Origin of the sequence: Cohnella laeviribosi DSM 21336 (assembly GCF_000378425.1) — a bacterium.
Classification (GTDB): Bacteria; Bacillota; Bacilli; order Paenibacillales; family Paenibacillaceae; genus Cohnella; species Cohnella laeviribosi.
On record NZ_KB899843.1, the window covers coordinates 1 to 40,536 of the forward strand.

The following is a 40,536-nucleotide window of genomic DNA, read 5'->3' on the forward strand; positions in this document are numbered from 1 at the left end:
GAGCTGCCCCGACGCTGCTACCGTCGGGCATGGGTTGCCGAAGGGAACAGCCAGCGGGTAAGAAGTTCGAGCGAGAGCCGGAGAAACAGACTTCAGATGTAGACGCAGCTACAGGAGTGAGACGAATTTCCCCGAATGGACCCTAAGTTCCATTGTCCGGAGACATGCCGGAAAGTCCAGTCCCTGACTGCAATTTTCAAAGGAGCTGGCTGGAAATTTTGAAGGCGGCTTCCAGTCCCCTTTGGGACTGGAAATAGACTCACAACTGCCTTCGAAAAATACTATACGAGGGAGTGTACGTATGGGCAAAGTTCGCGTTGGTTTTATCGGAACCGGAGGAATCGCGGGCCTGCATGCAAAACAGCTTCTCGAGCTGTCCGCGGACGCGGAAATCGCCGCCGTCGCCGATCCGAGCGAAGAGAGCCGGCGGCGGTTTCTGGCGAAATTTCCGCTGGAGCAGGTACGGCAGTATTCGGATTACGTTCAGATGCTGGATGAAGCGGGGCTGGACGCGGCGATTATCTGCTCGCCGCATACGCTTCATTTTCGGCAGGCGGCGGACGTATTGAAAGCCGGTCTGCACGTGCTGATCGAAAAGCCGATGACCTGTTCGTCGTCCGAGGCCGCCGAGCTGATCCGTCTCGCCGAGCTGTCCGGCAAGGTGCTGCAGGTGTCCTATCAGCGGCATTTTCAACCGGAATTTCTGTTCATCAAAGAGACGATCGAAAGCGGCGCCATCGGCCGGCTGACCTCCGTCACGGCATCGCTTTATCAGGAGTGGGCGCAGGGGGGACGCGGCGCTTGGCGGCAGAACCCTTCGCTGTCCGGCGGCGGGATGCTGATGGATTCCGGAAGCCACATCGTGGACGTTCTGCTGTGGACGACGGGATTAACGCCGCTGGAAGCGAAGGCCGTTATCCATCAGCAGGGAACGCCGGTCGAGATCGATTCGTTTACGTCGATCCGATTCGCCGAAGGCGCGGTCGGCGGGCTGAACATCGTCGGCTACGCCCCTTGTTGGCACGAGACGTATGTATTCTGCGGAGAAGACGGCGGAATCTTCTACGACAACGGCCGTTTGACGGTTCGCCGCCTGCGCGAGGAGCCGGCCGTGCCGGAGCTGCCGGAGCAGACGACCAACCAGGATAAAAGCTTTATCGACGCGGTTCTCGGCAGGAGAGAGGTGGCGGTCTCCGGCAGCTTTGCCCTCAAGGTCGTAAAGCTGACGGAAATGATCTACCAGGCGGGCGGATACCAGCCGCTCCCGGTTTTGGAGGGATCGGAAAGGAGCTGGAGCGTATGAGCTTGCCCATCGGCATGCGAATCCCCCCGAAGATCGGGGGGCAGGGCATCGGGAAAGCGGCGGAGCGGGCGGCCCGGATCGGACTGGACGTCCTGGATGTGCCCCGATTGACGCCGGAAGTGAAAGCGGCTTGCGAAAGCGCCGGAATCGGGATCGGAAGCGTCGATGCGGCGAACGTCCCTCAGCTGCTGTCGCGGGACGAAACGCGCCGCGCGAATGCGCTGGAAGCCGTCAAGCGGCAGATGACGGAGATGGCCGATCTTGGCGGCTCCGTGCTGTTTATGTGCCTCGTTCCCGAGGACCACACGATGCCGAGAAGCGAGACGTTCGGCATTTTCAAGGAGACGTTTCCCGAAGTGGTCCGCCATGCGGAGCAAACGGGCGTATACATCGCCATCGAGGGATGGCCGGGGCCCGCTCCCCATTACCCGACGATCGGATGCACGCCGGAGATGTGGCGCGCGATGTTCGCCGCGGTGCCGTCCAGGCACTTCGGCTTCAACTACGACCCGTCGCACCTTGTCCGGCTGGGGATCGATTATTTGCGGGCGTTGGACGAATTCGGCGAACGCGTGAACCACTGCCACGGGAAGGATGCCGAAATCTTGCCGGAGGCGTTGTACGAAAGCGGAGTTTTGCCCGCTGCGTTCGGCGCGAAATACGATTTTTCCGAGGGCCCCTGGCGCTATACCATTCCGGGGCAAGGACTTGTGGAATGGCATCGGGTGGCCGTCAGGCTGGAGCGCATCGGCTACCGGGGCGCCGTCAGCATCGAGCTCGAAGATCACCGGTTCTGGGGGAGCCTTGAGAAGGAAGAGGAGGGAATACGGAAAGCGGCCGATCACTTGCGGGCGGCGTTTCACTAGCCGCTTAGCCGCTGTTTATACACATCGCCGGAATGTCTGCCGAACAGGCCGACGCCGGCTTTTTTTTCGGCGATTGACCCCTTAACATCCCCTATTTGTATTTCCGCTCAGTGCTTCTCTTTACCGTCACCACTGTCGCCAACCCACTCCAGTACCTCACATGGTCCCGAGCGGCTATATTGGATTTTGTGCTGGATACGGACTCCTTTCGCCCATTTCCGGAACGTATGCTGCATTTTCTCCAATGAAATGGCCCGAGAACCGTGCGGATTCGGCTGATGATGCTGAAAAAATTGGATATATGCAATATAGACCGGCTTCCGGTCTCTGAACGGCGCATTTGGTTGGATTTTTCCAATATAGGCGCACAGTATAGACGCACAGGCTACGGTTGCGCATAGGCTACGATTGCTCATCGGCTACAGTGGCTATATGGCCACGGTTGCTAAATTGCGAAGTTGCAGTCACACTGGTTGCGGAATTGGCAAACTCCCCATCCCGGTTCATAATGAAAGGGAGCGGCGGAACCCTGAAATCCGTGCGGACGGCCCGTTTGGGAAATGGCGCCGCCGATCAAAGCCGCAATAGAGCCTCAGACGGCGCATTTCGTGCCGCAGCCGCGACACGGACGCGGACGTCCTGCCAGGGGTTGACTGTTTCCTTTACAGTCCGAATGTTGACCGGATTCGGAACGGTCATTTCGATCCTATATGTTGGCTATAACCAAAGAAACCGAACGACAGGGTGGTGAACATGGATTATTTGGACATGACGCCTCTCGGAGACTCCGCCGTGCTCGTCAAGCTGGGCGACCGCATCGACCTGGACACGCATCGGAAGGTGCAGCTTCTGTCCGACTACTTGGAACGGCATCCGTTCGAAGGGATGGTCGAATATGTTCCGGCTTTTACTTCGGTTACGGTCTTTTACGACGCGATGAAGCTTTATTGGAACCGGGTCGACGCACGGAAAAAAATCCTGAATCAAGAGGAGATTCCGTTCGACATTGCGGTGCGGCGATTGAAAGATATCGTGGAAAGCCTGGAGGTAACGGGCGAATACGAGCCGCAAACTGTCGAAATTCCGGTTTGTTACGGCGGCGAGTTCGGTCCGGACTTGGAGGAGGTCGCTTCGCGAAACGGTCTGTCTCCCGACGAAGTCATCCGGATTCATGCCTCCGGCGAGTATCTGGTTTACATGATCGGGTTCGCTCCCGGCTTTCCGTATATGGGCGGAATGGACAAACGGATCGCGGCGCCAAGGCGGCCCACCCCTCGTCTTGCCATCCCGAGGGGGACGGTGGGGATCGCGGGCGAGCAGACCGGCGTCTATCCGCTGGAGACGCCGGGAGGCTGGCAGCTGATCGGCCGCACGCCGATCCCGTTGTTTTTGCCGGAGCGGATGCCGCCTACCCTTCTTCGGTCGGGCAACTTGGTGAAGTTTTATCCGATCACCCGAGCCGAATACGACCGATGGGAGGCCCGAAGCCGATGAGCATACGCGTGTTGAAGCCCGGTCTGCTGACGACCGTGCAGGATTTAGGGCGCACCGGATTCCAGAAGTACGGCGTCATCGTAGGCGGGGCGATGGATCCGTTCGCCTGCCGCGTCGCCAATGCGCTTGTCGGCAACGACGAATCGGCAGCCGCCTTGGAAATCACGCTGGTCGGCCCCACCCTGCGGTTCGATTCGACGCTGCTTATTTCCATATGCGGTGCGGATCTGTCGCCGACGATAGACGGCCAAGCGGTTCCCTTATGGAGGCCTGTCGTCGTGAAAGAAGGCGGCCTGCTCCGCTTCGGGGCCGCCCGGCACGGGGTCCGCTGTTATTTGGCGGTCTCCGGCGGATTCGATCTTCCCCAAGCCTTAGGCAGCTATTCCACTTATTTGCGTGCCGGAATCGGAGGCTTCCAGGGACGGGCGCTCAGCGAAGGAGATGTGCTCGAGGTAAGACCTTCGAACAATTTGGGGCGGGCCATTGCGGACAAGCTGGCGGCCGCCGCCAAAGACGCTCCCTTTGCGTCCGCCCGATGGCACGTGTCCTCTGCCATGATGCCCGACTACAGGCCCGATCCGGTCGTGAGGGCCGTGGAAGGCCCGCAGATGCATGGGTTCGATCCGGAAAGCGTCGCCGATTTTTTTGCCGGAACGTTTCAAGTGCTCCCCCAATCCGACCGGATGGGCTACCGCCTTAAAGGAGAGCCTCTCCGCCTGGCCGATCCGGCCGAACTGATATCGGAGCCCGTCGCGTTCGGCACGGTTCAGGTTCCGCCGGACGGGAATCCGATCGTGCTGATGGCGGACAGGCAGACGACGGGGGGATACCCGAAGATCGCGCAGGTGATCACGGTCGATCTTCCGTTAATCGCGCAGGTGCAAATCGGCGGCAGCATCCGGTTCCGGCCTGTCAGCCTGCGGGAAGCGCAGGAGCTTTACTGGATCGCGGAGACGGAATGGGAATGGTTGAAAAAAAGCATCTTCATGCAGTTTCGATAAAGGGGATCAGCAGATGAAGCGAGTGGATTTGAACTGCGACATGGGCGAAAGCTACGGAGCCTACCGGCTAGGCCAGGACGCGGAAATGCTGAAATTCGTCACGTCCGCCAACATCGCCTGCGGTTTCCATGCGGGGGACCCGGGCACGATGCGGAGAACGGTGAAGCTGGCGCTGGAAAACGGCGTGGCGATCGGCGCGCACCCCGGCTTGCCGGATTTGAACGGGTTCGGACGCAGGGAGATGCGCATTTCGCCGGCGGAAGCCTACGAGATGGTCGTATACCAGATCGGCGCGTTGTGGAGCTTCGTCCGTTCCGAAGGCGGACGCATGAGCCATGTGAAGGCGCACGGCGCGCTGTATAACATGGCCGCCGTCAATTTCGCCTTGGCGGAAGCGATCGCCGAAGCCGTATACAAGGTCGATCCGGAGCTTATCCTGTTCGGCTTGGCGAACAGCGAATGGATCCGGGCCGGGAAGAAGGCGGGACTTCGCACCGCAAGCGAGGTGTTCTCCGACCGGACCTATCAATCGGACGGCACGCTTACGCCCAGGCGTCAGCCCGATGCGCTCATCACCGATGACGACGCGGCGGTTCGCCAGGTGATCCGGATGATCGAGGAAGGCAAAGTGCGTTCCAGGCAAAACGTCGACGTGCCGATCCAAGCCGACACCGTCTGCATCCACGGAGACGGCGTCCATGCTTTGGCATTCGCGCAAAAGATCAGGGACGCCTTGGAGAAAGCCGGCATTGCCGTTCAGGCGGTCGGCCGGACGGAGTAGGACAAACAGGAGAGCGAAAGACGGACGAGGAGGGGGACTTTATGGAAGCGGACAAGGTGTGGATGCTGATCCTGGCCGCCGGTCTGTCCCGGCGGATGGGCCGGCCGAAGCAGCTGCTGCCCCTCGCGGGGGAAAGCATGATCCGTCATGTGGCAGGCAGAGCGGTGCGTGCATCGGCAGGTCCCGTTGCGGTTGTCTGCGCCAAGACGCAGACCGAGGTGCACGATCAGCTGAGCGATCTGCCCGTTGCACGGATTGAGAATCCGAATCCGGAGGCGGGTCTCAGCTCATCCCTGCGCGCCGGCGTCCAATTTGTCATGGAACGACAGGGAGAGGCGGCCGTTATTCTTCTCGGCGACCAGCCGGGGATTCGGCCGGATGTCATCCGGCGGGTCATCGAGACGCACCGGAATGGCCGCTGCAGCATCGTGCAGGCGCGCTACATGGATCGTCCCGGTCATCCCGTCTTGTTTGGCCGGCGCCTTTTTCCCGATTTGGTAAGGCTTGAAGGGGATGTCGGCGCCAAAGAAGTATTGGCCCGCCATCGTTCCGACATTAACTGGGTCGATGTTCCGGAGACGATGCCCCCCGATATCGATACCCCCGAGGAGTACGAGCAGGCGGTGAAATCGTTCACGGATCCAAAAAACTGAACGCGCGGCCGCCCCATCCGGCGCAGATCGTCGAAGGCGGCTTTATCGTCCGGCGGCTTCTGCAGCCCGAAACTTTTATTCGGCTTGTCCGTCTAAATCTATGGGAACATATTTCCTATTTGATCAGGAACAGGAGAATTCCGAATGAAAAGGGACTATTCCATGCAGAAGTGGATTGTATTTTTCAGCGTGCTCCTTATGTTTTCCGCCGCTCCCCAATCTCCCGCAGCCGCCGCTTCCTCCGGTCCTAGCATTCTCGCCTTCTGGCCCAACGCTCTCGTCAAGGCCGACGGAACCTATTGGGTATGGGGAGGCAGCCGTTCGGTTCCGACTCAAATTCACGGTCTGGATCATGTGGCTTCCTCGTTCGACCGGCGTTTGGTGATGAAACAGGACAAAACCGTATGGTATTGGGAAGGCAACTCGCCGTCCGAAATCCGGGTTCGGCAGGTGGAGAAGCTGAACAACCTCGTCGACGTCCTGTTTGCCGGAAGAACGCTGGCCGCATTGGATGCGGACGGAAGCGTACATACGGTTCAATGGACGGAATCGGGACTGGACATGTCGCGGTTCGCTCCGCTGGCCGGCATCGACCAGGTTGCGGACATGACAAGCTATTACGAATTTCGTCCAAAAAGCGGCAAGCAGCGCTGGATCTTTCTGAAGAAAGACGGCACGGTGTGGAGCAGCTCGAATGAGCTGACCTCGTTCACGCCGGTTGCTTCGCTTGCCGACATCGTCGCAGTCGAGCGCAACTTCGCGCTGAAAGCGGACGGCACCGTCTGGACTTGGCCCGACGAGGCGGCGGAAGAAGCGCCGGACTCGTTAACGGCCGTTCCGTTTAAGGGATTGACGGACATCCGAACGATCAAGACCGACGGCTACACGCACCTGGCGATCGACGGCAAGTCCCGCCTCTGGTTCTGGGGATCGACGCTGACCGGTTACTCCGACGGCACGCAAAGGCATGAGCATACGGCTCCCATCCGATTGACCGGCATCCAAAACGTCAAGGATGCGTTTGTGGTGGAACGGTCCCTGGTCGTGCTGACGAACGACGGCAACGTATACGAGACGTCCATCAACCGGGAACGGATGCCGGAACATCCGGTCTTCGAGCTGCTGGCCTCCGATGTCGCCCAAATCAAGGCGGACGATCGGCACTTCATCATGCAAAAAAACGACGGATCGCTGTGGGGATGGGGCGTAAACAAGGACGCGCAGCTGGGGAACGGCGATTACGAATTTATGCATACGACCCCGGTGCCCGTGCAGCAGCCGATCGAGGTCCGGCTGAACGGCGAATCCGTCGCTTTGCGCAGCGGCGTCGTTACCCGCAACGGCCAGGCGTTCATTCCGCTTCGTTCCGTCTTCGAGAAGCTCGGCGCCAAAGTCGAATGGGACGAGACGAACAAAGTGGCGACGATCAGCCGTTCCGAAGGCGGGGCGCCGTCCGTGGAGATTACGGTTAATACGAAAACGGGCGAAACGAAGCTGAACGGCAATACCGTGCAAATGGCAAACGCCCCGTTCGGCATCAACGGCACGTCCTACTTGCCGCTCCGGTTCATTAGCGAATCTCTCGGCGCGAAGGTCGACTGGCTGCAGCCGGAAGGCGTTATCGCGATCACGATGGACTGACTGCGCAGCCGCTTGAAAGCGCGCTCGTCTTTAGCATTTAGCCGTCCTTTTCCCATGCTCCTGGCGATTCGCAGCGCGCTTATGGCCGTTGCGGTTGCGGCTTTTTCCCTGAAGAAAAGCGCGAAAGAGCCGTCAAAACGGCGGCCAAAAATGGTACAATGAAATACGTACCCACCAATCCGACAAGGGAGGTTCGCGGCATGAACTCGTTCCAATTACATAATCCGACGAAGCTTGTTTTTGGAAAAGGGACGGTCGATCAGCTCGGCGAGCTGGTCAAGCCTTACGGAACACGGATTTTGTTTGTATACGGGGGAGGCAGCATCAAGCGCTCCGGCTTGTACGACCAAGTGTTGGCCCAGCTTAACGGAATCGGCGCGACGGTGTTCGAACTGCCGGGCATCGAGCCGAACCCGAGGCTGACGACCGTCAACAAAGGAATCGACATTTGCCGCCGGGAGCGGGTCGAATTCATTCTTGCGGTCGGGGGCGGCAGCGTCATCGACGCGGCCAAGGCGATTGCGGCGGGCGTTCCTTACGATGGCGACGTATGGGATTTCTGCGTGAAGAAGGCGGTGATTCAGGAAGCGCTGCCGCTCGGAACCGTGCTGACGCTGGCGGCCACGGGCTCGGAGATGAACGGCAACGCCGTCATTTCCGACTGGGACAGGAAGCTGAAGCGGGGGATGGGCGGCAAGCCGATCTACCCCAAGTTTTCCATCCTCGATCCCGAGCTGACGTTTACGGTACCGAGGGATCAGACCGTGAACGGCATCGTCGATATGATGTCCCACGTGTTCGAGCAATACTTCTCCAAAACGACCGATACGCCGCTGCAGGAGAGGTTCGCGGAATCGATTCTGCAGACGATCATCGAGAACGGGGAGATTGCGCTGGAGGACGGTTCGAATTATGCGGCGCGCGCCAACTTGATGCTGTGCGGCACGTACGCGCTGAACGGCACGCTGCCGATCGGGGTCGAAACCGACTGGGCGACGCACGCCATCGAGCATGAAGTGAGCGCGATTTACGACATTGCGCACGGGGCGGGGCTTGCGATCATTTTCCCGAACTGGATGAAGTATGTGTACAAGGAGCGGGTCGACCGCTTTGTCCAATACGCGGTCCGCGTGTGGAACATCGACCCGGCCGGAAAGAGCGACGAAGAGGTGGCGCTGGCCGGCATCGAGGCGACCCGGGCGTATTTCACGCGCATCGGCGCGCCGGCAACCCTCGGCCAACTCGGCATCGGCGACGAGCACCTGGACCGGATGGCGGAGGAAGCGGTTCGCTACGGGCCGCTCGGCTCGTTCAAGAAGCTGGAGAAGGACGACGTCAAAGCCATTCTGGAGCTTAGCCTGTAACGCGGCCGAGCCGCTTGGGCGCTAGGCAAAGGCGGTCCCTTCGGGTCGATTGGACCTGAAGGGACCGTTTTGGTATGCAAAGTTTGCGGAGCGGGTCTCTTGGCGTGCGGTTTGAAATCAACGCGTTAAAAAATTCCCTTTTGTCCCGCCGATTCTGTTAGAATAAAGAGAGACAACGAGGAAATCGGGTGGCACATGAACATACGCAGACGCGCTTTGCGATCGCCGGCCATCGCTGTACTTCTGCTGTGCAGCGTTTTGTTGCTTGCTTCCTGCGCCCAAGGGGAAGCGCACGTCACGATCAACCGGGACGGGACGGCCGATGTCGATCTTAACCTGTCGGTCAGCAAGCAAATTTTGACGGCGATCGGCAAGGCGGATATCATGAACGAGCTGGCCGAACGTTTCGAGCAGCAGGGGATGAGCGTCCGGATTGTCGATAAGGACGGGCAAGCCAAGGTGACCGCTTCGAAACGGCTTGACCTGAAAGCATTCGACGGCGACATGACCCAGCTTCCGGAAGGCGTGAAGGTCGAGGACGCGCAGGAAAAGAACTTTTTCTACACGAAGCACCGGGTTGCCGTAACCGTCGATTTGGGTCCGATGCTGCAGGAGGGCCAGCAGGAATGGATCAAACAGTTGTCCAACCTGCCCGATTTGATGAAGAAGCTGATCCAAAGCCAGCTCCGGTTCGACCTGCTGGTGACGCTTCCGATCAAGGCGGACGGCAACAACGCCGACGAAGTGCGGGACGGCGGGCGCACGCTGCTGTGGAATGTCGATCTTTTCGAGGAAAACCGCCTGGAGCTGAGCGTGAACGTCCCCAATATCGAGCATATCGCGTATACGGCCGGCGCAGCGCTGCTTGTCGTTATCGCCGGAGGGATTTGGCTCTACCGGTCGATCCGGATGCGAAGCGCCAGGAAGTGATCTCCAGTTTCATTCTCTTGGAAACGAAACCTGTACGTATTGCGGCTCGGCGTGGATCGCCATTTGGAGGCTGTGGTCGGATCGGCGCAGAATCTTGCTTGCGTCCGGCGCGAAGATGGGCGCGCAGATAGGCGTGCAGATAAAGGAACAGATGGAGTCCGACGGACTTCGTCTGTTCCTTTTTTAATTGGAAGATTTCCCGCGACAAACAAATATACAAATTAATCCAATCTTAACTTGCGTTTAAGGCCAGTTTAAGAATGGAAATTATGATAGGAGAATGAAACCAGTTTCAAGAGATGGCTGCATGAAACGTATCATGACTTTTGGCGGGAGGAATCGATATGATGTTTCGCGGAAAATGGAAAAAGACCCTTGCAGGCGTAGCAGGCGGCGTAGTCGGCGCGATCCTGATGCTGGTCATGGGCTTGAATCCTTTTGCCGGCGGCCAGTCTCCGGAGAACGTCTTCGTCAATCCGTCCAATCGCCAGCAGAGCGATCTGAAGACCGCCTCTCTCCAATCGGCCGAATCCCGATCGATCCCCGACATTGTGCAGGCTTCGAATCCGGCCGTCGTCCTGATCAAGACGTATGTGAAGCAGGGCAGCAGAAGCGGCCAGGGCAATCCGTTTTACTTCAACGATCCGTTTTTCCGGTATTTCTTCGGGGATTCTTCCCAGGAGCCGAACAGCGCCAATGACGGCAAAATGCAGCTGCTCGGGGCCGGATCCGGATTTTTTTACAAATCGGACGGCTATATTCTGACCAATGAACATGTCATAAACGGGGCCGATCGCATCGAAGTGACGGTACAAGGCGAAGACGAACCGTATGTGGCCAAAGTGCTGGGGAAAAGCGCGGAACACGATCTGGCGGTGCTGAAAATCAAAGGAGACAAACCGTTCTCCACGTTGTCGTTCGGCGATTCCGACCAACTGAACGTGGGCGATTGGGTGGTCGCCATCGGCAATCCGTTCGGGTTCGAGCACACGGTTACGGTTGGGGTCATCAGCGCCAAGGAGCGGGATATCCCGGTCAGCAACAGCAACGGTCAAAAGGAATACAAGCATCTGTTGCAGACGGACGCTTCCATCAACTCCGGCAACTCCGGCGGGCCGCTGATCGATTTGAACGGCAAGGTGATCGGCATCAACACGGCCAAAAGCATGGAAGCGCAAGGCATCGGCTTTGCGATTCCGAGCAGCGTCGTCGTTCCGCTGATCGACTATTTGGAGGCCGGAAAGCCGATTCCTTCGTCCTATATCGGAGTGTCCGTCGTGGATATTGACGCCAACTGGATGAAAACGTTGAATCTTGAATCCCGCGAAGGCGCGATGGTCGTTCAGGTGCTGCCGGGCTCGCCCGCGTATAAAGCCGGACTCCGGCAATACGATGTGATTGTGCAGGTCAACAATCAGAAGATTAAAAACAAGAGCGATCTGGAAGACCGCATTTCGGCGGCCGCCGTCGGCGACAAGCTGAAGCTGACGGTGATCCGCGACGGCAAGCCGATCGAATTTACGGTAGTCGTCGGAGACCGGAACGCCGCGGCCAAAACCAACTCGTAACGCCGAAAGCGCGTCGGCGTCAGACTTTGATGGTTCCGTGATGGATTTTCGGGGATTCCACCTGAATCGTCGTGTGCTCGATCCGAAACCGCTGCTCGATGAGCCGGATTGCGCTCTGCAGGACGTCCTGACAGTCGGTGCCGTCCTCAACGAGCATATGGCAGCTGAGCGAATCGAAGCCCGACGTAATCGTCCAGATGTGCAGGTCGTGAACGTCTTTGACGCCTTCGATAGACAGAAGGGCCTCTTTCACTTCCGTCTGGTCGATGGTCAAAGGCGTTCCTTCCATTAATATGTGAATCGTATGTTGAATGATTCCCCAAGCGCTTTTCAGAATAAGCACGGCGACGAGGACGGAGATGATCGGATCGGCCGCGTACCACCCGAACGCCATCATGACGATCCCTGCGGCAATGGCGCCGACCGAGCCAAGCGCGTCTCCGAGCACATGCAGGTAGGCGCTTCTTAAGTTCACGTTGCGCTTGACGTCGCCTTGTCGCATAAGCGTCCACGCGCTGGCCAGATTCGCCGCCAGGCCGACGGCGGCAATCGCCATCATGGAGCCGCTCGCAACTTCAGGCGGATGGTTAAAGCGCTGAACCGCCTCCCAGACAATAAATCCCGCAATGACGAAAAGAGCGACGCCGTTGAACAGCGCGGCCAATATTTCGAAGCGGTAAAATCCGTACGTTTTGCTCGGGGAAGACGGCCGGGCGGCGAACCAGAACGCGACGAGGCTTAGCGCCAGGGCGCTGGCGTCGCTCAGCATATGTCCCGAATCGGACAGCAGCGCGAGGCTGTTCGTCAGCAGCCCGCCGACAAATTCGAGCGCCATAATGCCGACGGTAATGGCCAGGGCGATGGCCAGCGCCTTCTTGTTGCCGCTTCGCGCGTGATCGTGATGGTGATGATGCTCATGATGATGTCCGTCGTGATGCCCATGATCATGGTCATGGGCATGGTCGTGCAGGTGTCCCTGCCCGCAGGCAGGGGCCGTTTTTTGTTCAGGCTTCCCTTCGCGATCTCCGTATCCATTTGAAACTTCGAATCGATTGTCCATGCTTGCCTCTCCTTTGCTGCCCGGCATCGTGAACCCCACATACCCAACGTATGTGATGCGCCCCAATCCGTTCTGCAACGCAAGTATTCGGGTTCTTTTCTTATATACATATGAACAATTGTTCATATGTATATCTTAATAGCCTGGCGGCAAACCTGTCAAGTTTTGGGTTCGAAACGACCGGATTTGGGCGGGAGCGTTACGCGAGTACGGGGGGACGTGAGAAGGGATTGGCGGGACTCAAACCGTCGGCATCATCAAGACAAATAAGCGGAAAAGACTATATTCGAAGAAATCCGGGGTTCCGATATAGTAAATGTATCCCATTCGAGGAGACGATTTTCCCATATGCTCGATGGGGCGACCAAAAAAAGGGGGACCGAAGCTTGATTGACTTGCATCCGGATAGAAGAAGATCCCTGGACTATATCGGCATTACGGAAGAAGATTTAGCTCTGCTGCGAAGCAGCGAGCCCCAATTCCGCGCGATCGTGGACCGGTTGGTGGATGAGCTGTACGAGCAGATCAGCACCGTTCCCGAGCTTTTGGATATCATCAACAAGCACAGCACAATCGAGCGTCTGAAAGAGAAGCAGCGCGGGTACTTTATGTCGCTGGCGTCCGGCAGGATCGACGAGCCGTTCATCGAGCAGCGGCTTTTGATCGGCAAAATCCATTCCCGCATCGGGCTGAATTCCTCCTGGTACTTGGGAACTTACATGATCTATCTGGACCTGGCCGCCGCTCATCTGGAACGGGTGATGCCCGATAAATGGAAGGAAGTCATTCACGCGCTGTCCAAAATGTTCAATTTCGACTCCCAGCTTGTGCTCGAAGCGTACGAAATGGAAGAGAAGGCGAACATCGAACGGCTGGCGAACCGGCAGCACGACCTGCTGACCGGCATCAGCGCCGCCATTCAGGATTTGGCTTCCATGATGGTCGAGCTGAGCGGCAGCAGCGAGCGGGTGGCCGACGCGGCAGACCGGACGGCCGAGACGCAAAAGCTTACCCACCGCAACGTAGAAGATCTTGTCGGGGAAGTGCAGTTGGTGCAGGCGCTGGGAACGACGATCCGGGAAGTGGCCGACCAATCGCACATTCTCGGGCTGAACGCGGCGATTGAAGCGGCGCGGGCGCAAGAATACGGCAGAGGATTCGAAGTGGTCGCGGCCGAAATCCGCAAGCTTGCCGGCTTGTCCAAAGACGCGCTTGAATCGGTCGAAGACAGGCTGAAGCGCGTAAGCGACCTGCTCGAGCAGGTCAGGCAAGAGTCGGAGCGGGCGTACGGCTTTGCCGAAGAGCAGGCCGCCGGCGCAAGAAGGCTCCTTTCCTTCGTTCGGATGATCGAGGACGTGACGAAACAGCTTGAACAATTGAGGGAAGCTTCAAACGCGAATCAGGCCGTATTGTCCGAAGTATAAATCCGTAGAGTTCAATCGAAAGAACATCCTTCAGGGAGGCCGGGCGAACGCCCGGCCTTATAAGTGGGCCTGCGCCTTACGATTCGGCATTGGCCGTTCCGGCCGGAACCTCCGCTTGCCGCTTCCGGGACCAGGCTCTATACGCGGCTCCAAACAGAATCCAGGCCAGGCCGGTTACGAGCGCGTTGACGTCGAGCAGCGTCAGCATCCAGCCTACGATAATAGCGCCGATCAGCGGCAAGACGAGATAGCGAACGGTCTGGGCGGGCGAGCGCCGGCGGTCTTTGATGTAGTATTGCGAAACGACAGACAGGTTGACGAAAAAGAAGGCCGTCAACGCGCCGAAGTTGACAAATTTGACCGCCGTATCGAGCGGTATGGCCAGAGCGAGCAGCGAGAAAACGTTGACGAGCACGATGTTGAGCGCCGGGGTTTTGAATTTCGGATGCAGGTAGCCGAAGATGTTTCTGGGCAGCACCGAATCGCGTCCCATAGCGAACAGCAGGCGCGTGACCGTCGTCAGCGAGGCAAGCCCCTGGGTGAAAATCGCGAATACAAGCACCGTTACGAACAAAGCCGACAATCCGGCCCCTCCGACCATCCTCATCAGTTCGAAGCTGGCGTCATCCCCGGCCAGCGACAAATTCGGAAAGTTCAACTGGGTCAGATAAGAAGTGGAAATATAAAGCGCGCTGGCGATCAGAATGATGGCCAGAATGGCGCGCGGCATCGTCCGTCCGGCATCGACGGTTTCCTCGGCCATCGTCGTGACCGAATCGAATCCCAAAAAGGAGAAGCAAATGAGCGAAGCGGCGGTGAGCAGCACCGAAAGCGGAACCTCCGTTTGGAGAAACGGCCGGAGAGGGTCGGTCACGCCGCCGGCCGTCAGGTGTTTGACGAGAATTGCGCAGAAAAAGAGGATAAAGCAGATTTGCAGCAGCACGAACGCTGTGCTCAGGCTGGCGGAGAATCGGACGCCGAGAATGCAGATGACGCACAGGACGATATTGATGGACAGAATCCATATATAGGCCGGAACGTTCGGGAACTGGGCATGCATAAAAATGCCGAACATCAAGTAAGCGATCAGCGGCGAAAACAGGTAATCCAGCAGGGCCGACCAGCCGACGAGAAAGCCGACTTTGGGATGAATGCCCTTCCCCGCATACGTATAGGACGAACCGGAATTCGGAAACCGGCGGGACATCGCGCCGTAGCTGAAAGCCGTGAAAAAGATGACGGCGAAGGCGAGCGTGTAGGCTTGCGTCAGCATTCCTTTGGAGGCTTCGAACGCAATGCCGTAAGTGGTGAAGTAAATCATCGGGGTCATCCAGGCCAGGCCGATAAAGACGACTTGCCATAACGTTAAGGTCCGATTCAGCTTGACTTCCGTTTTCATGACGGTCACTCCTCTGGGCTTGGTTTGAAGAAAAAATAAAGCCCGAAGAGGTATCTGAATAAGATAACCTCCCGGGCTTTTGTCCCTCCGTGGACACGGCCTTTTGCCGTGCGTTCCCTCTCGGACCGGTCCGGCTGTTCGAACGCTTTCGCATGCCGCGGAACCCTAGAGAACAATTTTGAATCGGTTATGGATGATTATGTTAGATAAAATAACACATATGCGGAGATTTGAAAAGGGTTCGTCGAAAAAAAGGATCGTTAACGGATCTTTGTGATATAAATGTTGACTTCATAGATGTATTGCGTTATATTTATTTACACAATCTCATCATTAAGGTCCGCTAGGGTTCCGCCGATGCCTTGCTTCGGGACTGGTCCGAGAGCGGCCCGCCCCGCAAGGGGCGACACGGAAGGACAAAAGCCTGGGAGATGTCATCAAGACCTGCGTCTTGTGATGTCTCCCTTTTTTGTTTCCCTTCCGATCCTCAAATTCCCGGCAAAGGAGTCGTGACGATGGAGGTTCAATGGAGCAAGACGCTGCGCCCGGGCGGCAAATGGTCGGGCGCAATCGGCAGAGGGAAGCTGCTGCGGTTCACCGCGTTGGGCGACGGAGCGAATGTAGCCCTTCTATTATATAACGCGCGTGATCTGACGGAGCGCTACAACATGCCGGACACGCTGAAGGCCCAGCACGTCAGCCGCCTGACCCGCGGCAACGTGTTGATGAGCGACAACGGCCGCGTGCTGGCGGGCATCGTGGAGGACAGCCTCGGCTGGCACGATACGATCTCCGGCCTGACGACGCGAGAGCTGACGGATGCGAAATACGGCCGGACCCGGTTTCAGGAGCGGCGCAACGAGTGGCTGAGGAGCGGTTACGAGAATGCCGCCGTCGAGCTTGTCCGCAACGGACTTTCGGCCCGGGATCTCGGACCTGTGGTCAATCTTTTTTCCAAAGTGTATTGCGACGAAGAAGGGCGAATGCATTTCCAGGGGGACCATTGCCGCGAAGGGGCGACGGTGACGCTGCGGACGGAAATGGATGTGCTGCTGGTCCTATCCAACACGCCGCATCCGCTCGATCCTCGCAGCGAGTATCCGTCGGTCCCGGTTCTTCTGGAGGTGCTGCGGGCCGATCCGCTCGATCCGGACGATTCGCGGGACGAATGTCTGAATTTCCGGCCGGAGAACCGCCGGGCGTACGAGAATACGTGGGAATACCAGCTTTTGCTGGGCTAACCGAAGCCGCCGGTCCGATACGCGAAACGGTGAGCCGTCCGACCTTGGACCGAACGGCTATACGACTATGGCGACCCATACAAAAGGAGGAAATGCCGATGACCGCATTTCATTGCGTCGAAAGTCCCCGCCGACCGGCCGACGCTTTCTACACGAAGACCCTGCCCGCGGGCGAGGGCTGGATGTACGATCTGGAGCCGGGTCAGGTGCTGCGCATCGTCGATCTGGAAGGCAACCAGGCGGTGGATACGCTGTTCTTCGACGCCGACAACCCGGAAGACCATTACAGCGCGGTGCAGACGATCGCATCGCAAGGCCAAATCTATTTGACCGCCGGATCGGTGCTTCGGACCGAAAGCGGGGCGGAGCTTGCGCGCATCGTGGCCGACACGTGCGGGCGGCACGACACGCTGGGCGGCGCGTGCTCGGCGCAGAGCAATACGGTGCGATATGCGCACGAAAAGCTGCACATGCACAATTGCCGCGACACCTTTATGCTTCAGCTCGCCCGCCGCGGCGGTACGCTCACGAAGCGCGACCTGGCCCCGAACGTCAATTTCTTCATGAACGTGCCGGTTACGGCCGACGGTTCGCTCGAATTCGCCGACGGCGTGTCCGCTCCCGGCCGTTACGTCGAATTACAGGCGCAGCGCCGCACGACGGTGCTGATCAGCAACTGCCCGCAGCTTAACAACCCGTGCAACGCCTACAATCCGACGCCGATTCAACTGATCGTCTGGGACAAGTGAAGCTTGGATCGGGCATGCGCCGGTTCGCCTAGGCGAACTTGGGGCAAACGGACCGATCGCGGGCTTGAGTCCGTCCTGCCGGCGCGGAGCCGGCGGCGTCAAGAAGGGAGAGGTGACGATGTTCAAAAAAGTGTTGATCGCCAACCGCGGCGCGATCGCCGTCCGCATCGAACGCACGCTGCGCAAGCTCGGCATCCGGTCGGTCGCCGTCTATACGCAGGCCGATCAGGACAGCCTGCACGTCGATATGGCGGACGAAGCGGTCCGGATCGGGGACGGGCCGGCGAAGGACAGTTACCTGAATGCGGACCTGATTTTGCGGGTGGCCGCCGAGACCGGTGCGGAAGCGATCCATCCGGGGTACGGCTTTCTTAGCGAAAATGCGGCGTTTGCCCGCGCCTGCCGGGAGCGCGGCATTGTCTTTATCGGCCCGACGCCCGAGCAGATCGAGCTGTTCGGCCTGAAGCACTCGGCCCGGAAGGTGGCCGAGCGCGCCGGCGTGCCGCTGCTTCCCGGCACGGCGCTGATCGGCCGGCTGGAAGACGCGGTTGCCGAGGCGGCCCGCATCGGCTACCCCGTCATGCTGAAGAGCACCGCCGGCGGCGGCGGGATCGGGATGCGCGTGTGCGAAAACGAGGAGGCGCTCCGCCAGGCTTTCGAAGCGGTCACCCGTTTGGCGGAAACCAATTTCAAAAACGGCGGCGTTTTTCTCGAACGGTATATTCCGAAAGCCCGCCACGTCGAGGTGCAAATTTTCGGCAACCGGTTCGGCGAAGTGGTCGCGCTGGGCGAGCGCGATTGCTCGATACAGCGGCGCAACCAGAAGGTGATCGAGGAAAGCCCTGCGCCCGACTTTCCGGCCGATGTCCGCGCGCGCATGCTGGAGGCGGCGAGGAACCTTGCGCGGGAAGCCGGTTATCGGAGCGCGGGGACGGTCGAGTTTCTATACGATCCTGCAACGCGCGAGTTTTATTTTCTCGAAGTGAACACCCGGCTGCAGGTCGAGCACGGCGTAACCGAGGAAGTGCTGGGCATCGATCTGGTCGAATGGATGGTCAGGGAAGCGGCCGACGAGCTTACGGATTTGGCTTCCCGGTTCGGCGAGCCCCGGGGACACAGCATTCAGGCCCGCGTCTACGCGGAGGACTGCCTGCAGCAGTTCCTTCCCAGCGCCGGCCAACTGGACTGCGCGGTTCTGCCGGAGGGTGCGCGGGTGGAAACGTGGGTTCGCGACGGCATCCAGGTGACGACGCTGTACGATCCGATGCTGGCCAAGATTATCGTACACGGGTCCGACCGGCAGGACGCCATCCGCAAGCTGGCCTCGGCCCTGGCCGCGACGCGCTTTTACGGCGTGACGACCAATCTGCAGTATCTGGAGGCGCTGCTTCGGGAGGAGGATTGCCTCCGGGGGCGGGTGTACACGCGCATGTTGGACGGCTTTGAGCCGGACGAACGGGCGATCGAGGTGCTGGACGGCGGCGTTCAGACGACGGTGCAGGATTGGCCGGGCCGCCAAGGGCATTGGGACGTCGGGGTTCCCCCGTGCGGGCCGATGGACGCGTATTCGTTCCGGATCGGCAACAGGCTGCTCGGCAATCCGGACGATGCGCCCGGGCTGGAGCTGACGATGCGCGGCGGCGAGTTCCGCTTCCGCTCCCGGATGCGCTTCTGCCTGACGGGGGCAGATATGGAAGCGACGCTGGACGGCGCGGCGGTCCCGATGTACGCGCCGATTCGGGCCGAGCGCGGGCAGGTGCTTCGCTTCGGCGAAGCGAAAGCGGGCATGCGCGGGTATTTGCTTGTGGAAGGCGGCCTGGACATGCCGCGCGTGCTCGGCAGCGCCGCGACGTTTACGCTTGGCGGGTTCGGCGGGCACGGCGGCCGGGCGCTGCGCGTCGGCGACGTGCTGCGCGTGCGGGAAGCGGGCGAAGAGGCTTCCGGATCGGCAACGGCTGTCGGCTTGCCCTCCCCTGCCGAGGCCGGCGCGGAATCCGCAGCGGCTTGGGCCGCAGCCGCCGGCGCGGCTTCGTCCGAGCCGCTTGACCCCGCGTATTGGCCAGAGATTTCCCGCCGCTGGACGATCGGCGTCATTCCGGGCCCGCATTGCACGACGGAGTATTTGCGGCCGGAATATTTGGATCAGCTTGCGTCCACGGTATGGGAAGTCCATTTCAACAGCTCGCGGACCGGCGTGCGCCTGATCGGCCCCGCCCCGCTCTGGGCCAGAGAGGACGGCGGCGAAGCGGGACTGCATCCGTCCAACATCCATGACAACGCCTATGCGATCGGCGCGCTGGACCTGACCGGCGATATGCCGATCCTGCTCGGTCCGGACGGGCCGAGCCTCGGCGGCTTCGTCTGCCCGGTCACGACGGCGTCGGCGGAGCTTTGGAAGCTGGGGCAGCTTCATCCGGGCGACAAGGTTTCCTTTCGGCTGCTGACCGTGGAAGAAGCGGAACGGCTTTGGCAGGCGCAGGAGGAGCAGCTTGAAGCGATCGGCAAAGGCGCAAGAAGCGGGTTGCCCCGCGTAATCCTGCCGGACTCGGCAGCCGTCTTCGCGCCGGATTATCCGATCGTCGCCCGCGAAAGCGAAGGACGGCAGTTCCCGGTGACCGTCCGCCTGAGCGGCGATGAAAATCTGCTGATCGAATACGGCCCGATGGAGCTCGATCTGCGGCTGCGGTTCAAGGTGCACGCGCTGATGCAGGCCATCCGGGAGAGCGGGCAAATTCCGGTGCTGGACCTGACCCCGGGCATCCGGTCGCTGCAGGTGCATATCGACCGTTCCGCCATAACGATCCGCGAGGCGGCCCGCATGGTGCTGGAATTGGACCGCAGCCTGCCGCCGCTCGAATCGATGCGGGTGCCTTCGCGGATCGTGCGGCTGCCGCTGTCGTGGGACGATCCGGCCACGCGGCTGGCGATCGAACGTTACCAGCAGAATGTGCGTCCGGACGCTCCGTGGTGTCCGAGCAACCTGGAATTTATCCGCCGGGTGAACGGGCTGGACAGCATCGAAGACGTGCGGCGGATTGTCTTCGACGCCAACTATCTGGTGCTTGGCCTCGGCGACGTCTATTTGGGCGCTCCGGTCGCGACGCCGATCGACCCGCGCCATCGCCTGGTGACGACAAAGTACAACCCGGCCCGCACCTGGACGCCGGAAAACGCCGTCGGCATCGGCGGCGCTTACCTGTGCGTATACGGCATGGAGGGGCCGGGCGGGTACCAATTTGTCGGGCGCACCGTTCAAATGTGGAACAAGCTGCGCTCGACGGTAAGCTTTGAGCCGGGCCGGCCGTGGCTGCTGCGCTTTTTCGACCAGATCCGCTTTTACCCGGTAAGCGCCGAGGAGCTGCTCAGGCTTCGGGAGGACTTTCCGCGCGGGCGGTTTGAAGTGGACATGACGGAAACGACTTTCGACCTGGGCGAATACCTGCGTTTTCTCGAATCGATCGAAGACAGCGCGAAGGCGTTCCGTGCGAAGCAGCGGCGGGCTTTCGAGGAAGAGCGGCAGCGGTGGCGGGAGCTGGGGCTAGCCGAATACGTATCCGAACAGGACGCGCACAAGGCGCCGGAAGAGGACGAGCTGCCGGAAGGCGTCGTGGCGGTGCGCTGCAACATGCCCGGAAGCGTATGGAAGGTGCTTGTCGAGCCGGGGCAGCAGGTCCGCAAGGGCGATGTGCTGATGATCGAGGAGAGCATGAAAATGGAGTTCAACCAACTGGCGCCGTGCGATGGCATCGTCTCGTCCGTTCACGTCAGCGCGGGAGACGAGGTGCAGGCAGGGCAATTGATCGTCGGCATCGACCAAATGCCGGTCAAGGAGGCGGCGCGCGTATGATCCGGACCGGCGAAATGACGATCGCAAGACTGAAGGAGCTGTATGCGTCCGGGGAGGCGACGCCCGAAGGGATCGTTCGGGAGATCGTCCGCAGGGCCGAAGCCGACCGGGAGATGAACATTTGGATTACGCCTCCGTCGGAGGACATGATCCGGCCTTATCTGGAGCGGCTGCGCCGGCTTGATCCGAACGCTTCGCCGCTATGGGGCATTCCGTTCGCGATCAAGGACAACATCGACATGGCGGGCGTGCCGACGACGGCCGCGTGCCCGCAATACGCCTATACGCCGGACGAGCATGCGGCCGTCGTGCAGCGGCTGATCGACGCGGGGGCGATACCGGTCGGCAAAACGAATCTGGACCAGTTCGCCACCGGCCTGGTCGGCACGAGGAGCCCGTACGGCGAGACGCGCAACGCGCTGCGTCCCGAGCTGATCAGCGGCGGCTCCAGCTCCGGCTCCGCCGCGGCCGTCGCGCGGGGGCAGGCCGCCTTCGCGCTCGGCACCGACACGGCCGGCTCGGGCCGCGTCCCGGCGGCGCTGCACGGGCTGGTCGGCTACAAGCCGAGCCTCGGGGCGTGGTCCGTCCGCGGCGTCGTGCCGGCCTGTGCCAGCCTCGACTGCGTGACGGTATTCGCGCGCAGCGCGGAGGACGCCCTTCTGGTCGACAGCGTGGCGCGCGGCGAGGACGGCCGCGATCCCTGGTCGCGCCGCCTGCCCGAGCCGTCGGTCCGCATGCCGCACCGCATCTTGCTGCCGGAAGAAACGCCGTCGTTCTACGGCCCGTTTGCCGGCGGCTACGCCAAAGCGTGGAAGGCGGCCGCGGAGCGAATCGCGGCATTGGGGCTGCCCGTCCGGTACGTGTCCGTCGGACTGTTCGAGGAGGCCGCCGCCCTATTGTACGAAGGGCCGTGGGTGGCGGAGCGCTGGGCCGCGCTCGGCGATTTCGTCGAATCGTCGCCCGGCGCCGTGTTCCCGGTGACGGAGCGGGTGCTCCGTTCCGCCGTCACGTCCGGATACGACGCCGCCTCCGTATTCCGGGCCCGGCACCGGCTGCAGGCGCTCAAGCTGGAGGCCCGGAAGCTGCTCGAGGACGCGGTGCTCGTTCTGCCTACATGCGGCGGAACGTGGACGCGCGAACAGGTGCGCGAAAATCCGATCGCCTCCAACCGGGAGATGGGGCGCTACACGAACCACTGCAACCTGCTCGATCTGTGCGCCGTTGCGCTGCCGGCCGGGGAAGCGGAGACCGATACGCCGTTCGGGATTACCGCGTTTGCGGCGTTCGACCGCGAGGACCTGATTCGCGGCTTCGCGCAGGCGTGGACGGGCGAGCGGCTGGAAGGCATCGCTCGCGCCGGCGGCACGCCGGACGGGCGGCAGGTCGAGCCGCCCGCCGCGGGCGGCGGCAAGACGACGCAGGTAGCCGTATGCGGTCTGCATATGCGCGGCTTCCCGCTGGAGAATCAGATGCGCGAATGCGGGGCCGTCTTCGTCAAGGAGGCGGCGACGGCGCCCAAATACAAGCTGGTGAAGCTGCCGACGACGCCCGCCAAGCCGGGGCTCATCAAGCGGAACGGCCCGGGCGCTTCCATCCGGGTGGAAATCTGGGAGATGCCGGTTTCCTCGCTCGGCGGATTCGCCGCTTCCATTCCGGCGCCGCTTGGCATCGGCAAGGTGGAGCTGGAAGACGGCACGGAAGTGCCGGGCTTCGTCTGCGAGGCGTACGCGGAAGCCGGAGCCGAAGACATATCGGCCAGCGGCGGCTGGCGGCGTGCGGTTCAAGCCTGAGACGCCCGGCAATAGACTGCCCCACAAGTTGTCCAAACGACTGTGGGGCGGTTTTTGTTGATGGCAATAAGCAGGGGAAGGAAAGCGGGTCTCGCCTTTGGCGTGTGTGTCCCGCGTTCCGTTTTCGGTTCGCTTTCGTCTTACGGCTTCATTCCTTTCTCGAAGCACCCGGCGAGCCGGTCGGATGAGCCGAAAGCCCGATTTAGTTGCCGTTAAGGCAACTGGATCGGGGGCATGCGCGAAAACGGGCTGTGCAGTTGCGGTTATGGCAACTGCGGTTCCGGCGCCCGGGCACGGCGGTCAGGCGCGGTCCGGCGCCCATCGCAAAACCATTTACATATTTATACAAAATTGATATCATATAAATATCAAAATGATTTAATGGAGCCGCGAGCAAGCGGCAAGCCAAAAGGAACGCTTCGGGAGGAATCGGGGATGAAAGAAGTCAAAGGCTACAGCGGGAACGGCTTTATCGCGCTCGTGATTTTGCTGGCGTCATTGGGCTTTTCGGTGTACGCGTTTGTGGAGGAATGGTGGGTGTGGGGCGGCATCGCGCTGTTTGTTTCGTTGGTCCTGATGACGTCCATTACGGTCGTTCAGCCGAATCAGGCGGCGGTCGTCACGTTTTTCGGCCAATATCTGGGCACCATTCGCAAGAGCGGGATTCATTTCGTCGTTCCTTTCTCGATCCGGCACAAAGTGTCGCTTAGGGTCCGCAACTTCAACAGCTCCACGCTGAAAGTGAACGACATTGACGGAAATCCGGTGGAGATCGCGGCCGTGGTCGTGTTCCGGGTCGTCGATACGGCGAAGGCGCTGTTCGATGTCGACAAATACGAGCAGTTCGTGGAGACGCAAAGCGAATCGGCCCTTCGCCATGTGGCGACGAAATATCCGTATGACAACGGCGGCGGAGAAGGCGTCTCCCTGCGCGGGGATACGGAGGTTATCGCGGTCGAGTTGACGCGGGAGCTGCAGGAGCGGCTTTCGGCGGCGGGCGTGGAAGTGATCGAATCGCGATTGACCCATCTCGCCTATGCGCCCGAAATCGCCGGCGCCATGCTGCAGCGGCAGCAGGCGTCCGCCATCGTGGCCGCGCGGCACATCATCGTGGAAGGGGCCGTCGGCATGGTTCAAGCCGCGATCGAGCAGTTGGAAAAAGAAGGATATGTACTAGACGAGGAGCGCAAAGCCGCGATGATGAACAATCTGATGGTCGCGATCGTATCCGACCGTTCCGCCCAACCGGTCGTCAATGCCGGCAGCCTGTACTGACAAGGAGAGACGTCGGGAACGATGGCGTCCAAAAAGCATTTTCCGCTTCGCATCGATCCGAAGCTCTACGAAGAGTTGGAGCGGTGGGCGGCAGACGAGCTGCGGAGCGTGAACAGCCATATCGAGTATTTGTTGCGGGACGCGCTTCGCCGGGCAGGCCGGGGAGAGCGCCGTCACCCGGCGCTCCCGGACAAGGACGGCGAAGCCTGAAGCGGGACGCCGCGTTCGGGCCTCCGCGGAAACAGGGGGGCCCCGCTGCGGCTGCGGCGCGCGCTCGGGCGCACGCGGAACTCGCCGCGCAGCGGGGGCGGGCGAAGGCGGCTTGCGGCCTTCCGGCAGACGTTCCATCATGAGCTTCATACGTCAATTCGACAAATCCTGTTCCTAAAGACGATTTCGAAGAACGGGGGGGATCCCCGTCGATCGAAGGCGAACCGGCGCCGTTCGGGCGGCCGGTTTTTGTTTGTTCCGGGGCGCCCGAGCGGCTTCGTTATGCGAATCGCCGGGCGTATTCGTACATAAATTCGTAACGGCTTCGGTCTTTGAGTCCGTTAACGTCCGCGAACATCCTTTCGATGAGAAGCAATCTTAAAAAGAAAATGAAAAAATTTTAACCTGATTTCGGCGCCGGACGACGGGGCGACGCGATGATTTTTCCCTGTTAGAAAGGAAAAAGTTTCCGGTTGCATGGTTTTTGGGAATGAAAGGATTTTTATTTTTCAGGCGTCAAAAGATGAGAATTTGTTCTCCGCTTCTTAAAAAATTCTCAAGTAAGCCGCTTTTGAACGGGTTTATGATTACTGGTGTGCGGCAGGCGGGACAGTCCGGACAGCCGGAGCCGCCATCGCTGCCGGCCTGAAGCCGACCCGCAATACGGGAGACTTCGGAAACGACAGATTTCAGCAGATTTCAGATGACAACGGACATCAGGGTACGACAGACAATCGAAAAGCTGCGGGCTTCGGAAGCAACTCAGAGCGATCACCGACGCCGAAGCCGAAGAAATACGTCGAAAGCTTAAGAAATACGATGGGTACCGGGAGTGATGACATGTGTGCGGAATTATCGGTTACATCGGGGACAAGGCTTCCCCGCGAATTTTGCTGAACGGTCTCAAAAAATTGGAGTACCGCGGCTACGATTCGGCCGGAATCGCGGTGTGCACCAAGCAGGGGCTGAAGGTCGTCAAGGCCAAAGGCCGGATCGCGGACCTTGAGCGCCGTCTTGAGCAGGAGGAGCTCCCGGAAGGCACGGTCGGCATCGGCCATACCCGTTGGGCAACGCACGGCAAGCCGTCCGATCTCAACTCTCACCCGCATACGTGCAGGGAAAACAACATTTCCGTCGTTCATAACGGCATTATCGAAAACTACATGGAGCTGAAGGAGGAGCTGATTGCCCAGGGCGTCGAGTTCGTCTCCGAAACGGACACGGAGGTCGTCTGCCACCTGATCGCCTCGCTTTACGAAGGCGATATCGTCCGGGCCGTGCAGGCGGCCACGCGCCGGATACGGGGCGCTTACGCGCTGGCGGTGCTGTCCGCCCGCGAGCCGGACCGGCTGGTTGCGGTGCGGCTGCACAGCCCGCTGATTATCGGCATCGGCGAAGGCGAACACTTCATCGGCTCCGACATCCCCGCCATTTTGGAGCATACCCGCGACGTATACATACTCGACGACGGCGAGATGGCGGTGCTGACCCGCGAGGGCGTCAGCCTGATGACGTTGGAGGGCAACTTCATCAAGAAAGAGCCTTACCGCGTCGACTGGGATCTGGCCGTCGCCGAGAAGGCCGGGTTCGACCATTTCATGCTGAAGGAAATTCACGACCAGCCGCAGGCGTTCCGGGATACGCTGAGCTCCCGCCTGCTGACCGGCTACCCTTGGGTGTACTTTCCGGAGCTGAAACTGACGAAGGAGAAGCTGAAAACCATCTCCCGCGTCCATGTCGTCGCCTGCGGCACCGCCTACCATGCCGGACTGGTCGGCAAGCAAGCGATCGAACGGTGGGCGCGGCTGCCCGCCGAGGCCGATGTCGCCTCGGAATACCGGTACCGCGAACCGCTGATCGGACCGGACACGCTCGTCATCGTCGTCAGCCAATCGGGCGAGACGGCGGATACGCTCGCGGCGCTGCGCGAAGCGAAGCGCCAGGGCGCGCACGTGATCGCGGTCACCAACGTGGTCGGCAGCACCGCGGCCAGGGAAGCGGACGACGTGCTGTTCACCTGGGCCGGCCCTGAAATCTCGGTCGCTTCGACCAAAGCGTATACGACGCAGCTGCTCGTGCTTTACGCATTCGCGCTTCATCTCGCTTGCGTGCGGGAGACGATGGCCAACGACGAGATCGGAGCCATCATCCAGGCGATCCGGGCTCTGCCGGATCAGGCCGAAGCGCTTCTGGCCAAGGCCGAAGAGATTAAGGCCTATGCGAATGAGATCGCAAGCCGCGAGCATCTGTTCTTCATCGGCCGCGGCATGGATTACGCGGCCGCGATGGAGGCGTCGCTCAAGCTGAAGGAAGTGTCTTATATCCATTCGGAGGCCTACGCGGCGGGCGAGCTCAAGCACGGGACGCTGGCGCTGATCGAGGAAGGCACGCCGGTTGTGGCGATCGTGACCGATCCCGGCCTTGCGGAGAAGACCGTCAGCAACATCCGCGAAGTGATGGCGCGGGGCGGACAGGTGCTCGGCATCGTCCCGGCATCGCAGGCGGACGGGCTGGCCGGACGGATCGGCCGGACGCTGTCCGTACCCGACAGCCACCCGATGCTCATGCCGGTGCTTGCCGCCATTCCGCTGCAGCTGCTCGCTTATTACGCCTCGGTTGCGCGGGGCTATGACGTGGACAAGCCCCGCAATCTGGCGAAAAGCGTTACGGTAGAATAATGGCCGCCGGACGAAAGGGAAGCCGGAACCGGCGCGGAAGATGGCTTCTCGGCATCGGGCTGTTGGCGGCGGCCGTCTGCGCGTCCGGTTTTTATCTGTGGAGTCATTTTGTTTATGCGGACAGGGAAGTGGAGCGGCTGACGGCGGAGGACGGCACGCAGTTGAAATTCCGCACGAAGGGAGAGACGATTCAGATCTACCGGCACGGGGCCTGGCAGCCGTTGTTCGTGCAGGGCGTCAACCTGGGCGCGACGCTGCCGGGACACTTCCCCGGCGAGTTTCCGATTACGCGCGACGATTATATGCGGTGGTTTGCGGAGATCAAGGAAATGGGAGCCAACGCGATACGGGTGTACACCCGCCATCCGCCCGTTTTCTATTCGAGCCTGGTCGACTACAACGAGAAGCATCCGGACGACCCGCTTTATTTCATCCAGGGCATCTGGTCTCCGGAGGAGCAACTGATCGAGAAGCGGGACGCCTACGACAAAGAAATTACGGCGGCCTTCCTGCAGGAGATCGAAAACGACGTCAAAGCCGTATACGGCGATTTGGAAGAGCCGCAGTCGCGGGGCAAAAGCTCGGGACGCTACACGGCGAACGCGGGGCCGTATTTGCTCGCCTGGAGCATCGGCACCGAATGGGACCCGGAAATGGTCGCGAATACGAACAAGCTTCATGCGGACAAGAAGGCATACGACGGCAAATATTTCTCCGCGGCCGCCGGCGCCGCTCCGTTCGAAGCGTGGCTGGCCCGGATGCTCGATCATGCGGCCGGGGCGGAGAGCGCCTACGGCTGGCAGCATCCGATGACGTTCACCAACTGGGTGACGACGGACGTGCTGAGCCATCCGGAAGAACCGCTGTTTACCGAAGACCTGGTCAGCGTGGACGCCACGCATGTGCGGCCGAAGAACTGGCGCGCGGGATATTTCGCTTCGTACCACGTGTATCCGTATTACCCGGACTTTTTCCGCCTGAGCGACAAGGACGGGAAAACGGACACGTACCTGGCTTACCTGAAGGAGCTCAAAGCCTATCACAAGGGCATGCCGCTGATGGTGACGGAATACGGGGTGCCCTCTTCGGCCGGCGTCTCCCATGCCGGTCCGCTCGGCCGTTCCCAAGGCGGCCATAACGAATTGGAGCAGGGCCGGATCGATGCCGATCTGACGAAACTCATTCACGGGGAAGGGTATGCCGGGGCGCTCCTGTTCATGTGGCAGGACGAATGGTTCAAGAAAACGTGGAACACGATGCCGATGGAGCTGCCCGCAGACCGCCGCGCCTATTGGCTCAACGTGCTGACGAACGAGAAGCAGTTCGGGCTGCTCGGCATGTTTCCCGGGAAAGAGGACAAGCTGCGCATCGACGGCGAACGCCGGGATTGGGACAAGCTGGACGATTCGGAAAAAACCGCGCTCGACGCGAACGTGCCCGGAATCGAGTCGATCTGGGCGGCGCACGACGAAGCGTACGTGTACCTGGCGATTCAGCTCGACCACAATTTCGACCCCGGCAAGGAGATCGTCTACATCGGCGCGGACACGCTTCCCGGGGGCAACCGCCACGGCAAAGAGCTGCCGGGCAAAAAGCTGGACGAAGGGCTGGAGACGCTCATTACGATCGGCCGCGACAAGGAGACGGGCGTGCGGATCGCCGCCAATTACGATATGGAGAAGCGGCTGTACGGCTACGTCTACGGCATGATCGACATGTCCGCCGCGGAGCTGAAGGACGACTCCGGCTTGTTCAACGACTGGCATCTTCCGCTCAGCCTGAAGATGGAGCCGCCGGATACGCGGACCGCCCATCCTTACGAGAACGTCGCCGTCGGCGGCCTGAGGCGCGGAACGAACAATCCGGCTTCGGCATCGTTCGATTCGCTCGCCATGTGGCAATACCGGGACGGCTTTATCGAGCTGCGCGTGCCGTGGATGCTGCTGGGCATCGCCGATCCGAGCTCGCTGCAGGCGGTCAGCTACGATATGCCGGACAAGGCGTTCAAAACGAAGAAGATCGACGGCATCCGGTTCGTGCCCTGGATAGTCGACCGCAAGACGCAAAAGGTCGCCGGATTGGAAGCCGAAGGCGAAACGGCGTACCCGGTATCCCGGATCCGGCCCTACGTCTGGAAAGGCTGGGATACGGTTCGGTACACGGAGCGCCTGAAGATCGGCTATTACATGATGCAAGAAGTGTACCGCGAAATCGGCGGCAAGCCGAAGACGGGAGGCTGAGGCGTGTATTCCAATTTGCAGATCGCCCATTATTACATCGTTGCCGTGACGGCGCTGATCGCCGCCGGACTGGCCGTTTTGTTTACGCTCAAATATTCGAATATAAGAAAACGAAAGCTTGCCGAGCAGGTAAGCGCGAAATACGAAGACTGGTTCACGTATTTGCTGGCGAATCTGGACGGCGACGGGAAGCTGCATCCGCCGCCGGAGCCGCCGTCCGCCGCGGAAAGCGGCGTCCTGTTGGACCGGCTGCTCTTCTGGATCGACCGGCTCAAAGGCAAGCAGCAGGCGAAACTGATTTCGCTTTGCGAGGAGATGGGCTTTGTCGACCGCCAGCTGGCCCGGATCGAAAGCCCGTTCGAGTGGGTGCGGCTCGACGCCGCGTACCGGCTCGGCGGCATGCGCGCCCATCGGGGCGTTCCGGCCATGCTGAAGTTGCTGGAGGCGGTCAAGCCGGGGCCGCTTTCCTTCATCGTCGCCCGCGCCATCGCCAAGAGCGCCGCCCGCCCCGGCGAGCTGCGCGAGATGGCGCTGAAGCTTCTGGCCGGCAAGCCGGACTCGTACGAGCTTGCCGCCGATATTTTGCAGGAATCGGAGCTGGATTACGCGCCGATGCTTGCCGAATTTCTCGCCAGCGAGGACGAAGGAAAGATTTTGCTGGCGCTCGCGGCCATGAAGCAGCGGACGATCGAGGGGAGCGCGGACCGGCTGTACGAATTGACAGTCTTCAAACGGAAAGAGGTTCGCCTTCAAGCGGCGAAGCTGCTGACGCAACCCGGGTCGGACGTTTCGCCGGAGCGGCTCGAGGCGCTGCTCTTTCACCGGGACGGGGAGGTGCGCGCCATGGCTGCCGAAGCGCTTGGCCGCGTCGACGCTTCCGGAACGGTCGCGGCGCTGCGGGTGGCGCTGAACGACGAAGAATGGCATGTGCGCTACCATAGCGCCAAAAGCCTCGCCCGGCAAGGCGAAGCGGGCCTTGCCGCATTGCGCCTGGCGGCCGCCGAGGGCGAAGACGGGCCTGCCGCCGAAGCGGCCCGGGCCGTCCTGCACGAGCGTTTCGGCGGGGACCCTTCTGCCGGCGAAGAGGCGGAAAAAGGTTCGGAATCCGCCAAGCGGTTCGCTGCGAGCGCAGCCTTTTTCGAACGAAAAACAGAATTGGCGAACGAAAACTGAGCGAATGCTTCCGGAGAGTTTTTGCTGCGCAAAAACGTAAGGAGGTTAGGGAATGAGAGAGCTTTTGCTCGGTTACGGCACGGTCATCATGTACTATGTGATGGCGGTGAGCCTGATTTATTTTACGTTGATGTTTTTGTCCTATCGGGGCATTTACAGCATGATCAAAGGGGCGGTTTACTCCCGCTTCCAGTCGCTGTCCGGATCGGCTCACGCGCCGCCGGTTTCGCTGCTCGTTCCCGCCTACAACGAGGAACTGACTATTATCGAAAACGTCAAATCCCTGCTGACGCTGAACTATCACACTTACGAAGTCATCGTCATCAACGACGGCTCCAAGGACAACACGCTTCAAGTTCTGATCGACGCATTCGAGCTGAAGCCCAAAACCGACGAAACGGTTCATTACGCGATCGACAGCACGAAGATCAAGGCGGTTTATTACAATCCCGCTCATCCGAATCTCTACGTTGTGGACAAGAACAACGGGGGCAAGGCCGATTCGCTGAACGCGGGCATCAATCTGTCGCACTATCCGCTGATTTGCTCCATCGACGCCGACTCCCTGCTGGAGAAGGACGCGCTGATCCGCATGGCGCGGGTGTATATGGAAAACCCGGCAGAGACGGTGGCGATCGGCGGCAACGTCCGTATCGCCAACGGCTGCGTCATTCGCGACGGAGACGTTAAGGACGTCCGCCTTCCCCGCAAAATTTGGCCCATGTTTCAAACGTTGGAGTATTTGAAAGCATTCCTCGGCGGCCGGATCGGCTGGAGCCATATCAACGGGCTCATCATCGTATCCGGCGCGTTCGGGATGTTCCGCAAGGATTACGTCGTCAAGGTCGGCGGCTACCGGGAAGGCTATCCCGGCGAAGACATGAACATTATCATCAAGCTTCATCGCTACATGCTGAAAAACAAGCTGCCGTACCGCGTCGCCTACTGCCCGGACGCCGTCTGCTGGACCCAGGCGCCGGACACGTACCGGATCCTGAGCAGCCAGCGCAAGCGTTGGGGACGCGGCAACCTGAAGAACATGCTGGAGAACCGGGACTTGTTTCTCAATCCGAAGTACAAGGTGTTCGGCCTGCTGACGGTTCCGTACAACGTGCTGTTCGAAACGCTGAACCCGTATTTTAAGCTGACCGGCCTGCTCGCGCTGATCGGGTATGTCGCGATGGACATGACACACTGGCCGATTTTGCTTACGTTCGCAGCGATCAATTTTCTGAACGGCTATCTGCTGGCCGTAGGTTCGCTGCTGCTCGAAGAGCTGGCGTTTCGGCGTTATCCGCGCATGCGGGACACGCTCAAAATGGTCGGCTTCGCGGCGCTTATGTTTTTGGGCTATTACCAGCTCGGCGTCCTTTGGAGGCTGCAGGGCCACATTGAATTTCTGCGCAAGAACAATTCATGGGGGGTGATGACAAGGCAAAGCTGGAATCAAGAGCCGATTGGCAAACCATCGACGGTGACGACAGGAGGAGAAGCATAGTGAACAACGTTTCGGCCGTGCGCAAACTGAATGACCGGATGTACCAGGCCGTGCTGGAAAAATTCTGGTTCGGGGATCGGAAGAAGCCCGTTTCCTGCGGCATTTTGCTTGTCCGCAGCGTTCACGCCTACGACGAGATGCTGGAGGCCGTTCGCGGGCTGATCGAGACCGAAAGGCGATTGCCGGCGGAGGTGCTGGCCGATCCGGCCGGCCGGCAAGCCGCTTTTCTGCTGTTCGATTCCCCTTGGAGCGAGACGCATTATTTGGCGCTGATGGTCAAAGGTCTGCTGAAGAACATCGCGGACGGCGAATACGCCGTCATGCTGGCCCGCGTGAAAGATCGCGCGGAACGGAATCCGCAATGGTTCGAAGAGGTGGTGGAGCTGTTCGAGCAGCTGCCGGCCACGGAGGAAATCGTGTTGTTCCACGAGCGAAAAGCGGCAACCGAAAGCCAATCCGTACTGCTGGTTGACGGGGACGAGGAAGTTCGCGGCTATTTGCAGCTTCGGCTCAAAATGAAGGGCTACCGCGTGCTGGCCGCGCGCGACGGCCGTCAGGGGCTCGATCTGTTCCGCCGGGAGAAGCCGGACGTCGTCGTGACGGACCTGAACCTTTCGGGCATCGACGGCTATCATCTGCTCACCCGGCTGCGCGGGGAGGACCCGGACGCCGGAAGCAAAATCGTCGTGTTTACCGACAACCGGGTGGAGGAAGCGAAGCGGAAATGCTTTGAGCTCGGCGTCGACGATTACGTCACAAAGCCCTTCTCCCCGGCCGATCTGGAAGCAAGAATCGAACGTCTGCTTTAACAAAGGAGGAATGCATAATGAACGCAAACTACAAACGCCTATATCGGGCGATCGAAACCAAGCAGGCCAAGCTCGGCGTCGTCGGGCTCGGCTATGTCGGCTTGCCGCTGGCCATGGAGATGACCCGCCAAGGGTTTACGGTGTACGGCATCGACGTGGACGAAAACAAAGTGGAACGGCTTCGCCGGGGCGACTCCTACGTCAAGGACGTGCCGGACGCCAAGCTGCGCGAAGCGCTGGAAAGCGGCCGTTTCCATCCGACGACGGATTATTCCGTTTTGTCCGAGCTTGACGCCGTATCCATTTGCGTGCCGACGCCGCTCAGCGCCAACCAGGACCCCGATACCTCCTATATCGTGTACGTGGTCGACCGGATCAAGCAGCATATGCGCAAAGGGCTGCTGATCATCCTTGAGAGCACGACGTATCCGGGCACGACCGAGGAACTGATCGAGTTCGAGCTAAACCGGATGGGACTTAAGGTCGGCCGCGACTATTTCCTCTGCTTTTCGCCGGAGAGGGTCGACCCGTCCAACGAGAAATACGCGACCTACAATACGCCCAAGGTGCTGGGCGGCACGACGCCCGAATGCTCGAAGCTCGGCGTGCTGCTGTACGAGAATATCGTCGAGACCGTCGTTCCCGTATCCTCGCCCAAGGTGGCGGAAATGTCCAAGCTGCTGGAGAACACGTTCCGCAGCGTCAACATCGCCTTCATTAACGAGATGGCGATGATGTGCGAGCGGATGTCCATCGACATTTGGGAAGTGATCAAGGCGGCCAGCACCAAGCCGTTCGGCTTCATGCCGTTTTATCCGGGACCGGGCATCGGCGGGCACTGCATCCCGCTCGATCCGATGTACTTGTCTTGGAAAGCCAAAGGCTACCGTTTCTACAGCAGCTTTATCGAGCTGGCCCAATCGGTCAACTCGAATATGCCCTATTTCGTGGTCAACAAGACGGCCGCCATCCTGAACCGCGACGCCAAATCGTTGCGCAATTCGAAAATTTTGATTCTCGGCGTGGCTTATAAGCCCAACGTGGACGATTTGCGCGAATCGCCGGGGCTGGAAGTGTACGAGCTGTTCCGAAAAGGCGGCGCCATCGTGGACTATTACGATCCCCACGCGATGTCGTTTAAGGATAAGACGGGCGAAACGGTCCATTCGGTCGCCTACAATCCGGAGAAGTTCCGCGCTTACGACTGCTTCGTGCTCATTACCGATCACGACGCGTTCGCTTATGGCGAACTGGCCGCCCTCGGCGTGCCGATCGTCGATACGCGCAATGCGCTGAAAGACTTTAATTATCCGCATATCCACCGGCTGGGCGCGCCCGTGGCAGAGCCGCAGCTTGCGGCCGCGCATCCTCCCGCCGGCTGAAGCGGCGCGAGGCCGGCCCTTGCGCGCGAAGGCGCATAGCGCGCAAAAGAACCGCCAACCCCTTTGTGCAGCGGGTTTGGCGGTTCTTTTGCGCATGCGTCCGGCGGGTGCCGCGTTCGGCCGGCAGCGGCGCCGGCCGGCCAAGCGCTTGCCCGGAGCGCCGCTCCCCCGAGGTCCGCCGCGGCGGGACCCCGCGCCTAATGCGCCCGGGCGGGTTTACTCCGACGGCGGGTCCATCCGCATCCAATTCGCCAAATCGTGCACGGCGATGCCGCCGAAGGCGGGAGAATCGCCGTATTTCCGGCGAATGCGGTCTGCGACCCGGCGGAAGCTTCCGTTTCCCTCCTCGCGGAAGGTCAGGATGTTGTCGCTGTCGGGGGCGACGTTGAGGCCGACCCATACGGTCCGGCCCGCGGCCCGCGCATGGTCCATTTCGTCCTGAACCAGCGCCAGGACGCCGTTGTTGCCTCCCGCTTGGTCCCGATAGGACATGAGCGCGACCGAATCGACGGCGGACATCATCCACCGATCCAGCGTAACCGCCTCGCCGTCTTCGGCAGAGGCCGGGACGCGGTCGAGCCAGAACGGAAGATCGACGCCGGTCTCAAGCCCGCGCATGCGGGCAAAGGACGTAAACTCGTCCATCATCCCGATCCAATGCCGGACGACGGATTCCGGATCGGTCTTCCATTGCTTCAGCAGGTAGGGTTCCACATCCAGGTGGATTCCCGTAAACCTTTCCTCCGGCTGCGCCGAGTCGTTGTATTCGGCGACGCGGGCCAGAAAGTCGTGAAGCCGCGAGCGCTTGTCCGGCAGCACCCAATCGCGCTCGCCGCCGAGCGCATGAACCTCGATGCCGGCTTGACCGGCTTTCCGGATGAAGGAGCGGAACCGGTCGTTCGTCTCGCCCCGCGTCATGTTGTCGTCGGTATGCAAATAAACGTATTTGACCTCGCGCTCCCGCAGAAACGCTACGACGTCATCCGGGCTGCCTCCGCTGCCGTCCAGCAGCGCGTTCAGGTCCCAGACCCAGGTCGCGTGGCTGCGGTTTACGCCGTCGGACGCCTGTCCGCACCAATGCGCGAGGCCGGCAATCAGCAATACGGTCGCCGTTAAGACAGCTAACGCATAGAAGTACCTTTTTCGCATGAATCTGCCTTTCTTCAATTGTATTTGGTTCATTCATTATACTTTAAATTACGACATCCATGGAAAGGACGATGAAACATTGCGCAGCTTCATAGGGCGAATCTCTTTCCTGCTTGTTGTCGCCATCGCCGTCGGAATCGGCGCCCATTCGCTTCCGGCGCGGGCGGCTTCGCCTTCGGTCAAGGCCACCTGGTTCTGGGACACGCCGCAGATTCAGACGGACGCCGAAGGCATCCTCGATTTTATGGTCGCAAGCGGCGTCAACGCCGTGTATTTGCAAATCAACCGGGACGTCAAGCCCGATGCGTACAAACGCTTTATCCGCGCCGCCGGAGAAAAGGGAATCGAAGTTCAGGCTCTCGACGGCCGGGCGTCTTGGGGGCTTGAAAGCGGCCGCCCGGGAATCGACGCGTTCCTGAACTGGGTCGAGGCGTATCAGGCCAAAGCCGCGCAGGAGGAAAAATTCTCCGGCATCCATGTCGACATCGAGCCGTACGCGAGTTCGTTCTGGAATATCGAAGATGCGGCGCATGTCGCGCAGTGGCAGCAAAATGTCTCCCACATCGTGCGGCGCGCTTCCGATATGGGCTTGAAGGTCGAGGCGGATTTGCCTTTCTGGCTGGGCAATTACAGCTCGGCGGACGGCACGGAGCCGCTCGGCCGCTGGATGATCCGGCAGTTCGACGCCGTGACGATTTTGGCCTACCGCAATACGGCGCAGGCGATCGTGAATGCGGCGATCCCCGGCTTGACCGAAGCGGCCGGGCTCGGCGTGCCGGCGACGATCGCGGTAGAAACCAAAGCGAGCAGCGAAGGCGCGAACATTTCCTTCTATACGAAAGGCTTGGCCGCCATGGACGAACAGCTCGCGCAAGCGGGCTCCCTGCTGGCGGAGTACGGCTCGTTCAAAGGGCTGGCCGTTCACGATTACCGCGGCTGGAAAGCGTTGAAGTCGTAATTTAAAGCCCTAGGTTGACTCGCTGCGGGTTCCGAACCCATTACCCGTTTGGGAAGCAGAAGAAACGCCCAATTTTTTCAAGAGGATTGCGTTCATGCCTTTTCGGGCCCGCAAAAACCCCGGACCGCGCCTGCGGCCGGGGTTTTTGGCGTTCGCGTTTTTTCGCGTTCGCGATTCAGTGGTTGTTGCCGGAGCTGTTGCCTTTTTTGTCGGACGTTTTGGTCTGGGTGTTTTTGACGCGGTGCCCCTGCTGTTTGGACAATGGTATCCCTCCTTTTGCGGTCCGGATTGCCGCTAGTTTTCCCGAACGGCTTCGAATCATGAATCCGGGCCCATTCTCTGCTACAATGTAAGGTAACGGGAAAACGATTAGAAGGAGGTTATCGAACATGAGCGAGAAGAACCCGCAGGAACAACGGTTTGAATTGGCCACGTTCGCCGGAGGCTGCTTCTGGTGCATGGTGTCGCCTTTTGAAGAGCTGCCGGGCGTCATCCGGGTGGTGTCGGGCTATACGGGAGGGCACGTGCCCAATCCGACTTACGAGGAGGTATGCTCCGAAACGACCGGCCATGCGGAAGCGGTGCAGATTACCTACGATCCCGAGCTGATGCCGTACGAGAAGCTGCTCAGCCTGTTCTGGCGCCAGATCGATCCGACGGACGCGGGCGGGCAGTTCTACGACCGGGGGTCTTCCTACCGGACGGCGATCTTCTATCATACGGAAGAGCAGCGCCAGGCCGCCGAAGCGTCCAAGCGGGAGCTCGAAGCCAGCGGGCGCTTCGACCGTCCGATCGTGACGGAGATCGTGCCGGCCCAGCCGTTTTACCCCGCCGAGGACTACCATCAGGATTACCACAAGAAAAATCCGCTCCGGTACAAGTTGTACCGCAAAGGTTCGGGCCGCGACGATTTTATCGCCAAGCACTGGAATACCGATGAGGACAAAAGACGCTTGAGGGAGCGCCTGACCGAGCTTCAATACGAAGTGACCCAGAACAATGCGACCGAACCTCCTTTTCAAAACGAATATTGGGACAACGACCGCGAAGGCATCTATGTGGACATCGTTTCGGGAGAGCCGCTGTTCAGCTCGCTGGACAAATACGATTCCGGCTGCGGCTGGCCCAGCTTCACGAAGCCGCTCGAACCGGGGAATATCCGGGAGAAGGAAGATTACAGCCACTTTATGATCCGCACGGAAGTGCGCAGCCGCGAGGCCGACTCCCATCTCGGCCACGTGTTTCCGGACGGGCCGGCGCCGACGGGACTGCGCTATTGCATCAATTCGGCGGCGCTTCGCTTTATTCCGAAAGAGGAATTGGAAGCGAACGGATACGGAAAGTATCTGGCCTTGTTTGAGCAAGCGAAAAAAGAATGACGGCGTTTTTTGCGAAGGATTAAGCCAAAGGGTGTGAACGATTTGCCGATTGTTTATGAAGCTTCGACCCGCACGTTTCACGTGCAGTCCCGCAATGTCAGCTATGCGATGCGGATCGTGAAGGACGGCTACCTGGCCCATCTGTACTGGGGCCGAAAAATCAAAACGACGGGCCTGAAGGACCCCATTCCGACCACCTTCAGGCCGTCCTTCCAGCCGAACCCGTTTCCCGAAGACGAGCGTTTCTCGCTCGACACGCTGCCGCAGGAATATCCGGGGTACGGCACGAGCGATTTCCGTTCTCCGGCGTACCAGGTTCGGCTGGCGGACGGAACGACGATCAGCGAATTCAAATACGTCCGGCACCGCATTTTGCCGGGCAAGCCGAAGCTGAAGGGGCTTCCCGCGGTTTACGCGGAAAGCGAAGACGAAGCCGAGACGCTGGAAATCGTGCTGGAGGACGCCGTCGCGAAGCTAAGGCTGATCGTGCGCTACACGGCGTTCCGCGATCACGACGCGATCGCGCGGTCGGCGGAGATCGAGAACTTGGGCGACCGCCCGGTCCGCGTGCTGCGCTTGTTGAGCGCCAGCGTGGACTTCCCCCGCGCCGATTTCGACGCGGTGCATTTGTGGGGAAGCTGGACGCGCGAGCGGCACATTGCGCGCCGGGCGCTGATGCCGGGCGTTCAGGCGATCGAGAGCCGCCGGGGGGCCAGCAGCCACCAGCACAATCCGTTTCTCGCCGTCGTCTCTCCGGACGCGACCGAGGATCAGGGCGAGGCATACGGATTCAGCCTGGTGTACAGCGGCAGCTTTCTGGCGCAGGCGGAAGTCGACCAGTTCGCGTCCACCCGCGTCTCCATCGGCCTGAATCCGTTCGATTTCGAATGGCTCCTGGAAGCCGGAGAATCGCTCCAGACGCCGGAGGCTGTGCTTGTCTATTCGCATGAAGGCCTGGGGGGCATGTCCCGCACGTATCATAAATTGTACCGCACCCGCCTGTGCCGCGGCGTCTACCGGGATAAGGAGCGGCCGATCCTGATCAACAACTGGGAGGCCACGTATTTCGACTTCGACGAGGAGAAGCTGATGCGAATCGTCCATGCGGCCAAGGAGCTCGGCATCGAGCTGTTCGTGCTGGATGACGGCTGGTTCGGCCGGCGCAACGACGACAAGCGCTCCTTGGGGGATTGGTTCGTCAACAGGGAGAAGCTGCCGGGCGGTCTTGAGGGGCTTGCGGCCAGAGTCAACGAGCAGGGCTTGCAGTTCGGCCTGTGGGTCGAGCCGGAGATGATCTCGCCGGACAGCGAGCTGTACCGCGCCCATCCGGACTGGTGCCTGCATGTGCCGGACCGCCGGCGGACAACGGGACGCATGCAGCTTGTGCTGGATTATTCCCGCCAGGATGTGCGCGATGCGATTTACGAGCAGCTGGCGGCAATCTTCTCCAGCGTGCCGATCGCGTACGTCAAGTGGGACATGAACCGCAACATGACGGAGATCGGCTCGGCTGCGCTTCCGCCGGAGCGGCAGCGCGAGACGGCGCACCGCTACATGCTTGGGCTGTACGAGCTGCTCGAGCGGATTACGTCGGCGTTTCCGAACATTCTGTTCGAAAGCTGCGCCGGCGGCGGCGGACGCTTCGACCCGGGCATGCTCTATTACATGCCGCAGACGTGGACAAGCGACGACACGGATGCGATCGAGCGGCTCAAAATCCAGTACGGGACGAGCCTTGTCTATCCGGTCAGCGCGATGGGCAGCCACGTCTCCGCGGTTCCGAACCATCAGGTTCACCGCATAACGTCGCTCAAGACGCGGGGCCATGTCGCCATGTCCGGCAACTTCGGCTACGAGCTCGATCTGTCCAAGCTCAGCGAGGAGGAAAAGGCCGAAGTCCGGGAGCAAGTCGCCGAATACAAAGCGATTCGCAGACTGGTGCAGCAGGGCGATTTCTACCGCCTGCTCAGCCCGTTCGAGGGCAACGACACCGCATGGCAGTTCGTGTCCGAAGATAAATCCGAGGCGTATGCGGTGTTCGTGCGCACGCTTGCCGTTCCCAACGGCCCGCTCACCCGCTTGCGCTTCAAGGGTCTAAATCCCGATAAAACGTACGCCCTGCGCGGCACGGACCGGGTATATGGAGGCGACGAGCTCATGTACGCGGGCTTGCCGATTCCCGATCTGGAGGGCGATTTCCGCAGCGTCACCTTCCACTTGACGGAGGTGCGGGCGTGATCCGGCCCGCCTATTATCCCTCCGCTCCGCGCTTTTAGCGGCGGGCGGATAACGGGGGAAGCGCCGGCTCCCGGCTCGTCATCGGCATCTTGATGAAGCCGTCTCTCTTGTCCGCTTGCGACAAGGGAGGCGGCTTTTTGTACGCCCAGCATGGACGTCATCTTTAGGGTGAAAGTCCCGAGCGGGGGCTGGCGAGCGCCTACCGTAGCCAAGGGCAAGGGTGTCCGTCGTGAGGCGGAATCTGAAGGAAGCCGGAGGCAAATGCACGGGCCAAGGTACACGAACCCAATTGGAGGCAGGGTTAGTCGGATGAGTTGCCAAAACACAACGAAATCCAAAGCCGCCAAGGGCTAGTCCTGTAGACTTGGGTGGTCGCGGGCAGACAGATGACGTTCTTATCTGGGGAGGCCTGCGGAATATGCGAAGTCACTTCGTA

The 40,536-nt window shown here is 60.4% G+C and carries 29 protein-coding genes and 2 riboswitches; of the genes, 26 read left to right on the plus strand and 3 right to left on the minus strand.

The genetic code is table 11. The features are described from left to right. Positions 1-301 precede the first annotated feature (301 nt). The 10 genes from F560_RS0117895 (at position 302) to F560_RS23570 (ending at position 11,601) form a co-directional block, all read left to right on the plus strand. On the plus strand, positions 302-1,303 hold the full coding sequence (locus F560_RS0117895) for a Gfo/Idh/MocA family protein (RefSeq protein WP_019007140.1): 1,002 nt from the start codon (positions 302-304) through the stop codon (positions 1,301-1,303). Further along, on the plus strand, positions 1,300-2,169 hold the full coding sequence (locus F560_RS0117900) for a sugar phosphate isomerase/epimerase family protein (RefSeq protein WP_019007141.1): 870 nt from the start codon (positions 1,300-1,302) through the stop codon (positions 2,167-2,169). Before F560_RS0117895 ends, F560_RS0117900 begins: the two co-directional genes overlap by 4 nt. Positions 2,170-2,922: 753 nt before the next feature. Continuing rightward, positions 2,923-3,663 carry a 5-oxoprolinase subunit PxpB gene (pxpB, locus tag F560_RS0117905; protein ID WP_019007142.1) on the plus strand — a complete coding sequence of 247 codons (741 nt, stop codon included), beginning with the start codon at positions 2,923-2,925 and terminating at the stop codon, positions 3,661-3,663. Next, on the plus strand, positions 3,660-4,664 hold the full coding sequence (locus tag F560_RS0117910; protein WP_019007143.1) for a 5-oxoprolinase subunit C family protein: 1,005 nt from the start codon (positions 3,660-3,662) through the stop codon (positions 4,662-4,664). The genes pxpB and F560_RS0117910 overlap by 4 nt, the downstream gene beginning before the upstream one ends. A 13-nt stretch (positions 4,665-4,677) precedes the next feature. Continuing rightward, positions 4,678-5,445, plus strand: coding sequence for a LamB/YcsF family protein (locus F560_RS0117915; protein WP_019007144.1), 768 nt, complete (start codon positions 4,678-4,680; stop codon positions 5,443-5,445). A gap of 41 nt (positions 5,446-5,486) precedes the next feature. Further along, positions 5,487-6,098, plus strand: coding sequence for a nucleotidyltransferase family protein (locus F560_RS0117920; RefSeq protein ID WP_019007145.1), 612 nt, complete (start codon positions 5,487-5,489; stop codon positions 6,096-6,098). Between the two features lie 144 nt (positions 6,099-6,242). Continuing rightward, on the plus strand, positions 6,243-7,739 hold the full coding sequence (locus F560_RS0117925) for a stalk domain-containing protein (RefSeq protein ID WP_019007146.1): 1,497 nt from the start codon (positions 6,243-6,245) through the stop codon (positions 7,737-7,739). 200 nt (positions 7,740-7,939) lie between these two features. After that, positions 7,940-9,103, plus strand: a complete 1,164-nt coding sequence (locus F560_RS0117930; protein ID WP_019007147.1) for an iron-containing alcohol dehydrogenase — start codon at positions 7,940-7,942, stop codon at positions 9,101-9,103. A 195-nt stretch (positions 9,104-9,298) separates the two neighbouring features. Continuing rightward, on the plus strand, positions 9,299-10,033 hold the full coding sequence (locus tag F560_RS0117935; protein WP_019007148.1) for a hypothetical protein: 735 nt from the start codon (positions 9,299-9,301) through the stop codon (positions 10,031-10,033). A gap of 344 nt (positions 10,034-10,377) precedes the next feature. Then, positions 10,378-11,601 carry a S1C family serine protease gene (locus F560_RS23570; protein WP_019007150.1) on the plus strand — a complete coding sequence of 408 codons (1,224 nt, stop codon included), beginning with the start codon at positions 10,378-10,380 and terminating at the stop codon, positions 11,599-11,601. Between the two features lie 19 nt (positions 11,602-11,620). On the opposite strand, the gene F560_RS0117950 is transcribed toward F560_RS23570, so the two are convergent. Then, on the minus strand, positions 11,621-12,571 hold the full coding sequence (locus tag F560_RS0117950) for a cation diffusion facilitator family transporter (RefSeq protein ID WP_026298379.1): 951 nt from the start codon (positions 12,569-12,571) through the stop codon (positions 11,621-11,623). Between the two features lie 476 nt (positions 12,572-13,047). On the opposite strand from F560_RS0117950, the gene F560_RS23575 reads away from it, so the two are divergent. Then, positions 13,048-14,085, plus strand: coding sequence for a globin-coupled sensor protein (locus F560_RS23575; protein ID WP_019007152.1), 1,038 nt, complete (start codon positions 13,048-13,050; stop codon positions 14,083-14,085). A 76-nt stretch (positions 14,086-14,161) separates the two neighbouring features. On the opposite strand, the gene F560_RS0117960 is transcribed toward F560_RS23575, so the two are convergent. Next, on the minus strand, positions 14,162-15,484 hold the full coding sequence (locus F560_RS0117960) for an APC family permease (protein WP_019007153.1): 1,323 nt from the start codon (positions 15,482-15,484) through the stop codon (positions 14,162-14,164). Positions 15,485-15,550: 66 nt separating this feature from the next. Continuing rightward, positions 15,551-15,664, minus strand: a riboswitch (guanidine-I (ykkC/yxkD leader). A 152-nt stretch (positions 15,665-15,816) separates the two neighbouring features. Next, a riboswitch (guanidine-I (ykkC/yxkD leader) is annotated at positions 15,817-15,917 on the plus strand. 82 nt (positions 15,918-15,999) lie between these two features. Here F560_RS0117960 and F560_RS0117965 point away from each other — a divergent pair. The 12 genes from F560_RS0117965 to F560_RS23585 all read left to right on the plus strand — a co-directional run bounded on the left by F560_RS0117965 (position 16,000) and on the right by F560_RS23585 (position 34,376). After that, the gene (locus F560_RS0117965) at positions 16,000-16,725 is read left to right on the plus strand and encodes an urea amidolyase associated protein UAAP1 (RefSeq protein ID WP_019007154.1); all 726 of its coding nucleotides are present in this window, start codon (positions 16,000-16,002) and stop codon (positions 16,723-16,725) included. 98 nt (positions 16,726-16,823) lie between these two features. Next, on the plus strand, positions 16,824-17,474 hold the full coding sequence (locus F560_RS0117970) for an urea amidolyase associated protein UAAP2 (protein WP_019007155.1): 651 nt from the start codon (positions 16,824-16,826) through the stop codon (positions 17,472-17,474). 118 nt (positions 17,475-17,592) lie between these two features. Further along, positions 17,593-21,321 carry an urea carboxylase gene (uca, locus tag F560_RS0117975; RefSeq protein WP_019007156.1) on the plus strand — a complete coding sequence of 1,243 codons (3,729 nt, stop codon included), beginning with the start codon at positions 17,593-17,595 and terminating at the stop codon, positions 21,319-21,321. After that, entirely contained in the window at positions 21,318-23,111 is a 1,794-nt protein-coding gene (gene atzF / locus F560_RS0117980) for an allophanate hydrolase (RefSeq protein WP_019007157.1), read from the plus strand. The genes uca and atzF overlap by 4 nt, the downstream gene beginning before the upstream one ends. A 435-nt stretch (positions 23,112-23,546) precedes the next feature. After that, positions 23,547-24,386, plus strand: coding sequence for an SPFH domain-containing protein (locus tag F560_RS0117985; RefSeq protein ID WP_019007158.1), 840 nt, complete (start codon positions 23,547-23,549; stop codon positions 24,384-24,386). Between the two features lie 21 nt (positions 24,387-24,407). Continuing rightward, the gene (locus F560_RS0117990; RefSeq protein ID WP_019007159.1) at positions 24,408-24,596 is read left to right on the plus strand and encodes a type II toxin-antitoxin system antitoxin; all 189 of its coding nucleotides are present in this window, start codon (positions 24,408-24,410) and stop codon (positions 24,594-24,596) included. Between the two features lie 842 nt (positions 24,597-25,438). Beyond that, complete coding sequence (glmS, locus tag F560_RS0117995) at positions 25,439-27,274, plus strand: glutamine--fructose-6-phosphate transaminase (isomerizing) (protein WP_019007160.1); 1,836 nt, start codon at positions 25,439-25,441, stop codon at positions 27,272-27,274. Next, complete coding sequence (locus F560_RS0118000) at positions 27,274-29,514, plus strand: hypothetical protein (RefSeq protein WP_019007161.1); 2,241 nt, start codon at positions 27,274-27,276, stop codon at positions 29,512-29,514. The genes glmS and F560_RS0118000 overlap by 1 nt, the downstream gene beginning before the upstream one ends. Before the next feature lie 3 nt (positions 29,515-29,517). Then, positions 29,518-30,687, plus strand: a complete 1,170-nt coding sequence (locus F560_RS0118005) for a HEAT repeat domain-containing protein (RefSeq protein WP_019007162.1) — start codon at positions 29,518-29,520, stop codon at positions 30,685-30,687. A gap of 52 nt (positions 30,688-30,739) precedes the next feature. Then, entirely contained in the window at positions 30,740-32,185 is a 1,446-nt protein-coding gene (locus F560_RS0118010) for a glycosyltransferase family 2 protein (protein WP_019007163.1), read from the plus strand. Beyond that, positions 32,185-32,994: a response regulator transcription factor gene (locus F560_RS24700; RefSeq protein WP_019007164.1), complete on the plus strand. Its 810-nt coding sequence runs from the start codon at positions 32,185-32,187 to the stop codon at positions 32,992-32,994. The genes F560_RS0118010 and F560_RS24700 overlap by 1 nt, the downstream gene beginning before the upstream one ends. Before the next feature lie 17 nt (positions 32,995-33,011). Beyond that, entirely contained in the window at positions 33,012-34,376 is a 1,365-nt protein-coding gene (locus tag F560_RS23585; protein WP_019007165.1) for a nucleotide sugar dehydrogenase, read from the plus strand. A 216-nt stretch (positions 34,377-34,592) separates the two neighbouring features. On the opposite strand, the gene F560_RS0118025 is transcribed toward F560_RS23585, so the two are convergent. Then, on the minus strand, positions 34,593-35,525 hold the full coding sequence (locus F560_RS0118025; protein WP_019007166.1) for a hypothetical protein: 933 nt from the start codon (positions 35,523-35,525) through the stop codon (positions 34,593-34,595). 79 nt (positions 35,526-35,604) lie between these two features. Here F560_RS0118025 and F560_RS0118030 point away from each other — a divergent pair, with 79 nt between their 5' ends. The 3 genes from F560_RS0118030 to F560_RS0118045 all read left to right on the plus strand — a co-directional run bounded on the left by F560_RS0118030 (position 35,605) and on the right by F560_RS0118045 (position 40,100). Next, positions 35,605-36,483 (plus strand): hypothetical protein, encoded by an 879-nt coding sequence (locus F560_RS0118030; RefSeq protein ID WP_156829041.1) that lies wholly within the window; start codon positions 35,605-35,607, stop codon positions 36,481-36,483. Between the two features lie 389 nt (positions 36,484-36,872). Further along, entirely contained in the window at positions 36,873-37,862 is a 990-nt protein-coding gene (gene msrA / locus F560_RS0118040) for a peptide-methionine (S)-S-oxide reductase MsrA (protein ID WP_019007168.1), read from the plus strand. 42 nt (positions 37,863-37,904) lie between these two features. Further along, entirely contained in the window at positions 37,905-40,100 is a 2,196-nt protein-coding gene (locus F560_RS0118045) for an alpha-galactosidase (protein ID WP_026298380.1), read from the plus strand. Positions 40,101-40,536 lie beyond the last annotated feature (436 nt).

Coding starts and splice junctions, on each gene's coding strand:
- F560_RS0117915 (WP_019007144.1), top strand. CDS start 4,678: ATGAAGCGAGTGGATTTGAACTGCGACATGGGCGAAAGCTACGGAGCC.
- F560_RS0118010 (WP_019007163.1), top strand. CDS start 30,740: ATGAGAGAGCTTTTGCTCGGTTACGGCACGGTCATCATGTACTATGTG.
- F560_RS0118000 (WP_019007161.1), top strand. CDS start 27,274: ATGGCCGCCGGACGAAAGGGAAGCCGGAACCGGCGCGGAAGATGGCTT.
- F560_RS0117965 (WP_019007154.1), top strand. CDS start 16,000: ATGGAGGTTCAATGGAGCAAGACGCTGCGCCCGGGCGGCAAATGGTCG.
- uca (WP_019007156.1), top strand. CDS start 17,593: ATGTTCAAAAAAGTGTTGATCGCCAACCGCGGCGCGATCGCCGTCCGC.
- F560_RS0117935 (WP_019007148.1), top strand. CDS start 9,299: ATGAACATACGCAGACGCGCTTTGCGATCGCCGGCCATCGCTGTACTT.
- atzF (WP_019007157.1), top strand. CDS start 21,318: ATGATCCGGACCGGCGAAATGACGATCGCAAGACTGAAGGAGCTGTAT.
- F560_RS0117895 (WP_019007140.1), top strand. CDS start 302: ATGGGCAAAGTTCGCGTTGGTTTTATCGGAACCGGAGGAATCGCGGGC.
- F560_RS0117960 (WP_019007153.1), bottom strand. CDS start 15,484: ATGAAAACGGAAGTCAAGCTGAATCGGACCTTAACGTTATGGCAAGTC.
- F560_RS0117930 (WP_019007147.1), top strand. CDS start 7,940: ATGAACTCGTTCCAATTACATAATCCGACGAAGCTTGTTTTTGGAAAA.
- F560_RS0117925 (WP_019007146.1), top strand. CDS start 6,243: ATGAAAAGGGACTATTCCATGCAGAAGTGGATTGTATTTTTCAGCGTG.
- F560_RS23585 (WP_019007165.1), top strand. CDS start 33,012: ATGAACGCAAACTACAAACGCCTATATCGGGCGATCGAAACCAAGCAG.
- F560_RS0118025 (WP_019007166.1), bottom strand. CDS start 35,525: ATGCGAAAAAGGTACTTCTATGCGTTAGCTGTCTTAACGGCGACCGTA.
- F560_RS0117970 (WP_019007155.1), top strand. CDS start 16,824: ATGACCGCATTTCATTGCGTCGAAAGTCCCCGCCGACCGGCCGACGCT.
- F560_RS23570 (WP_019007150.1), top strand. CDS start 10,378: ATGATGTTTCGCGGAAAATGGAAAAAGACCCTTGCAGGCGTAGCAGGC.
- F560_RS0117920 (WP_019007145.1), top strand. CDS start 5,487: ATGGAAGCGGACAAGGTGTGGATGCTGATCCTGGCCGCCGGTCTGTCC.
- msrA (WP_019007168.1), top strand. CDS start 36,873: ATGAGCGAGAAGAACCCGCAGGAACAACGGTTTGAATTGGCCACGTTC.
- pxpB (WP_019007142.1), top strand. CDS start 2,923: ATGGATTATTTGGACATGACGCCTCTCGGAGACTCCGCCGTGCTCGTC.
- F560_RS0117900 (WP_019007141.1), top strand. CDS start 1,300: ATGAGCTTGCCCATCGGCATGCGAATCCCCCCGAAGATCGGGGGGCAG.
- F560_RS0117990 (WP_019007159.1), top strand. CDS start 24,408: ATGGCGTCCAAAAAGCATTTTCCGCTTCGCATCGATCCGAAGCTCTAC.
- F560_RS0117910 (WP_019007143.1), top strand. CDS start 3,660: ATGAGCATACGCGTGTTGAAGCCCGGTCTGCTGACGACCGTGCAGGAT.
- F560_RS0117985 (WP_019007158.1), top strand. CDS start 23,547: ATGAAAGAAGTCAAAGGCTACAGCGGGAACGGCTTTATCGCGCTCGTG.